Genomic DNA, 57,671 nt, shown 5'->3' with positions numbered 1-57,671 from the left:
CTACGACGACTGGGCATGGACCGTCGCCTACGTCAAGAGTATTGGCAAGTCCAAAATTCAGTTTAGCGTCTACAGCGAAAAAGAAATGTCCGATGTGGGTCTCGCCTTCCGCCTGACCAGCACCATCAAGTAATTCTTGTTCGTAATGCCAAATTGGATTAAAGAATTTTCCTGGGAGCGAATGTTCGACTACATTGCCGAACGTTCCGTGACCCCTGTCAAGGTTGCGATTATTGCAGGCAAATCCTTTCTGTACTTTCACGGACTTACCCGCGCTGCAGCCCTGACCTACACCACCTTCTTAGCGGTCGTTCCGCTGTTGATTCTCTTGACCTCGATTACGATCGCGGTCGGTTTCGGCAACTTTTTCTCGGACTACCTGCCGCACTTGCTCTCGTTCCTGGATCTCGACTGGCCAGTCGACCCGATTATCACTATCGTGAAGAATGCGGAACACGTGCCCATCGGCAAACTCGGATTTATCGGCGCCATGGGTCTTTTCATCACGTTCATTCTCGCTTTTGGCAGTCTGGAATCGAACTTCAACGTGGTGTGGGAAAACAAGGTGTCTCGCCCGCTGCACAAGCAGATTCGCATTTACACCCCGCTTCTGCTTATCTTTGCAGGCATTATCGGTCTGTATGCCGGTTTCGTGAACTACCTCCAAAATGCGCTTTCGGTCATTGTGGTTGACGGTTTGCACTTTGATCCGTCGGTTCTCAAGAGGCTCATTAACGCCTTCTGGTACTTGACTTTTCACGGCGCATTCCTCTTGGTTATCTTCTTGACCCTGTACGCGCTCCCCGCCAGACCGGACCCCAAGAACTACACCAAGAAAAAGTTGCTTGTCTCTTCAATCGGCATTACCGTTCTCGCATGGATTTGCATTATCATCTACGTGAAGATCCTGATGCTTATCCAGACCATACTCGTGACCCGTATGTCTATTTTCTACGGTTCGCTCGCCTTTATTCCTCTCATCCTTTTCTTGGTATTCGGCATTTGGACCATAGTCCTCTGCGGAAATTCCGTGGTGTGGACGATTTGCACCTGGCCCGAATCCAAAGACCGTATATGGAACTGGGAAGGAAGCCCTGCCGAAGGTCTGAACATGACCAAAGACAGGTTGTAATTCGGCTTCCGGATTTCAGAATTAAGATAGCGGCAATCTGGCCTAGAGCCATTTGCCGTTTTTTTTTATACATTGTAAGAAAAAGGACTTTGATTATGAAAAAGATTCTATTGCTCATTGTGGCCCTGGTGGCTTTTGCAAACGCAGAACTGCAGAGCGTAAAGTATTCTCCCGAAGAAAAGTCGAACGACGGACTGAAGGCATTCATCGGCGTGAGTGGCGGAAACGTACTCGTGGCCGACGACGGCGCCATTTTCGCGAACCTCCGCATCGGTCTCGACATCAACCCTCTGCTCTCCACGGGTGTGTGGGTGTCTAGACTTTTGAGCGACGTGCGCAACTACAACGTCGCTGAAAAGCAGATGATCAAGTATATGTCTGTGGGCGGATTCGTGGAACTGTTCCCGGTGCGCATCAACGACTTTTCCATTTCGGTGCCGATCGAAATCGGTGGCGGCGCACTCTATGTAATGGAACCGGACGACGAAGCCTTTGAATCCGAAGACTACTTCTTTACCGCCGACATGGCCGTGCATTTTAACTACCGCGTCACGAAGATGCTTGAGATTTCGATTGGCGGCGGTTACCGCATGTTCTCTGGCATCGAAACCAACGGCCTCGAGAACTTGGATTTCTGCACCCCGTTCGGCGAACTGAGATTTACCATCAGAGAATAAACGATGTGAAATGTGAAGTGCGAGATGTGAAGTCATCCATTCCACATTGCACATTACCAACTGGGTAACTAGTGGCTGGTTTAAGTTTCATATCCATACGCGGCTGTAGGCTGCACAACTTGAAGAATATCGATGCCCAGTTCCCGCTGGGCAAGATTACGGTGGTGTGCGGACCTTCGGGCTGCGGAAAGTCGACGCTTGTACTTGATACCCTGCACGGGGAATCCAAGCGTCGCTATCTGGAAACACTCTCGCCATTTGCAGCGGAACTGCTAGGCGGTCGGCGCATTATTCCATTAGATAGCGCCGAAGGTTTGCCCGCAAGCCTAGCCGTAGGCCCGAGCCACGGAGAAACGCCTGCGAAGGCTTATGCGCTCAGCATCTCGGAATGCGACAGCACGTTGCGCGCCCTGTTTGCAGCGTATGCAAAGCCTGCCTGCCCCGTTTGCGGAAAGCCCATGGAAAGCATGAGTCGCGAAGATATGATTCGCGAGATTGCGAGTTTGCCACAAGGGAGTAAGTTACAGTTTTTTGCGAGGATAGAAAAGGAGATCCCGGATCAAGTCCGGGAAGACAAGAAGGATACAAGAGCGCCAAAAGGCAAAACAAGTCTTGATAAACTGGCGGCAGTGTTCCTGGCGCAAGGTTTTACGCGAGCCATGGCAGATGATGTCAGCTATTCACTTGCCGACTTGACTGAAAACGAAAAGAAGATTGTCCCGAAGGAATTCTTTATTGTCGTGGACCGCGTGATTGTCCGCGAGAACACGCGCACCCGCATTGCCGAAGCAGTCGATGGAGTCTTGAAGCTCACGCACGGCGAATTGATTCTAGACATCAACGGAAACCGCAAACTTTTCAGCACGGTGCCGCGCTGCCCGGAACATGGGGCACAACTTTCTAGACCGCTTGCCTCCGAAGATTTGTCGCCGTATTCCCGCACGAGCGTTTGCGAAAAATGTGGCGGCACCGGAATCATCGAAGACGGCGACAACAGCGAAGAATGCCCTGATTGCAAGGGGCTTCGACTCAAGCAGAATCTTCTGAACGCGGCGATTGAAAGCATTTCAAGTGAAGATGAGCCGTGCAAAATCCGTACCACGTGGCAAGACATCTTGAACACGCCCTTCGCGGAACTCGAAAGCCGGCTGCACGCCCTGTTCGACAACCGACTGACGGCAAAGCAGCAGCCCGCATTCCGCACTTTAATTGACCGCATCCAGGCGATTGTCGATTTGGATATCGGTTACCTCACGGCAGGGCGTGCAGGCGCCACCCTATCGGGTGGCGAAGTCCAGAGACTTCGGCTTTCGAGCCTCAGCACCGGACACCTGAACAACCTCCTGATTGTCCTCGACGAACCCGCCAGCGGACTCCACCAGAGCGATGTGGAAGCCCTTTGGAAAGTTTTAAAGAAGGTGCAGTCCCGCGGAAACACGCTCGTCCTTATTGACCATAACCCAGCCCTCATCAAGAAAGCCGACTGGATTATTGAAATGGGACCTGGCGCCGGCGAAAAGGGCGGCGAAATTCTGCTGCAAGGAACCGCAAAAGAAGTTCTTGGCAATCCGGCATCACCCACGGGGAATTGGATCAAGTTCCTAGACGAGAGACGAAAAGCCCGCCCTGAGCCTGTCGAAGGGACGAGAGACGAGAGAAAGCCGAAGGTTCCAAAGAAAAACGCCGCGGCCATCGATATCAAGAACTTCGCGATGTTCGATATGAAGCCGGTCACCGCGCATTTTCCGATTCAAAAGTTCAGCGTCATCACAGGCCAGAGCGGTAGCGGCAAGTCTACGATTTTCTTCAAGAACCTCGCCCCACGAGCCTCCAAGGGCGAATTCGAAAGTCTCGGCATCCAGGCGCTATCGATCCTTTCGACAGGTGACTTCCACGGGAACCGACGCAGTACCGTCGCCTCGGCCATCAACTTGAACACGATTCTCCGCGACCTATTCGCAAAACTCCCCGAAAGCAAGGTCCGCGGCTACACCGCCAGCAAGTTCGCGACGCACGCCCCCGGGGGCCGCTGCGAAAACTGCAAGGGCGAAGGCGTCATCCTCGACCCCGCGGGCTACGAAGAATCCGAATGCCCCGTGTGCCTTGGCAGGCGATTCAAGGACGAAATTCTCGAAGTCCGCTTCAAGTCGCTTTCCATCGCCGACATCTATGACCTAGAAGTCGGCGACGCCTACAAATTGTTCATTAACATGAAGCCTTTCGCCGACAAGCTCAAGCCCCTTGTAGATACGGGCCTCGACTACCTGAAACTCGGGCAAACCACGTCGCACCTTTCCGGCGGTGAACGCGCCAGGCTCCGCCTTTCCATTGCGCTCGCCCGAGCAAAAGCACCGAATACGCTATTCCTTTTCGACGAACCCGCCCGCGGGCTCCATCAAAAGGACATCCAGCATCTGCTTGACTTAATCCGCGGCCTCACCGAAGCGGGCCACACCGTCATCGCCATCGAACATGCGCAAGACTTCGTAAACGCCGCCGATTATGTGGTGGAACTGAGCCGATAAAGTAGCCGAGAAGACAGTAGATTACCGCCCAGGCACAGTGCCGCTATCAACAAAAGCATATAACGGCTTGTAACCGCGGCTTTCACGCAAACTGTAGGGATCCTTTTCACGCGGTTCCGGGAAAGCGAGAGTATCCCCAGCAGCATTGCGAAAATGACACACCGGCTCAGATTTCGTATCCGCCGTATTCAAATCATACTCGCGAAGCGCCACCCCGTTTTCGGTATATTCCTTGAATTCCTTCAACACAAAAAGGCCCTTTCCCCACGCCGATTCTCCGATTACAAAAACCTTATTCATCCAGATTTTTCCGTCGGGGTAATAATCGGTTTCCACCTTCAAACTTTCGATTTCCGATTTTGAATAATAAAGAACTCCCGTCGAATCGTACCGTTTGCGCCACCATCCTTTAGAAGAACGGAACTCTTCGGAAAGCAAAACTTCATTGGGTGAATATCTTGCCCAATAAGAAGAATCCCCGTCCAGCGACCTCTTGTCCACCGAGAAGGAGCCATCTTGCATGACGCGGCGGTTATACCGCCAATTTTCCGCCACCGTATCGGCTTCAAGCAGGCGACCGTTTTCGTCATAGGTTCTTGAGCCAACCGAATCTTCAAAATACTTCAAGCTACCATTTTCAAAGAACTCTTTTCGGTAAGCAGGCTGCGCAGACATCGATTCATAAAATGACTCCGACTTGATTTGCCCATTCGGATAATACAAGATGTCTCGCCCCCAGGGGACTGCATAATAGGAATCACGCATCTGCACAAGAGTCCCGCTGGAATCGCGGCACGTCATGACGCCGCCATGATCTTTCAGGATATGGACTGTTCTGCATACAACTCCATCTGCGCCTTTACGCAAGACAATGCGCACATCGTTGGGATCTACAGTCCGCTTATCCTTCACTTTTCCAGAACAGCCGCCAAACAAACAGGCCGAGGAAAACAACACCAGAGCAAGCAAGAGGTTTCCATACTTCATTCTTCCCTCCTCCTATGCTCTTCTCTGCAATCGACTAATTCGCCATTGACAATTTTGCAATACTTATCGTCATTCTGTTCTACATTTCCATTTTTCCGATAGCGGTTTTCCGCATACCGATTAAATTTTCCCTCTTTATCACATCCATAAGTCTGGAAAAAAATGGAATCCGGCTTCTGGATTCTAATAGAAGAATCCCTTAATATCCCATCTTTATAGTAGGACCTGCAACGGCGGGATTCATATTCCTTGCCTCGCCACACGATGGCGCATTCCGACATTAGCAGGGCCCTGTTGAACCTCTTTTCAAAGATGGTATCTCCAACCACCATCTGTACCGTACGAGGTGTTCCGTCAGTTTCATAGTAACTGCATACATCAAATCGGTCTTTTTCATGGTAAAGCGAAAAGCAAGTATCTCTCAGCGTTCCCTTTATATCGTAATGGGCTCGGGCGAGTTCACCATCTGCACTATAATATTTCGACGATTCCACACTTCCATTGGCATAAAATTCCTGAACACGCTGCACACCGTCTCTTTCCGTATAAAGAATAGACGGCGAGCCATCGTTACGGTAGCAATTACAGACCATACGGCCAAGACTTATAAAACAAGAATCCGTCACCATTCCATCTTTTCGATACCGTATTTCTACAGTGTTTTTTCCCTCGGGGCCTATACCATCGTAAGCCACATATTTTTCCAACTCACCCGATGAATAATATTCCTTCGATTCCAACAAATTACCATTTTCGTAAACGGGAGACTTTTTAACATTGCCATTTTCATAGAATTTCTTACAAGCACGAAACAGTCCCTTATCCGTTTTTCCGTCCCAACTGAGAGGCTTTTCGACGTAACAGGAATCCATCATATTGCCGTTGCCATAATAGGACACTTCCGTTTCTAAAGCACAGTAACGGCAACCCTTCGGAACCAGGTTGTTGTATTTTGCAATTCGTTTGGGGTTGCCCGACGGATAGTTTTCGCGTTCCTCGACCAACGTATCGCCGCGATAAACGGATTCTTTTTCAAGAGCCCCACTTTCATAATAGTAGGTACGATGACCATCATCTGTTGTAACCGTTCGCCTGTTTCCGGACTTGTAGAAGGTCTGGCAAATTTCATGCCGCTTAGGCTCCCGCAAAATTTTACAGGAACTACTCATCGTCCCGTTTTCGTAAAAATCTTCACGAAGAAAACAGATACCGTCCTTATACTTGAGAATCGAGCGGAGCGATCCCGTAGAGTAGTATATTTTTTCGTCACCGATTTTTTTGCCGTCTTTTTCGGCAAACTCCATTGCCAATTTTCCATCCGCAAAATACTGCCTATAATTCCCGAATGAATCAATTTCGGTATGAATGTTTCCCGACGGATAAAAATATTTCAGGCTTACGCGGGCTTCGTTCCTATAAAGAACTTCAAGTTCCGTCGAGCCATCGGAATAATCACTCTTAAATAAAACATTTCGGGGCTTGGGTGTAGACGAACTCTCCCCTGCACAACTAGCAAGGAGCAAAATTCCCAAGACAAATATGATGTTTCTTAAAAAATAAAACAAGTCGTTTTCAAAATAGAAAAAGAATTGTTGATGTAATCAAAAAAAATCACCTCAAAGCAGCTTTCGCAGCTTCCAGCGTTGCAATCACTTTATCGCACCAAGCATCAAATTCGGGATCTTCTTTCTGGAATTCCGGATGCGCTAGCACGTTTGCGATAGTGCGGCGGATTCCCTCATCAAAGCGGACTTCGGTGCGGAACGTGGGCACGGCGCGCTTGAGTTTTGAATTGTCGAACACCACGGAGTTCGCCTTGTCGCCGATGAGGCTCCCGAGCAGGTCATAATCGCTTACATCTGCAAGGAACTGCGAAGACACGTAGTAAGGCTTGAGTTCGACACCGAGCGCATCGGCAACCGCCTTGTAAATCTGGTTCCAGGTAAGCGTCTCGTCGCTTGTAATCTGGAACGTTTCGCCGATGGCGTGAACATTCCCCATCAGGCCCACAAAGCCCCGGGCAAAGTCGGTATTGAAAGTCATGGTCCAGAGGCTCGTGCCATCACCGTGAATAATCACGGGCTTGCCTTCGAGCATGCGCTTTGCAACCTGCCAGCTGCCGTTCTTGCCGTGAACGCCCAGCGGAATATGGCGTTCATCGTAGGTATGGCTCGGGCGCACAATCGTAATCGGGAAACCTTCCTCGCGGTACTTGCGCATTAGAAATTCCTCCCCCGCAATCTTGTTGCGGGAATATTCCCAGTACGGATTCGCGAGAGGCGTGCCCTCGGTAATGCGGTAATCCGAAAGCGGCTTCTGATAGGCGCTCGCAGAACTGATGTACATGAACTGCTTGGTATTTCCCTTGAACAGGCGGTAATCACGTTCAAGCGCACTCGGGTGGAACACGATAAAGTCGCAGACCACGTCGAACTGCATCCCCTTGATTTTTTCGGCAACAGCAGCTTCGTCGTAGATGTCAGCGTTGATGATTTCAACCCCTGCGGGGATATCTTCTGCGGGGCGGTTCCCGCGATTGAGCAGGTAGAGTTTCCAGCCCTGGGATGCTGCAAGGCGCGTGATGGCCATGCTGATAGTTCCCGTACCGCCGATAAAAAGTGCGTTCATAGTTTAGTAGGAAGTTAGAAGTCGGAAGTAGGAAGTTTCTGTCTACCGACTACTTCCTACTGTCTACTTTTATAGCGTCGCGTGGGCGGCGATTTTGTAAATCTCAGTCACGTCCTTTGCCTTGAGCGGGACAAATCCCCAGCCGTCGCCCGGACCCAGCTTTTCCACCATCTTCGGGATGTCTTCTTCTTTGGCGCCGAGTTCTGCAAAGTTAATCGGCATGCCGATGGAATGCAAGAAACGGCGGAAAGCCTTGATGCCTTCGAGGGCTGTGGCCTTCGGGTTCTCGAAATTCATCTCGCAGCCGAACACGCGCGTCGCCATCTGCGCAAAACGCATTACGTTGTGGTCGACGACGTATTCCATCCAGGCAGGCATGATGACTGCTAGGCCCGCGCCATGGGCGCAGTCATAAAGCGCCGAAAGTTCATGTTCGATGGCGTGGCTGTTCCAGTCCTGACTGCGCCCGCAGCCCACAACACCGTTGTGGGCTACCGTCCCCGCCCACATGATGTTCGCACGCACCTGGTAGTTGGCGGGGTCGGCAATGGCGCGCGGCCCCTCCTTCACCATCGTTAAAAGCACCGCTTCGCACAGGCGGTCGGTGATTTCCACTTCGAGCGTATTCGTGAAGTAGCGTTCAAAAACGTGGGCCATGATGTCGGTAATGCCGCAAGCCGTCTGGTAGGCAGGCAACGTGCAAAGGAGCGCCGGATTCTGCACCGCGAATTTCGGACGAATGTGTTCGCTGCTGGCCCCCCGCTTGAGCATACCGTCTTCCTTGGTAATCACGGAATCGCCGCTGCCCTCGGAACCGGCCGCCGCAATCGTCTGCACCACGCCAATCGGGAGTGCCGCTGTCGCCGAGGCCTTGCCCTCGTAAAAATTCCAGAAATCGCCCTTGTAGGGAACACCCATCGCAATGGCCTTGGAGCTATCAATCGTAGAGCCGCCGCCCACCGCCAAAATAAAATCAATCCCATTTTCGCGGACAATTTCAATACCCTTGTACACGAGCGAATCGTGCGGATTCGGCTTCACGCCACCGAGTTCCACATGCGGGATTCCAGCAGCATCGAGGCTTGCCTTCACGCGGTCAATAAGTCCCGAACGCACGGCAGAGCCACCACCGTAATGAATCAGCACCTTGGTGCCGCCATACTTTTTAACGAGTTCACCGCATTCATTTTCGCGGTTCATACCGAATACGAATTCTGTAGGGCTGTAGAAGTTGAAATTATCCATGTTTTTCCTCTTGTTTTCCGTAAAAATACAAGAAAATCCCGCCCGAAAGCAGGATTTTCACAGGAATTTCGTTCACAAAAGGAACCAAACACGCCGAGCGGTCTTATTACGTTGTGTATTCTGCGTTGATCTTCACGTAGTCGTAGCTCAAGTCGCAAGTGAACGCACTTGCGCTTGCGTGCCCAATGTTAAGGACGAGCGTTACTTTGTATTCACGCTGGCAGACTACCGCACGCAGAGCCTTGGTCTGTTCTTCGTCGAGCTGCACCGGACGGCCGTTAGAAAGCACCTGCACGTCGCCAAAGAAAAGGTCCGTCTGTTCGGCGATCATGTTGCAGCCGCTACTACCCGCGCTGCTCAAAATGCGGCCCCAGTTCGGGTCTTCGCCGAACATAGCGCACTTAGCCAAGTTAGACGTACCAATAAAGCGGGCCATGCGCAAAGCCTCTTCGTGGCTTTCGGCCTTTTCGATGCAAAGTTCAATCAGCTTGGTTGCACCTTCACCGTCGCGAACGATATCCTTGGCCAGTTCCTTCATCACAAGCATGAGTGCAGCGCGGAATTCACCCTGTTCGCTGAGCGTCAAGTCTTCGTACTTGAGGCCGCTCATGCCGTTTGCCAAAAGAATGCAAGTGTCGTTCGTGCTTGTGTCGCCATCAACCGTTATCGCATTGAAGGAGTCGGCGATGTCGGCGCGGAATTCAGCAAAGAAATCGATCGGCAAAGCAAGGTCGGTAGTAATAAAGGCAAGCATCGTGGCCATGTTCGGGTGAATCATGCCCGAGCCCTTGCAGGCGCCACCTATCGTCACCACACCCTTTTCGGTCTGGATTTCAACGGCATGACTCTTGAGAGCAAGGTCAGTCGTGAGGATCGCGCGGCCAAATTCTTCGGAAGCGTCGGCATGGAGCTTTTCCACAAGCTTCGGAATACCGGCTTCAATCTTGTCCATCGGCATCAGGTGGCCAATCACACCGGTGCTGCAAACGAGCACGCTCTTCGGAGTAAGCTTCAAGGCTTCTTCGGTAAGGACAGCCATGCGTTCTGCATCGCGCAGGCCCTGTTCGCCGGTACAGGCGTTTGCGTTACCGCTGTTCACCACAACGGCAGAGGCAAAGTGGGCATGTTCAAGGGCGGCTTTGTCGTAAAGCACCGGAGCAGCCTTCACCTTGTTCGTTGTAAACACGGCAAAGCAACGTGCAGCCTTTTCACTCTTCAAAAGAGCCATGTCAGCGTTACCGCTGGCCTTGATGCCTGCACAAATTCCAGACGCGGTAAAGCCCTTCGGGGAGCAAACGCCGCCTTTTTCCAATACAGTGTACATAGTATCTCCTATTGTTTTTTTCACCCTAAATTATAGAAAAATGCGACAATGTTGAACACCCCCTGCTTCTGCCCCACAAAAAAATTCTAATTTAAGGTCATGGCTAAAACACCCTGTACTAAAGAAACATACGACAAGCTGGTTGAACGTTACACCTTCCTCAAAAAGGTCGAACGTCCCCGCGTTGTAGATGAAATGGAAGAAGCCCGCAAGCAAGGCGACCTGAGCGAAAACGCCGAATACCACGCCGCCAAGGAAATGCTGGCTCATATCGACCTGGAAATTCCCAAGCTGGAAGACCAGATTTCCAATGCAATTATCGTTGAATTCGACGCAAACTCCGACACCGTGCGCTTTGGCGCTACCGTCACCGCTAAAAACCTCGCTACCAAGAGGGAAGTGGTCTACCAGTTGGTGAGCCCCGAAGGCGTTGATCCGATGAACGGCAAAATCAGCTTCAAGAGCCCCATGGGTTCCGCATTCATGGGCAAAAAGAAGGGCGAAATTGTCGAAGTCGTGACCCCCAAGGGCAAGAACCGTTTCGAAATCGTCGACTTCAAGTAAGCTATGATTCTAGCCCTCATCGGCAAAGACCAGTTTTCCAAGGACAAGCAGACAGACAAGTTCCTGACTGATGCCCTTGGAGACCGCAAGAACGATCCGCTTTCAAAGCAGATTGTGTATGCTTCCGATACGAACATTCCGTCGGTAGCCGGGCTCATTATGGAAAGTTGCGGCGCCGTTTCGATGTTTGCGCCGGAACAGGCGGTGGTCGTCCGCAATGCAGACGCCATGAAGGCCGATGAATCCAAGGCACTCGCCCGCTGGCTCAAAGACGCCCCCGATTGCAAGCTGCTGCTCGATTTTGACGAACTCCGCGCGACTTCGGAACTCTACAAGATTCTGCAAAAAGTCGGCAAGATTGAAAAGTACGAAGAACCCAAGCAGTACAAGATGCAGGAATGGATTGCATCGAATGTGCCCGCCCACTTCGGAAAGCCGATCGAGCCCGCCGCCAGCCAGTACCTGGCCGACGCCTTGGGCACCAACACCAAGCTCGTTTGCGAAGAACTGGAAAAGGCTTTAATCTACGACCCTGACTGCACCAAGATTACCTTCGACCTCGTGAAGACCATGATTACGCCCCGCCGTGAAATTCCGCCTTACGAGATTCTGAACTACTTTGGAATGCGAGATGCCGTAGGTTACACCCGCAAGCTCCATGAAATCCTTTACGGCAACAAAGACAATGACGCCATTCGCATCGTAAACGCCCTTTACAGCCACGCAGTAGACTTGCTCAACTTTATGTCGCTCACAGCAAAAAAAATGAGTGCCGAAGATGCCGCACAGGCCTTGGGCAAGAACTACTTCATGTTCTGCAAGCAAGGCAACGCAGCTGAATGCTGCCGCCGTTGGGGAAAACCGCTCCTTTGCCGAGTCATTCGCCGCCTCGCCGACCTCAATTACGAATTCAAGAGTTCCAGTTGGACCGTCACCAGCCAGGAACTCGCCCTCGCCGCACTTGTAGTGAGATAGTACAGTAGGCTGTTAGCAAAACTTAGTTGGCAGTAAGCAGAACAAAGAATCCTTTAACAAGAAAAAACCTCGGAGTTATCCGAGGCATTTCTTTTAAGTTCTAAGTTCAGCCAACTATTAGTTCCAGCCTTCGTCTTCGTCGTCGCTAGGTGCAGGAGCGTCAGGAGCCGGAGTTGCAGACTTTTCAGAAGAGGAAGCCTTTTCCTGAGCAGGTTCCTGCTTCGGCTTGGGTTCCACAATAGGAGTTTCACCATCGGCGGCTTCAGCAGACGGAGTGCGATTCACCTTCTTGGCCTGCGGAGCGTCTTCCAACGCGTCAGAAACTTCATTAAGTTCCACAGAACCCACATAGTTGCGGATAATGCGCGGAGTCACGAAAATAATCAGGTCGCGCTTGGTAACAGCCTTACGGGTGTACTTGAAGAGGTTACCCAGAAGCGGGATATCCTTCAGGAACGGAATACCGGATTCACTTTCGGTATTTTCGTTACGGGTAAGGCCACCGATCACGACGGTTTCACCATCAGCCACAACGACCTTGGTCTTGGCTTCCTGAGTACTGATCACCACCTGGCCCTTTTCGTCGTAGCCGTAGGAGTTGTTTTCCGGGTGCAAGTCAAGCAAAATGCGGTTGTCGCCAGAAACGTGCGGGGTCACGGTCAACTTGATACCGGTTTCCACGAGCTGCGTCGAAGATTCACCGCTATCGTCTATCACGCGGATAGAAACCTTGTCGCCCATGAACACCTGAGCTTCGGTATTGTCGAGAGTCGAAACCTGCGGGCTGGCGAGCACTTCAGTAGAAGCGTCACCCATGATGTTGGAAATGGCAATCTGCAAGTTATTGTCAAGCAAGCTTGCGGTAATAGCAGTCGTTGCAGAACCCACAGCCGGAGAGGAACCGCCGTTCGGTAAAGAATGAATGGCAGCACTGGTACGGGTGTCGCCGGCACCGCTACCCTGCGGAGTAGAAACCGTTCCCGGAGTCAAAGCCGTGGTACCCATTCTGGCGGTCCAGTCCACACCGAGTTCGCGAGCGCGTTCGCTGTTCACAACCACAAGCTTTGCGGTAATCATGATCTGCAGCGTTTCCACATCAAGTTCGGTCAAAGCCTTTTCCATCTGCTCGATCTTGCCATCGGTATCGTACACGATAATGGAGTTGGTTCGTTCCACCGTCGTAATACGGCCACGGTTAGACTTCATGCTTTCCAGCACCTTCACCAGTTCTTCGGCCTTGGCGTGGTGTACCTGGAAGTTTTTACGAACCAGCGGAGCGTTCTGCTCGGCCTGAGCTTCTTCGTCAGCAATCTTTTTCTGTTTCGCCTGGTATGTAGCAGAGCGCTGAATCAAGATATACTTGTCTTCGATGATCCATGTCAAGTCGTTCATGCTACAGATAATGTCGAGCGTTTCTTGCCAAGTCTTCTTGGTTACCTTGAGGCTTGTCTTACCCTTGACTTCGGGAGCAAGAATAATGTCCACACCGGCAATCACGGAAACAGAGCTGAATACGGCTTCGAAGTTCATGTCAACGAAACTGAAATCGTACAACTTCTTATTCGGGGTTTGCACCGAACCTTCAGCAGGAGCACTCCATGCAGTAGTGAGACCCACCACCAAGAGAAGAATAGTAAGGATTTTTGTCATATTTTTCACTTTTGACCCCCAAGTTTATCGGGAAGACCCATGGAGTAGCGACGGCTCACCCCGAATTCCTGAATCAGGAAGAGTACGTCAGTTTGTGTGATTTTTAAAACTTTACCGTTGAGAATCTTGTCGCCTTCCTTAACGGTGTACGAGATAGACGGATTCTTGGATTCAACAAGAATTGCGACCGGCACATCCGATTCCCAAATAATACCCACCAGTTCAACCTGGTCAATATTGATACCTTCTTCCACAAGGCCATCCACTTCTACGAAGGGATCACGACGGCCAAAGGAACTGTAAGTCACGCGGTCTTCGTAGAGACCATCGAGCTGGCTGCCAACCGGCATCGCGTTTCCAGCAAGGTTGGTACCGCGTTCCTTGTCAATTTGTTTCAAGCGTTCTTCTTGAACAGAAGACAGTTCATCAAAGAAGCCCACGGCACGGCGGTCAACATAACCGACCCTGTTGCCAGACTGAACCTTACGATACTGCCCTTTCATGTCAAGACTTACCAAACGGTCGCCAAAAACAAGGCGCTGCATCACCTGGGAATTTTCATTGGGAGCGGCATAGAATTCCGTTTCGTCTGCAACCACAATCAATTCGCGAACGATCGGACGCAGGTGGAATGTCTGGGAGCCCGAAATAATCTTCTTGCTGCCCTTATCTAAATTCTTCACGAAGGAATCGAAGTTGGGTCTATCGTCTGCAGGCTTCAGCCAGTCACGCACATAGATGCCCTTGGGCTGAGCGGACCAGAACATAAAGCCATCCTTGTTAATACCCTTTTCGGCAATCTGCAACACAAACACGCCATCCTGCACCAAGATAGCAGGCTGTGCAGAGCCCTTCAACTGAACCTTGAGACCGTTGGCGCCCCACGTTACAGACTTCACCAAAGAACCTGCACCGATTCTAAAAATGGGGGACTTCTGAGGGCCGGCAAGGCCAATCGTCAAGGTATTGTTCTTGTCAACGCTAGAGACATTCTGGATGTCAATCGCTTCGTCTGCTACGATACGGAACTGTTCCAAGCCAGAACCGATGAGCACGGTCATTTCCTTGAGTCCCGGAAGCAGAGCGGAAATGGCGCCGCCTTCGAGAACGGCCTTGTCAATTTGCTTCTGTTGTTCGGCAAAAAGCTTTTCTGCTTCACGGGCAGCCTTTTCAGCAGCCTTCTTTTCTTCGGCCAAGCGCTTCTTCTCTTCGAGAGCGGCCTTCTCGGCGGCCTTCTTCTCTTCAAGGGCACGGCGTTCAGTTTCTTTCTTTTCGGCAGCCAGACGCTTCTTTTCTTCAGCGGCAGCCTTCGCAGCGGCCTTCTTTTCTTCGGCTAAGCGCTTCTTCTCTTCGGCAGCGGCCTTGGCGGCAGCCTTCTTATCGAGAGCAGCCTGCTTTTCAGCGGCTTTCTTTTCTTCAAGAGCACGCTTCTCGGCAGCCTTTTTCTCTTCAAGGGCAGCCTTTTCAGCAGCCTTCTTTTCTTCGGCTAAGCGCTTCTTTTCTTCGAGAGCGGCCTTGGCGGCAGCCTTCTTGTCGAGAGCCGCTTGCTTTTCGGCAGCCTTTTTGCGGTCTGCAAAGAGTTTCGAAAGCGTCCAGGACTTACCGCCCTTGCTCTTGAGCTTGATCAAGAAGTTGGACTTGTCGAGAGCAATTTCGTTCTTGTCAGACGTAATGGCAGCGCCAACATCCATTTCAATCTTCAAGAAGGGCAGACCCTTGTAGGCATCCTTAAAGACCTTCATGGACTTAACGAACTTGGAATTGGCATCTACATCGTAATCGCCTTCGCCAAGAGCAAACGTCGTTTCAGAGAAACCCACCGTCAATTTCTTGGAAGCAGCATCGTACTTCTGGAAGAATGTCGGCAAGTTCTTATCGGAAGCAAAGGCAAACACCACCTGGCAACCCTTTGCATTGCAATCGAAACGCACATCCTTGATTTGGGCGGCGCTAGCAAAAGCCGTAAAGGCAAGCAAAAAAAGAAGAATCTTAATTTTCATCATTTGCCCACCTTCTTCGATGTGTACGTCGTCAGGTTGAACGTGACCGACATGGTAATCGGAGTCCAGCCGTGAGTTTCAGACTTTTCGACTTCGGCCTTGATACCCGAATAACGGTTCAGGCGAAGGTTTGTAATGGCAGTCGGGTAATTGAAGTTTGCGATTTCTGCAAACAGGTAACCCAGCATGTGGTAACCCGAATTGACCGCTATGGAATAACGGTTTTCGATGTAGTGTTCCTTTTCGGCGCGCCCTTCAGGATTGAACTTCTGGATTTGCACCATGGAACTACGAATCACCGCATAAAGGTCCTGCAAGCGCAGCGGCACCTTTTCTTCTTCGGGGAACATTTCCTTCAGCTTTTCGAAATCTTTTTCAGCCTGAGCAAGCTGCATTTCGAGTTCAGCCACGCGATGTTTCTTGGCGTTGATCTTGTCCAGTTCTGCCTGAGCCGACTGGAGATCACGTTCCAAGGATTCACGCTGATACGTAAACGGATCCCAAACATAGTTATACACTAAATGGGCGGCTGCCATAATCAGAAGGCACACGATTATGGCATAGACGTTTCGTTTGTCTTTTAGATCTATCTTACCCATTATCACCCTCCCCAAGATCTCGCTTGAGAACTATCTTGATGGTGAAATTATAGGCTTCTTTTCCATCCACTTTCGCAGTAGAGATGGTCACCAGCGAAACCGACTGGATGCTCACCTGCTTCTCGAGCTTCACCATGTATTCGGCGACTTCCGAGAAATCGTAGGTTACACCACGCATTTCAAGATCGAATTCACCCATCTGGTTGATGCTCGTAATCCACATATTAGGCGGAAGCACCGACGAGATGTTTTCGAACAAAATAACCCAACGTTTTTTGCTCACCTGAATGGACTTGAGAGCATTGATCTTGGTATTGACAATGCCCTGTTTCTGTTCCAAGTCGCTAATCTTGGAAAGCAGCGGACGTTCACGTTCCACTTCTTCCTGAACACGCGTCAGTTCAGTGCTCAGACCGCTAATGGTTTCATTGACATAGCCTTGCAACATGACCACAGCAACGATTGCAACAAGCAGTGCAACTGTCGGCCAAATGATGCGACGGTCCGTAATCCAAGAAAAGTCCTTTTGCTTCTTGCGGAATTCCGGCGGAAGCAAGTTAATGGAAATGGCCAAGGCATTTCTTGTGGTTTCTTTTTTCGTAGACGCCATTAGAACTTCCTCATTGCCAAGCCCAACGCAGGGGCGTAAATATTGGAGAGAGCAACCGAGAGACCACCCTCGCCAAACACCTTAGAATCGCAAGGAACAAGCCTGAACGGGTTCACCGTATCGGTTTCGATACCGGAATGTTCCGCAATGAATTCCTTCAGACCAGGGGCGGAGGCTCCACCTCCACCCAACAAGATTTTGTCGAGCGGTTTGGAATCTTCCGAAGACGAGAAGTAGCGGATACCGATATCGATCTGCGCCATCAGGTCCTCGTATGCCAGTCGGAGCGCAGCTTCGACTTCAGCTTCGGAGAATCCGTCCACCACGGACAGATCACCCTTGCTTAAAATTTCGTGACATTTTTCAGAATCAATGCCCAAATTCATGCAAGTCTTGCTGACCACCATATCCAAAGAGCCGCCGGCCATGGCACGCATGGAATGGAACTGGCCGTCTTGCACAAAGGCAACACTCATCTTCTTTTCGCCAATATTGAAGATAGCAACCGTCTTGTCTTTTTCGACGTCTTCAACCGTTGCCACATAAGCATTCAGTAAGCCGAAAATATCGACATCCAACGCCGACAGTTTGAGCCCGCGACGGTTAAAGAACTGCGCCCAAGAGTCCAACAAGGCACTCTTTGCGGCCACCACGTTCACCTTGACATCGTCACCTTCGCGAGAATAGATTTCGTAGTCGATCACGTTGTCCTGGTCATCGAAGGGCGGACGGGACTGGGCGGTCTGAAGAATAATGGCGGCCTCATTTCCGTTTTTAGGCACCTTGACCGAGACGCGATCCACCAGCACACCACCGGCACCGGCTCCGCAATTGACGGAGGCCACGACATCACAGGAGTCATCGATGGGGTGACGAATTAAAAGCTTCGCCATAGCCTCGGCGAGCAGTTCAGCGCCATCCTTTTCTCGTTTACCGTCCTTATCGGTAGGGGCATCCCCTTCGCGTACCTGGATTTCACCATTTACGATACATCCATCGGGCACACGCTCCAAGTCGGCGTCTAAAACAATCTTGTTCCCGCTCGCGCCGTGCAAGACTTTGACATACTTGATGCTGTAATGACCAACATCAATACCAACAGTCTCGCGCAAGCCACGGATTTTAGAAATCAATCCTAAAGCCAAAGTTAACTCCGATTGTAAAACATTTCCTTACTAATTCTACCTTTATAAAAGCAGAATGTCAAGCGAAAAATTAATCTAAGTCATTGAAAATGAACTACTTAGGCTCGTTTTGCCTAGTTTTTCGCCTGTTTTTTTGACTTACTTAGTTCAAACAGGTACTGAAGCACCCTTTCCTGGGTCCAACCGAAGGTTCCACGGAAAGAGGCTGTAAGGCAATAGTAATTGGGAAAATCTTGGTTTCTTTGGCCTAAATTGCGCAAAATCTCAATTTCCACGTCTTCGTCACCAAAGCTCGGAAGCTCAAATTGGATGCGCAAACGCTGCCCCGGATAGCACTCTTGGGGCAGTCCAATCATAATACCGCCAGCAGAAAGGTCGAGCAAAGTCCCGTACAATGTTTCACCATTTTCGAACACGGCCGTTACAGGGAAAGCGACCTGTTCACGAACCCAGCGGCGCAACTGGCGTTTATCCAAAGAGAACGAATGAGGCAAAACAAGATTGTTGGTTTCATCAGCATTTTTAACGGAAATGGCGGTAGAATACATGGCGTCGTCGGGGCGAGTCCAGCGAATTCGAATAGTACGGTTCACAAACGAACTTGCAGGGCCGTCGCTACCATCGTAAGAAATCGCCCACTCTTTTTCGTTGCGCCAAACAATATCGGAACGCTTGATCAAAGTTCCATTTTCAAGGATCAAGTCTATGCGGTCGCCCACGTTGAACTGCCTGGTCGAATAAATTTCAGCCAAAGGATTCGACGCCGTAAAATTCATCTTGAGACGAAGTGATTCCACAACAGCAAGGTCGGTTTCATGTAGCTCATTAATGCCTTCGACATCGTAGTACGTAGATACCGCTTGTTCAAAAAGCCCCGACGAATTCAGAATGGCGTCTTTATTTTCAAAAGGCGACTTTCTTATTATTTTATCCAAAATTTCTTTTTCGTTGTAAGAAAAGCCACGTTCGGCAACCTTGTCATCAAACGTCTTAGTTCCGAACATTACCTCTTTTTGACGACGATTTTCGATACGACGTGCTTGAAGCAGCGCAATCAATACAAAGACCAAGGAAATGATTAACGCCGCCCACACCAAATAAAGCGGATCGGGCGGTATCTTAGGCGGCCATTCAGGCAGCCATCCTTCTAGCCATTGTAAGAGGCGCTGCAGCATCTACGAATCCTAGAACTTGCTCAAAGCACCACTGACGAAGGTTGCGACAATCGAAGACGGAAGAGTCTTGCCAAGCAACGGAGAATTGCTCACGTGGCCTGCAAAATCCTTCTTGGTTACTAAATGCGTCTTGTTCGGATCGAGAACGACTACGTCGGACATCTTCTTAGTGTCTCTATCAAATGCAGGCTTTGCACCGACGAGTTTTGCCGGAGTTTCCGACAACAGTTCAATGGCACGAGCATCACCCACTCTGGAACTCAGTTCCTTCCAGATAGCGGGGAGAGCAATTTCAAGAGAGAGAGCTCCCGGCACGGAATCTTCGAAGTTCACTTCGGTATCCTGGCCAAGCACCGGCGTATGGTTCACGCTGATTGCATTCACCGTACCGTCTTCAACACCCTTCCACAAGGCTTCGCAGTCTGCTGCCGAACGAATCGGGGGCAGAATGTGGTATGCAGAATCCAGAGTTTCGAGGCAAGAATCATCCAAAAGCAAATGGTACAAGCCGACATCGCAAGTGACATCGATTCCCTTTTTACGGGCATCGCGCACGAGGTCAAGCGTTTCGCCGCAAGTCACCTGCTTAAAGTGCACCGGCACCTGCAAGAAGCGAGCCATTTCAAGCACCGTATGGGCGGCAATGGTTTCTGCGATACGCGGAATGCCCTTCATGCCGAGCATATCGGAATAGGCGCCTTCATGAACGCAACCATGTTTACGGAGCGACTTGTCCAGCGGCTGGAAGAAGAAACGCTTGCCTGTCATCTTGCCATATTCCATGGCAAGGCGAATAAAGCGTGTCGAAGGAATCGCTTCGTTGCCGTCACCAAAGCCGGCAACGCTGTCGTCTTCGGCAAGTTCCATCATTTCGGCGAGGCTATCAGAACCGAAGCCCTTACTGTAAGCGCCCAGGAACTTGATATCGAAACGGTTGGCAAAATTGTATTCCAAATCAGGAGAGTTCACGCGGAACTTCATTGCCGAAAGCTTGTCCGCATCATCAATCGGATTGGCAGCACTTTCGTACAGGGCGCCGCTAAAACCGCCGCGGTGTAACGCTTCTAGACCATCTGCAAACGTGTAGACGTCGTCACGGAGCGGTTCCATAAAATCGACTCCCAAGCCAAACAGAGCAGGCATTACCAAGGCGCCGCCACAATCGAATTCTTCAGAAGCTAAATCTTTCCCTTGAATCAAAGCGAATTCATCACGGGCTTCAAAGCAGTTGCCATTCCAGACTTTTGCATTCTTGAAAATGACATTCTTGATATTCATTTCATTACGCATTTTCATTGTTGCGACCTCCAGCCAAAAGGAAGAGAACGGCCATACGCACGGCAACGCCGTTAGTCACCTGGTCAAGAATTACAGAATGTTCGCCATCGGCGATATCGCTATCGAGTTCCACGCCGCGGTTAATCGGACCCGGGTGCATCAAGATGACTTTATCCTTGGCTTCAGAAAGAACCTTCTCGGTGATACCGAAGAAGTTGCGGTATTCGCGCATGCTCGGGAGGAGAGCGTCGTCCATGCGTTCCTTTTGCAGGCGGAGTGCGATTACGGCGTCGGCGTCTTCGACTGCCTTGTAGACATCGGTTTCCCAGGAGACGCTACCCGCAAGTTCCTTGTACTGCAGAAGTTCGGTATTGCGCGGCACCAAGGTGGAAGGTCCGCAAAGTGTTACGTGAGCGCCCATAGTAGTCATGCCCCAGATATTACTGCGGGCCACGCGGCTGTGGCGGATATCGCCTACAATTGCCACCTTCTTGCCTTCAAGCGTTCCAAGTTTTTCTTCGACCGTGAGCATGTCCAAGAGAGACTGCGTCGGATGTTCGTGAGCACCGTCGCCGGCATTCACGATAATGGCGTTGCTGTGTTCAGCGAGGAACTTCGGGACACCCGTCCCCTTGTGGCGGACCACCACGATATCGATCTTCATCGACTCGATGTTGCGGAGCGTATCAACCAGCGTTTCGCCCTTCTTGACGCTTGAATTGGAACTTGCGAAGTTCACCGTATCGGCAGAGAGGCGCTTTTCGGCGAGTTCGAAACTCGTGCGCGTGCGCGTGCTGTTTTCGAAGAACAGGTTCACCACCGTAAGGCCACGGAGCGAGGGCACCTTTTTGACCGGACGTTCCAGAATTTCTCGGAACTGCTTTGCGTTATCCAAAATAGTACGAATATCGGACTTGGATACCCCCTGAAGTCCGAACAAATGCTTGATCTGCAATGCGCCCATCTTAGGCCTCCACCTCTACGAGATAAACGGAATTTTCTTTATCGATCGGTTCAATCTGCACGCGGACTTCCTGGTCTTGTGCGGTTTCAACCGTAAGTCCTACGCAATCGGGTGCAATCGGAAGTTCGCGGTGACCACGGTCCACCAGCACACAAAGGCGAATGGCCGCCGGGCGTCCGAGGTCTAGAATCGCCTGCATGGCAGCTCGCACCGAACGGCCCGTATAAAGTACGTCATCCACGAGAATCACCGTCTTGCCTTCGACAGAGGCAGGCATTTCGGTAATGCGCATTTCGCTTGAACCCATGTGAGTGCGATAATGGAAATCGTCGCGGTAGAAGGTCGCATCGAGGCTACCCATCGGCACAGTCTTGTTAAACTTTTGACTTAAGCGCTCGCAAATTTTTTTAGCGAGAGGGATTCCGCGGCTTGCCATGCCGAGCACCACCATGTCATCGGCAGTCGGGTGCATTTTGGCCAGTTTCGCCGCCATTTCGTCGAGAGCGAATTCCATTGCCTGGGCAGATAGAAGCTCTCTGATTTTTTTACAGTTGTCTTTCATAAATAGTAGACAGTAGGAAGTTCGAAGTAGGATGTTTTTCTGTTAATCTAGCATTTTTTATGGTTTTTCGCCTTTAAGTACAGAAATAGACCCCATTTTTTTGTATATATAAGAAAAGAAACATCAAACCCCGGTAAAGCCTTGCCGGGACATTAACAGGAGATTTTATGTTCAATCAGCTTGGCAAACCCGAAGCAGGCGAAACAATCGCCATCATGAAGACCAACCACGGCACCATGAAGCTGCGCATTTTTGAAGATATCGTCGGCGAATGTGCCACGAACTTCGTTGAACTCGCCAAGCAGGGCAAGTACGACGGCGCCCCGTTCCACCGCATTATCAAGGATTTTATGATCCAGGGTGGCGACTTTACCCGCAGAAACGGTACGGGTGGTCACTCCGCCAAGGGCCCCGGCACCACGATTGGCGACAAGTACGACCCGCGCCTCACCCACATGCGCGGAGCACTCAGCTGGGCAAAGACCGCCATGCCGAACTCCATCGGTAGCCAGTTCTTCATTGTCCACGGCGACAACGTGCACTTTTTGGACCACGAACAGGTTGGCCCCGGCCCTGCTGACGGCTACTCCGTATTCGGCCAGCTTTACGAAGGCTTCGAAGTCCTCGACGAAATCGCAGGCGTCAAGACCGACCGCCGCGACGCCCCGTACGAAGACGTGATTATCGAATCCGTGACCATCGAAAAGGCCTAAAAATATCGGGTCGTGGAAAAAATTTTCATTTTTTTCATGGCCCACCCTTGACAAGTCAGATTAGTTCTTCTATATTTGGCTCGTCCTTCGGGGTTATAGCTCAGTTGGTAGAGCGCCTGCATGGCATGCAGGAGGTCAGGAGTTCGACTCTCCTTAGCTCCACTGAAAAGAACCGTTTGCAAGAGCAAGCGGTTCTTTTTTTCATATCACATAAAACCTGCAAAACAAACAACCTCGCCCGCTAGTTTGTAATAATTTTGTATTTTTGTGGTATGGATACTACAATCTTGAACAAACTCGCTAAAATCACCCGCAAGGGAATGTTCCTGGGTACAATGGCCAGTTTCGCCATGATGCCCTCCGCATTTGCCGCCGAATGCAACGAAAAGACCATGGACGCCTTCGCTTACGAAGACTGCATCAAGGCCCAATCAGGCGTAACAGTATCTAACGACAACTTCGGTGCAAGCGCCGAAGCAAGCAAAGTCAACAACGCCGACGGCATGGCCGAAAAGAGAGTTCTTAAAGCCGACGAACCGACTTACCGCCCGTTCGACCGTGACGCTTACTTGACTTCGAGTTTTGGCGAGAACCGTGGCACGCGTTACCACGCAGGCTTTGACTATTCCACCCAGATGGAAGAAGGTTGGCCCATTTACGCCCCCGAAGACGGCAAGGTTGTAGAACTTAGAGTTTCTCCATTCCATTACGGAAAGTTGATGCTCTTCAAAGGTAAAAGCGGAAAGACCTGGGCGTTCGCTCACCAAAGCAGCTTCGGCAAGCTCGACGACCAGATTATCAAGAAGCAGTACGCCTCCAAGAAGAACGACGTCACAATCAAGACAAATGCAAGCTACAAGAAGGGCGACACGCTGACCTTCTCGGGCAGCACCGGCATTGGCAACCCGCACTTGCATTTGGAAGTTCGTTTGGACAACGATCGTATCGTGAATCCCGTGCAAGCAGGCGTCGTGATTACCGACACCTTGGCACCGCAGATTTTTGGCATTGCCGTATGGCAGGGCAACCACCTCGCCGTCACGAATCCGGAAGCCATCAGTAAGGGCTGCGTCGAAACACCGGTGAAAAACGAATTCAACTTGAGCATGGCCGTAAAGATTGCTGACTACAGCCGTGAGCCCAAGGACAATCCGATGTCTATACGCCGTCTTACCGTGTGGCGCTACGACGAAAAGATTTTTGAAGAAATTCTCGACACGCTGCGTTACAGCAAGATGGCTCTGATCCGCGACCAACTCTTGTGGGCCGAAGAAGCCGACACCGCAGGCGACTGGCACTATGTGAACGCCAAGCTTGCTCCGCTTTCGACTTACACCATCGAAGCCGAAGACTACAGCGGCAACAAGGTGAGCAAGAAGTTCACGTTCCACCCGCGTTGCAAGAGCGATAAGCCCATGCAGCTGTACAAGGACCAGGCCTCTCCGCTGTTCACGTTCCTTAGCCGCCCGATGCTAGACTTGTTCCGTTGCAAGAACGGCATGAAGTTTACCGCCATGGCCGGCGACCAGATTATTGAAGAAGACATGTGTAAGGCATTCAAGCCCGCACCGATTACGATTGGCCGCCTGCTTGAAATCTACCCCGAAATGACAAGCATCCACTACACCGCTGACGCCCGTTCTACGGGTGACGGCGTCGCCGCCGATGCAAGCATCGAACTTCACTCATTCAACCAGTACCAGAGAAGCGTGAACTGGTCTACCAAACTTGGCAACGTGGGCGTCACACAGAAGCTCACCGGCATTCCGACGGGCCGCGACACCACCAAGAAGATTTTGGCTGTCACCCGCACGCATACCGACAGCCTGGATTATTTTGAATTCCACCCGAAGGGCATGCAGCTCGGCAACTGGACCGTTTGCATCGACAATCCGGAAAACAACCAACCGCTTTACTGGCTCGGCGAAACGACCCGCAACTGGTTCTACTTTAGCAAGCAGACCAAGGGCAAGAACCGCTGCGCTACCATGAACGAAATCCGCGACATTGCCAACATCGAAAGCACCGAAGCGCCGACACTCGGATTCCCCTACTGGTCAGACATGATGATCAGCGGCGTGCGTCAGCCGGCCCTGAAGGTTCCGGTGCTGTTCAAGTATGCAGGCATTCCTGACGGCAACGCCATTACGGTGCAGGTCGGCAAGAAATGGGTTGCCGCCGAATACGATTCCGAGCCTCGCGAAATCGTGATTGAAGGTGCCCAGCTCCCCGAAGAAGGAACCTTCACCATCAAGCTCGTTGACGAAGCCGGACACAAGGCAAGCTATAACGTAGACATCCCCGAGATGTAACATGGCACGCCTGACTGAAGCCGAAGCTCTAGATTTATTTTTAAACGCCCCGCTCGACGAACTCTGTGCCCGCGCGAATGCCGAAAAGGAGCGCAGGCATGGGGATTCCGTATATTGGGTGAACAACCGCCAGATCAACTACACCAATGTGTGCGTGTTGCACTGCAAGTTCTGCGCGTTCTCTAAAATCAAGAAGGATAGCCCCACCGCTTACGACTGGGACTACGACACCATTCGCAACAAGGCTGCCGAAGCCATTGCAGGCGGTGCCCGCGAACTGCACATTGTGGGCGGTCTACATCCGGACCATCCGTTCGATTACTACATCGAAATGTTGCGAAAATTGCGCGTGGAATTTCCGAAGGTGAACCTGAAGGCGTTTACCGCTGTGGAGATTTGCCACTTCGCGAAAATTTCGGGACAGACTCCGCTACAGATTATGACCACGCTGAAGGAAGCAGGCCTTGATGCACTGCCCGGTGGCGGTGCCGAAATCCTGGTGCAGGATGTCCGCGACCAGATATGCCCGGGCAAAGAAACTGGCGAAGAATGGCTCGACGTTCATCGCGCGGCCCATAAGATCGGAATCCCGACGAATGCGACAATGCTCTTTGGCCACATTGAAAAGCCCGAAGACCGTATCGCCCACATGAAGATGCTGCGCGACTTGCAGGACGAAGCTCCGGGCTTTTTCGCCTTCATTCCGCTGGTGTACCATCCGGAACATAATGCGCTGCATAAGATTGTCCCGAACATTACTAGCGAAGAAGACATTCTGCGCACGGTCGCCGTCGCAAGACTTTTCCTCGACAACTTCCCGCACATTAAGGCGTACTGGATTCAGATGGGAATCGAGACCGCAATGAAGGCGCTCCACGCCGGCGCGTCTGATTTGGATGGTACGATTATCGAAGAAAAGATTACGCACGCCGCCGGCGCCACGGTTCCCGTGGGCATGAGCCCCGACCGCATGAAGTCCCTGATTACAAACGAAGGGCTCGTGCCAGTGGAGCGCGATGCGCTGTACGAACGATTCTCTTAACGATTAAAAATTAGTCGCAATCGCCGTGGTACGACGCTCTAGCGTTGCATTGGCTTTTGACAAATTCTTGAGACAAGCCTTTCCACTGGTCTTCTTTAAGACAAGCGTTATACTTTTTGTGGTCAATGCAATTATCCATTTCTCGGGCTTCGTCTCCCCACCATTCTTCGGCACAAGAATCGTCACTTGCACAGCTACATGACTGCAGCATAAAAGCGGCAGCCATAAGCGCAAATGCAAGCAACATCTTGTTCATACGCAATTACTGTCTCGTGAGCGTCTTGTACTTGATGGGCTTCGGGTTGTCGGCGTCTTCGCCCAAGCGCTTGCGGCGATCGGCTTCGTATTCGCTCCAGTTGCCTTCGAACCACACGACCTTGGAGTCGCCTTCGTAAGCGAGGATGTGGGTGGCGATACGGTCGAGGAACCAGCGGTCATGGGAAATAATCACGGCACAGCCTGCGAACTTGAGGATTGCCTGTTCCAGGGCCTGCAACGTTTCGATATCCAAGTCGTTGGTCGGTTCGTCGAGGAAGAGCACATTGCCCGGTTTCTGCAGGTTCTTCGCCATGAGCACTCGGTTGCGTTCACCACCGGAGAGCTGCGAGAGCTTCTTCTGCTGAGCTGCACCCGTGAAGTTGAAGAGACCGCAGTAAGCACGGCCATTCATCTTGCGGTCGCCCACCAAGATTTCGTCGTTGCCCCCCGTAATGGATTCCCAAACCGTTTTGGAATCGTCCAAGCTTTCGCGGCCCTGTTCCATACTGATGATTTCGACAGTTTCACCAATCTTGAGCGTACCGCCATCCGGCTTTTCCTGGCCCATAATCATCTTGAACAAAGTTGTCTTACCAGCACCGTTCGGACCAATGATACCCACGATGCCCGAGCGCGGCAAGCTGAAGTTCAAATCATCGAACAGCACCTTTTCGCCAAAGGCCTTCTGCAAATGTTCCGCCTGGATAACGACATCGCCCAAGCGCTTGCCATTTGCAATGTGAATCTGAGCCACCTTGATCTGTTCCTTGGAATCTTCGGCCAAGAGTTCTTCGTAAGCCTTGAGACGAGCCTTGCTCTTTGCCTGGCGAGCCTTCGGACTCTGCTTGACCCATTCCTGTTCACGAGCGAGGCGCTTCTGACGGTCAGATTCACCCTTTTCTTCGTTCTTCATGCGTTCAAGTTTCTGGTCAAGCCACTGGGCGTAATTGCCTTCCCAAGGAATGCCGCGACCGCGGTCAATTTCCAAAATCCAGTTCGTTACGTTGTCAAGGAAGTAACGGTCATGCGTCACTAAAATCACGGAGCCCTTGTATTCACGGAGGTGGCGTTCGAGCCATGCAACCGTTTCGGCATCCAAGTGGTTCGTCGGTTCGTCAAGGAGCAACAAATCCGGTTCTTCGAGAAGCAAGCGGCAGAGAGCCACACGGCGCTTTTCACCGCCGGAGAGGTTCGTCACCGGCCAGTCGCCCGGCGGGCAGCGGAGTGCATCCATTGCAATTTCGATATTGCGGTCGAGGCTCCACAGGTCCTGCGCGTCGATGATGTCCTGTAGCTTCGCCTGTTCGTCGAGGAGCTTGTTCATCTCGTCGTCTTCCATCGGTTCAGCAAACTTCATAGAGATTTCGTTGAAGCGGTCAAGAATCGCCTGCTTCTTGGCAACAGCCTGCATCACGTTTTCCTTGACGGTCAAGTTCGGGTCCAGCTGCGGTTCCTGCGGCAGGTAGCCCGCGGTGCGGCCCGGTTCAATCCACGCTTCGCCCTGGAATTCCTTGTCGATGCCCGCCATAATGCGCAACAGCGTCGACTTACCGGCACCGTTCTGGCCGATGATACCAATCTTTGCGCCATAGTAGAAACTCAAAGAAATGTCCTTCAGCACCTCCTTGTTAGGCGGATAGGACTTGGTCATCTTGTACATGTAGAAAACGAATTTTTCTGCTTTATTCTGTTCGGCCATAATTAGCTCGCTTCGCTTCGAAATGTGAGGTGTGAAGTGTGAAATGTGAAGTTTGATCAAATATAACAAATAAACCTTTACTATACTTGTGTCATGAAGTTCGTTTACGCCATAATCGCAAGTCTGGTCTTTGCCATCTGCGCTCATGCACAAGACAACTTCCAGCGATTCTCATTGCTGCCCTTTGGCGCTTACACCGAAGAAACCAAGATTCAGTACGGTGCTGTATTCGTCCTGTTCTTCAGGCCATTCCAAGAAGGCGAAAACATTTCTTCGATGGATTTTATTGCACGCGGAACCACGCGCGGGCAGTTCCAATTCCAGTATGCCCCGAACTTGTGGCTTTTTCAAGACCATTTGCACATTCCGGCAAAACTCAACTTGAACAAGTGGCAATACTCACTGTTTGAACGAGGTGCCCGCGGAGATTTTGACCGCATAGACGAATACAAGAGCACCTTTATCTACGGCAAGATTCCCTTCGAAATGAACTTCGGCATTTCGAACAACATTCCTCTGCGTTACGGAATTGTATTAGAAGGTGAAGCCCGCGACAACGAACTCGGAAGCGACATCCCCAAAAATTACCAAGACAGATTTTATTTGGGCGGCGGCTACCTTTTGGTTCTTGATAAAAAAGACAACGACAACTGGCCCACCAAAGGCTACTACGCAAGCTTTGAAGAAATCTTTTTCGGCGGCGACTTTAGCTACCACACTGAAACGTTTGACGCAAGATTCTACGCTCCCCTATTCTGGGAAACTTCCATCGCTCTCGGGCTTTACGCAAAGCAGAGCCGCGGCAGCAACGTTCCGCTCGGATGCCTCGCCGGCCCCGACGGCACCAAGCGATTCCGCGGCGTAGAATCAGGAATCTGGAGCGACACGCAGGCCTTAATCTGGCAAATGGAATTCCGCCGCCCGCTCTTCTGGCGATTCGCAGGCGTTATCTTTGGTGAAGCCTTGCAATCGGCACCCTACTTTAGCGAACTCTTTAGGCGCCAAGTGCATTACGCCGTAGGCTTCGGCGGACGCCTCGCCTTGAACAAAAGCGAAAAGCTGCACGCCCGCGGCGACCTTTCGCTTGTCGACGGTAAGCACATCGGCATTACGATTGATTTGAGAGAATCGTTCTAATTTTTATCAAAATGCATACAAAAAAGGCCGCGAGTGAATCGCGGTCTTTTTCGCAAGTGTATAGATTCTTCGACTCCGGCGTTACACGCCTCCGCTCAGAATGACACAGAAACGGCTATTTGACGGAAGCAGTCAGCAGCTTGGTAATCGCGCTGACGTATTCCGCCGGATTCGGGAGCGGAGAACCTTCGGCAAGCAGAGCCTGGCCGTAGAGGGCCTTCGGCCAATCGCCCAGGTCTTCCTTGGCTTCGACTTTCTTCTTGAGCATCTCGCAAATCGGGTGCGTCGGATTGATTTCCAGGATACGCTTACTCTTCGGCAAGTTCTTCTGGCCCATCGCCTTCATCATGCGTTCCATCTGGGCGCTCATGGCGTCTTCGCTGGTCACAAGGCAGCAGGGGCTGTCTTTGAGGCGGCTAGACACGCGGACTTCCTTGATATCTTCGTCCAAGACCTTCTGCAGGTTTTCGCAGAGGCCCTTGAAGATTCCCTTGTTGGCCTCTTCGGCCTTCTTTTCGTCTTCGGTCTTTTCGAAGTCCACGTCGCCGCGGGCGATGTCGTGGAACTTCTTGTCGCCGAATTCGGTGAGGCTCGACATCATGAATTCATCGATGCCGTCGCTCATGAGCAGCACTTCGTAGCCCTTCGCCTTGAAGGCTTCGAGCATCGGGTTAGACTTCACGGCGTTCTTGTCGCCGATGAGGTAGTAGATTTCCTTCTGGCCTTCCGGCATGCGCTTCACGTATTCATCGAGGCCCACGAGAGCATCGCCTTCAGTCTTGGTGCTTTCGAAACGGAGCAACTTCTTGAGCTCGTCAAGATGTTCCCAGTTCATGTAGAAGCCTTCCTTCAAGACCATGCCGAGTTCGCGCCACCAGGCGTTGTACTTTGCGGCATCCTTGTCGGCCATGTTCTGCAAGGCGTCGAGCACCTTCTTGATCACGTGCTTACGGATGTTGGTGATAATCTTGTTGTTCTGCAAGATTTCACGGGATACGTTCAGCGGCAAGTCTTCGCTATCGACCACGCCGCGCACAAAGCGGAGCCAAGGCGGCAGCAAGTCCTTGCAGTCGTCCATGATAAAGACTTTCTTCACGTACAGCTTGAGGCCGTGCAATGCGTCGTTATGCCAGATGTTGAACGGAGCCTTGCTCGGGATGTACACGAGGCTCCAGAATTCCTGGGAACCTTCGGCGTGGCTGTGGCTCCAGGCGGCCGGTTCGTCGGCTTCGTGGCTGATGACGTTGTAGAAATCCTTGTACTGTTCTTCGGTGACTTCCTTTTCGCTCTGGCGCCAAAGGGCCTGCTTTTCGTTCAAGCGTTCTTCGGGCTTTTCTTCGAGTTCGCCCTTGTCGTTCTTCGTTGCTTCGGGGTGGAAGTAGATGCCGTAGCTCACGAAGCCGCTGTACTTCTGGACGATGTCCTTGATCTTCCATTCGCTGGCGAAGTCGACCGCGTCTTCGTCGTCCTTGAGGTAAAGCGTAATCTTGGTACCCACCTTGTCGCGCGGGGCTTCGGAAATCTCGAATTCACCCGTGCCTTCGGAAGACCACAGGTAACCCTGAGTTTCGCCGGCCTTCAAGGTCAACACTTCGACCTTCTTTGCGACCATGAACACGGAGTAGAAACCTACACCGAACTGGCCAATCAAATCGACGCTGCCCTTGTCGCCTTCCTTCAAATTCTTGATGAAGTTCTTGGTGCCGCTACGAGCGATGGTGCCCAGGCAGTTGATCAAGTCTTCCTTGTTCATGCCGATACCGTTGTCTTCCACAACGATGCGCTTGCCTTCCTTGTTCACCGAGATATCGATGCGGAGCTGCGTGCCCTGCGGCAAGAGTTCTGCATTCGAAAGCGAGAGGAAACGGCGCTTGTCCAGTGCGTCCGCCGCGTTCGAGACGAGTTCGCGGAGGAAAATTTCCTTGTTGCTGTAAAGGGAGTTGATCATCAAGTTCAGCATGTCGCGAACTTCGGTCTGGAATTCCATCTTCTCTGTTGCCATTTTTCTGTCCTTTGTCATCCCCGCGAAGGCGGGGATCTCCTTGATGTTTAATTTTCAAGCGGTCTAGGCTGTCAAAATGTTTCAAAATGAAACAAGATAACGGCCCTGCCTTGTTTTCGCTATAGAAGATGCAAGAACCGTGCCAATAAAAGACCGTTCGGCTCTACCGAATAAACAAGAATACGAGGCGCTTGTCGCTCACAAAAGACCGTTCGGCATAAAAGAAAAAGGGGCTCTCGATTGAGCCCCGACATTCAAATCGCTTTCGTAATCTTACTTGATAAAGATCAGTCCGAGGATACCCACGGCCCACACGTACCAGGCGAAGTGCTGGAACTTGCCCTTCTGCAAGAATGTCATGAGCCACTTGAGGGCGATAATACCGAAAATAAACGAGACGACCATGCCCACCAGGAGTTCCGGGGTGAAGCTGCCTGCATCGGCACACTTCAGAGCCTTTTCCGGGTCGAGGAGTGCTTTTTCCGGAGTCATGGACTGGCACTTGAACCACTTGATGCAGTCGAGGAGTGCGGCACCACCCACGGCCGGAATACTCATGAGGAAACTGAATTCACCCGCGTACTTGCGGTTCACGCCCATGAACATCATGGCGCTGATGGTAGAACCGCTGCGGCTGATGCCCGGAATGCAGGCAATGCCCTGTACCGTACCGGTCACGAGTGCACGCCACCAGTTCATCTTGACGCCTTCGTTATCCGGATGCTTGGCTCCAGTAGCGCCCCACTGCGAGGTAAACAGCAACAAGCCCGTAAAGAGTTCGGCGACGCACACGGCACGCGGATTCTCGAACAGGCCTTCGAGAGCGTCCTTGAAGCCGAGGCCGATCAAAGCCGTCGGGATGCTTGCCAGAACGATGTAGCCCGCTTCGCGCAGTTGGTCCGGATTTTTGCGGATGCAGCCCACGATGATGTCGGTAATCTTCTTGTGGAACACCACGAAGATAGAAAGCAACGTTCCGGCATGGAGCATGATGTCGAAGAACATGCCCGCCTCGTTCATGCCAAGGAGTTCGTGGCCCAGCACGAGGTGGCCGGAACTGGAAATGGGGAGGAATTCGGCGAGGCCCTGCAAAAGGCCGAGAATGATAGATTCAAACATAGTAGGGTAAATGTAGCTTTTAGTAAGAAGTAGGAAGTAGGCAGTAGGAAGTATTTTGCAATTTTGAGACACATTTTAGCTGTTTTCTGTCTACTGTCTACCGTCTACTGTCTACTTCTTTTTTCTATAATTTTTTTCATGCGCAAATTCCTCCTCTGCTTTCACGATTTCAGCGTCTGGAACTACCAGAAAGTCACCCCGATTCTTGAAGAACTCAAGGACCTGGCAGGTAGACCTTTCAGCGTGCTCGTTATTCCGGATACCGAAAAGGCCCCCTCCGACATGGTCAAGGGCTTTCGCGAAACACTCCAGAAGCTTAAAGCAGACGGTTTCGAACTTGCACTCCACGGCTACAAGCACCAGGCCGAATTCAGCCAGGGCCGCAGCTACGCCGGCCTTATCGGAATGAACCTGACCGGTGGCGAAGCCGAATTTGCAGGCCTCAGCGAATTTGAATCGAGCAGACTTTTGCACCTGGGCCTAGACGCCTGGAAAGATTTGACTGGTGACTCCGAAAAGCCCGCCGCATTTGTCCCGCCGACTTGGTACAGCAACAAGTTCCTGCCGAGCCAGGTGCATGCCGAAAAAATGCTTTACGAAGAACGATTCGCCCTGGTGACCGCCAAAGGCAAGCGCTACGCCTCCCCTGTCGCCAGTTTCGCAGGCATTCCCGACTTTTTGATCAAGGCCGCCTTCAAGTTCGGTGCCATCGCCCTGAAGGTTCCTGTCGGACTCCCCCGCATCGCTCTCCACCCGGTGGATTTCCCTGCGCGGACCGACAAAATCCACGATTTGATCCGCATCGCCTTGAACAGCGGGCGCAAGCTTTCGCAGTACAAAGACCTGTAAGCCTAATATTTTTCCTGCCGACTGCATAGTGCCAACAGCCCACTATTTTCCTATATTTGGGTTACTATGAGCTTAAAATTCGAAACCCCCATTACCGAAGTTCCGCTGTTCCACCAGGGCAAAGTACGCGACATGTACGACCTGGGCGACAGCTTCCTGATGGTCGCCAGCGACCGTCTTTCCGCTTTTGACGTGGTGCTCCCCACCCCGATCCCTGGTAAGGGCAAAATCCTGAACCAGCTTTCGCTGTTCTGGTTCCAGCACCTCGGCATGAAGAACCACCTCATCACCGCCGACGTGAACGAATACCCGGCAGTCTTGAAGAAGCACGCCGACTACCTCCGTGGCCGTTCCATGATCGTCAAAAAGGCTCACCGCCATTCCGTGGAATGCATCGTCCGCGGCTACATCGTGGGTTCCGGCTGGAAGGACTACCAGAAGACCGGCAAGATTTGCGGTCACGTTCTCCCGGAAGGCCTGCAGCTCTGCCAGAAGCTCGAAAAGCCGCTCTACACGCCGAGCACCAAGCCCGACGTTGGCCACGACGAAAACATCAGCTTCGAACAGACTTTTGACATCGTTGGCGAAAAGGTTGCAACGACTCTCCGCGACATGTCTTTGGACATCTACACGAAGGCCCGCGACTACGCTGCAAGCAAGGGCATCATCCTCGCCGACACCAAGTTCGAATTCGGTGAAATCGACGGCGAAACCATCCTCATCGACGAAGTGCTGACTCCGGACTCCAGCCGTTACTGGCCGGCAGACAAGTACCAGGTGGGTAAGAACCAGGAAAGCTTCGACAAGCAGTACGTGCGCGACTGGCTCGAAACTCTCGACTGGGGCAAGACCTATCCGGGTCCGGAAATCCCTGCCGACGTGGTGAAGAACACGCTCGCGAAGTACGAAGAAATCTTCGTGCGCCTCACCGGCAAGCAGCCTGAATTGTAATTTCTATAGCGCGATGGTTTTAAGCCATTCACGCATTTCATAGACATCAACTTTCGCCCGCAACGACTTGTGGGCGATTCTTGCACCCGGCAACGTCGCCATCTTTTTCGGATTGAGCGACATGCCTACACGGCCGAGGTCTAGGCGGTCGGCATCGTAGCAGGTGTTGATGGTCGGATCATCGGTCTGATGTTCCTTGGTGTGATAAAAGCAGGCGTGATAAAGTTGGTCGAACTGTTCCTGCGTAATTTCGAGAAGGCCTTTTTCGAAGCATTCCTTGGCAAAGGCGGCTCCGCGTTCACCATGTTCGCCATCGTAGCCGTCATCTTCGCGCTTGCAGTCGTGAAAGAGAGCGAACAGTCGCACGACTGTCACGTCGGCACCTGTAATGGGCGCAAGGAGCAAACCGTTGAATTCCACCTGCCGCCAATGAGCAAGCCCATGAATCGTCGAATCCACAATTCGGTTACTATAGACAAACTCTTGTAAGGCAGCAAAATCTAGCATAGATCCTTCGACTTCACTTCGTTACGCTCAGGATGACACGTTGTGCATTGTGATGACACAACGTGTCATTTTCCATAATGCTCCTTCAGGTCCATCAGGCATTGGAGCGCCTGCATCGGTGTCATTTCTTCGGGTTTCAAGCGGCGGATTTCTTCTTTAAGGAGCTGCGTGGATTCGTCAGGGGGAGCGAACAGGTCGACCTGCGGCTTTTCCATGAGCTTCTTGTGGGTCGCGCCATCGCTCGGGTCAATCTTCTGCTTTTCGAGGCGCAAAAGAATCTTGCGGGCGCGGCGAAGCACGTTATTCGGGAGGCCCGCCATTTCGGCCACGTGAATGCCGTAGCTGGAGTCGCAAGCGCCTTCCAAAATCTTGTGCAAGAAAATCAGCTTGTCGCCCTTTTCCTGGACGCCCACCTGGAAATTGCCAGCGTGTTCAAGGCTTTCGACAAGGCCCGTGAGTTCGTGGTAGTGCGTTGCAAACAGCGTGATGGCGGCGCGGGCCGGTTCGTCGTGCAGCGTTTCTACAATCGCCCATGCAATCGAGAGGCCATCAAAGGTACTGGTTCCGCGACCGATTTCGTCGAGAAGCACCAGGCTGTGCGAAGTCGCATTGCGCAAGATGTTTGCGGTTTCGATCATTTCCACCATGAAGGTCGAAAGGCCGCGGCTCAGGCGGTCGCTGGCACCCACGCGGGTAAAGATGCGGTCCACCACGCCGATGCGGGCACTTTCGGCAGGCACAAAGCAGCCGATTTGCGCCATAAGTACAATGAGCCCTGTCTGGCGCAGGTAAGTCGATTTACCGGCCATGTTCGGGCCTGTAATGAGCATGAGGCGCGTGGCTTCAGGCGATAGATTCACATCGTTCGGGATAAAGTCGAGGTCGGAATTCACCGCGACAATCACCGGATGGAAACCGCCCTTGATTTCGATGCCCGAGCCTTCGAAGACTTCGGGGCAAACGTAATTGTACTTGCGTGCGGCGCGGGCAAAGCTGTAAAGCGTATCGACATGGGCAATCGCATTTGCGATTTCTTGCAGTTCGGCACGCCAGCTGTTCACGCGTTCGCGCAGTTCGCAGAAAATCTTGTATTCGAGCGCATGAATGTTGACTTCGGCATTACTGATGATGGATTCGCATTCCTTCATCTCGGGCGTAATGTAGCGTTCTCCATTCACCGTCGTCTGCTTGCGGATGTATTCGTCAGGAATCGGACTCGTGGCCTTCGCCATCTGCGCCTTGGTAATTTCGATGTAGTAACCGAAAACGCGGTTGTAACCGACCTTCAGGCTCGGGATGCCGAGGCGTTCACGCTCGCGGACTTCCAAGGAGGCAATCCATTCGCGGCGTTCCTTGATGTCTTCGTTCATCGCGTCGAGTTCTGCGTTTGCACCCGCGCGAATCATGCCGCCCTCGCGCACGGTCAGCGGCAAGTCATCATTAAATTGCGAGAGGAGTTCTTCGCCACGGCCTCGGGCGGCAATGAGGGCCGCTCGCATCGGTTCAAAAATCGGCGAATTCAAGCCTTCCAGAACATCAGCCACCTTGGATGCCTGCGAAAGCGAACGGCCCATGCCCGCCAAGTCGCGGGCATTCGCGCGGCCAGAACCCACACGGCCCATCAGGCGTTCCATATCGAGAATCGAAGTCAGCGATTCCTTCAGTTCGTCAAGAGCGACCGGATTATTGACAAGTTCTTCGACGGCTTCTTCGCGTTCCCTGATGCGGTCCACCGAAATCAACGGGTGACTCACCCATTCCTTCAAGTTGCGCCCGCCCATCGCGGTCACCGTAAAGTCGAGCACGTAGCAGAGCGTGCTGCTGATGTCGTCGGCATTCAGCGGACGCACCAGTTCCAAGTTACGCAACGTACTCGGATCAAGCGTCATGTAGTCGTCGAGATTCAGAATCTCGAGCGTCGTAAAATGCGAAAGTTCGGACTTCTTCTGATCCATCAGGTACTGAAGAAGCGCTCCCGTCACCTGCGTTTCGACCACTCGCCCATCCAAGCCAAGACCGTCCAAAGCCTCGACCTTAAAATGCGTAAACAGCACATCCTTCGCGGAATCTTCGCCGAACAGGAATGCCGGAAGCTCCGTCACCAAAATGTTTTCGGAGCGGATCAAGTCCATCACTCCGCTAGGAATCACAGTTCCTTCGGGCACTACGACTTCTTTCGGCATACGGCGGCAGAATTCACATTCGAACGCCTGCACCGAACTCTTGCAAGCGGCCAAGTAGCCGGTCGTCACGTCGGCAATCGCAAACGAGACCGAGTCCTTTTCGGGAATGAAGGCGCAAAGGTAATTCGCCTCTTTCGCATTCAGGTTCGATTCGTCCATCGCGGTGCCGGCACTGATGATTTCTACAATGTCGCGCTTGACGATTCCCTTGGCGAGTTTCGGGTCTTCCACCTGTTCGCAAATGGCGATGCGGTAACCCGCCGCCACCATCTTGGGCACGTAGCGGTCCGCGGCATGGTGCGGGAACCCGCACAGGGGCGTTGCTCCCGAGGCACCGTTATTGCGGCTCGTGAGCGTAAGTCCTAAAATTTTGGAGGCAACTACAGCATCGTCTTCGAAAAGTTCGAAGAAGTCGCCCATTCTAAAAAACAAGATGCAGCCGGGATTCTGTTTCTTGATCTCGTAATACTGCTGCATTAACGGGGTCACAGCCATTAGGCATCTCCCATCGACAATTCAACCTGGTCCGGATTTTCTTCGGGTTGCTTGGGTTCTTCGGGGCTCACCGATTCGGGTTTCGCGTACTGCGGCACCAAAGCACCCGCTTCCAGAAGTTCACTGAATTCGCGGAGTCGCGGCAGGTCTTCAGGAATGCGGTTGATGCCAAAATACTTCATGAATTCCTGCGTCGTCACGTAGGTATAGGGGTTACCCACCGTATCGGCACGGCTACCCAGCGCAATAAAGCCCTTGTCAAGCAAGTTACGAATCGGGCCATCGACCGACGACACGCCACGCACCTGTTCAATGGCAGCCTTGGTAATCGGCTGCTGGTAAGCGATGACCGCCAAAGTTTCAAGCGCCGCCTGGCTAAGCCTACGGGCGTTTGCTTCGGGGAACAGTTTGCGCACCCACGGGTAATACTTCGCACGCGTGCGGAAACGGTAACCGCCCGCCTGTTCCACGATTTCGAACGGGGAATTAATCTTGTTCAGCGAATCGTTCGCCGCAATCAAAGCATCGGACACCAAGCGCGCATCCAGAAAATCACCCAGAATTTCACGCAGCTTCTTGAGCGTCACAATGTCAGGAGACGCAAACACCAGCGCCTGGATAATGCGGGCCAAATCCTCTTGGCTCTCGACTTTCGGGAGTTCCGCCGATTCTTCGGCCAAATCGTCCAAATTCTGATTTTCTTCCATACGCTTACCAAGATACAAATTTTCAGTTCAAGATCTACCAATAGATCCCGGCTCGGGGGCCGGGATGACATTCTAAGCTAGAACACAACCAAGTCATTCTTGTGAATCAGTTCGTCGGCGACATCCTTGCCCAAGAGTTCGTGAACCTGGGCCGTCTTCTTGTGAAGCACAAGTTTCAAGGTTTCGCTGTCGAACTTCGCGACACCGCGTGCCACCGGCTCGCCGGTCTCGCTCAAGACTTCAATCAGGTCGCCCTTGTCAAAGTGCTTCTTGACGGCGCATACGCCCACGGGGAGCAGGCTAGAATGCTTTTCGCGCAAAGCCTTCACGCCGCCTTCGTCCACCACCACGGCCCCGCGCGGAGTCGTTACGAAGCTGAGCCAACGCTGACGGCTATTGAGCTTTTTCTTGGAGCCCACAAAGAGCGTGCCTTCGGCATTTTCAAAAATCACCTGGTGCGGCAATACCTTCATGCCGCTCGCGAGGAACGCGTTGCAACCACTCTTGGTCACGTTACGGATCGCTTCGAGCTTGCTGCGCATACCGCCGGTACTCACGGCAGAACCCGTTTCACCGGGCTTACCCGCAAGGGCCAAAACGGCAGGCGTAATTTCCGGCACAAAGCGGAGCAAACGGGCATTCGGATTTTTCTTCGGATTATCATCGAAGAGTCCGTCTTCGTCCGTGAAAATCAAAAGCAAGTCGGCATCAAGGAACAGCGCCACATCGCTCGAAAGCTTATCGTTATCGCCCACCTTGATTTCGGCAACAGCCAGCGAGTCGTTTTCATTGATAATCGGAACAATCTTACGAGCAAGCATCGCCTTGATGGTGTTCTGCAAATTCTTGTAGCGGTTGCGGTCGCGGAAGTCTTCGGCAGACAAAAGAATCTGGCCCACCGAAAGCTGCATCCAACGGAACATTTCGCGGTAGGCGTACATGAGGTCAATCTGGCCCACAGCAGCGCAGGCCTGCTTTTCGGCAAGCACCGTCGGCTTTTCCTTGTAGCCCAGCTGGCTCATGCCTGTTCCCACGGCACCGCTTGTGACAATCACAACTTCCTTGCCCGCTTCCATGAGGCGAGCAACGGAATCTGCAAGTTTCTGGATATAACGGGTGCGAACGCCGCCCTTTTCGGAGTCGACCAAAATACGGGACCCGATCTTTACGACAATACGGCGGGATTCATCGAGAATATTCTTTCTTAATTCACTCATATGTAGTAGACAGTGGTTAACGGCAAACAAGCAATCTAATCGCGTCTAGGCGAATCTGCGGGTTTGAAATAATCTTTTTCCATTCCTGCGCGTTCTTGCGGAGCTGTTGCAGCTGGGCGTTGTTGCCCGCCTTGCCACGCATGCTCAGCAAATGGTTCATGCGCTGGTATTCCTGTTCGGCGCGGGCTTCGACAGCTTCTGCTGCCACCTCGGCAATTTCCTTTGCCTTGGCAGACACAATGCGGCGAGCAATGGCGAGGCCTTCTTTGCCAAAGTACTTGAGCGTCATGTTCACGGCAGCGTTCCCCTGCGGAACAGGCACATCCTTGAAGTTTGCGTTCTTTAGTTCCGGCACCTTTTCGGTCAAGTCTTCACCCGTCGGGTTCACGAGCACGCTAATGTAGCGCGGGCCCGCAAGGTCAGATACGCCCCATTCTTCGGAGACCGAGAAGTCCACCGCAAAGTTGTACTGCATCACAAGGCCGCGCATTCCGGAATTCTGCCAGATGTTGCATGCCACGGCACCATTGTCGAGCGAGGTTTCAAAGTCAATCACGCCCTGCGAAAGCGGGTGTTCCAAGCTCACGAAGTCCACTTCGTCGTGCACCATGGCCACGTTGCGGTCAAAGGTCACAGTCAAGCTAGACGTATCGCAGAAGCGAGCATCTTCATCGCCACCGCCCGAACTTTCTTCGAAGTTTCCGACAGCCTGCGTCACGCGGCCACCGCCACCGGCGCCCGCCATGCCAACGCTTTCCGGCATACCAGGAATCGAGCCCGATTCCACCTGCGTACCCATGCTAATGATGTAGCAGCCCTTGATCTTACTCTTTTCGATTTCAAGACCGCGGTCCATCAGCGACGAGAACACCAGCGTTTCCAAATCCTTGTCGGCGTCAATCTTCAAGATGGCATCGGTGATTTCTTTAGCCTTCGCCGGGTTGCGGGAGTTGAATTCCAGCAAGCGGTCGCGGCCCTTTTCAATATTCTTGCGCATGGTGTCGCAGTCCTTTTTGACCTGCGGAATCACCGTGTCCACAAAGTTCTGGAGCAATGCCTGCGGTTCGGCCAAAGCGGCAATCAGTTCGTCGGTGTACTTGAGGAAGAGTTCGCCACCGCTCATCATCGGAGTGCCGAAGGCGTTCAAGCCGTTGTGGTACCAGCGGAACATGACTTCCTGACCGGAGCCCTTCACATACGGCACGTGAATAATGATGTTTTCGGTCTGACCGATACGATCCAAGCGGCCAATACGCTGTTCCACCAAGGCCGCATCGAGCGGCAAGTCGAATAGAATCAGGTGATGGGCAAACTGGAAGTTGCGGCCTTCGGAACCGATTTCAGATGCAATCAACAAGTTCGCGCCGTTTTCTTTACTGAAGTTTGCAGCGGCCTTGTCGCGGGCCATAATCGTCATGTTCTCATGGAACATCGAGAAGGCACCCTCGCCCATGTATTCGTTCAAGAGCGTTTCAAGAGCCTGCACCACCTGAATCGATTCGCAAATCAGGAGCACCTTATCATTAGCGTGTTCCTTCAAGAATCCCTTGAGCCACACGTAGCGTTCGTCGAGCGCCCAGGCGTCGGAATAGCTCGTGCACAAGAGGCCATTTTCCTGAATGTCGGTGGACATGTCCAAATCGTTTTCGGCAGCCACGTTCACCATGTCGCGGTAATTCTTGTTCGGCTCCAGCGGAATTTCGTCGAGCACGCGCTTCGGGAATCCGCCCACGCCCTTACGGGTATTGCGGAACACCACCGAACCTGTACCCACGGCATCTACAATGCGGCGGATCCATTCGTCGGCCGGCATGCTCTTTGCGCTTTCCTGTTCAAGCCACGGGCGGATAATCGACTTCTTCGGCACGCATTCGTTCAAGTCGTCCCAGCTCATGGTCTGGCCGGGGTCCGTCGGCAACTTCGAAAGTTCGTTCACCAGCTTGCGGTAAGCGTCCTGGTCCTTGATAAAGCTGTTGTAGTCCGCAAAGCGCACGGGGTCGAGCATCTTCAAGCGGTTGAACTGCGATTCCGGATGGAACTGCAGCGGCGTACCCGTCAAAAGCAGCACACCCTTCGAGCGCTGAATCACGGCGTTAGCAAGCAAGTATTCGTGGCTCGTGAATCCGTCTTCGCAAACCAGGTGGTGCGCTTCGTCAATAATCACCATGTCCCAAGTTGTCTTGAGCAAGTCTTCGATCAACGCGGGCTGCTTGATCAAGAAGTCGATGGAGCAAATAATATCGTTTGCAATCGTGAACGGATTCGGGCGGTCATCGTCGTCGTTCACGAACAGGCCCTTGATGTAGCCTTCATCCACCAGCGTGAACAAGTGGTTAAAGCGGCGCTTCATTTCCACAAGCCACTGGTGCTTGAGCGTTTCGGGCACAATAATCAACGTACGGGTCAGGCGACCGCGGGCCTTGAGTGCATGCCAAATCATGCCGGCTTCAATCGTCTTGCCGAGGCCAACTTCGTCGGACAGCATCAAGCGCGGGAGCGTAGAACTGTCGCAGGCGCGGCTGCACAAGTAATACTGGTGCGGAATCATCGAAGTTCGCGGTCCAATCATGCCACGCACCGGCGACGAAATCCACTTGCAAGAAAGTTCCATGGCCGATTCGCGGCGACCGAACTGCACGCTGTTCGACACGCGGTTTTCCATGAGGGCCTTGAACAAGTCCGCAGGACGCGCAATCGAAATCTTGCCGCTCAGTTCAGATTCCTTCATCTGTCTGCCGGCACGACCCGTATACACTAACAAGCCGTCCACCTCTTTCACCGATTCCACGGTAAAAGACATACCCTTTTCGCTCTTGGCGGTATCGCCCACCGAAAGTTCAAAGCGGTCCACAGGGGCACCCATGGAACGGTAGCAACGGACATCACTTACAGCGGGGAAAGAAATCTTAACAATACGGTCTTGCACCTCGGTGACTATACCAAGCCCGAGAGTAGGTTCCGATTGACTTACATAGCGTTGGCCAATCTTGAAATTCATCATACCTCCAAAATGTAGCTTTTTTTCTAAATTATGGCTCATCATGATTTGGTACTACATAGATGAAACCGTAACAGACGGTGAACGACGCAAGGGTCCCTTTAATATCGACGAAATCAGGGACTTTGTAAAAGACGGCACAATAAAAGACGAAACTTTAGTGTGGCATTCGGGCATGGAAGCCTGGGTCGCCTGGAAAGACACCGAAGAATCCAAGGAAGTTCCGCTCTCCGAAGAAGAACAGATCAAGGCCGCCCTCGAAGCAATCATCGCTGAACACAACAAGGGTAAGCATTACGCCGGATTCTTTGTCCGTGCCATCGCCTACTTCATCGATAACGTTATTTTGTCCGCAACAGGCGTCTTGATCCTGATGATCATGAGCGCCGTTCAGGCGATTGACCTGAACGCCCTCGCCGACGCCATGAACGCCTACATCAGCAACCCCACCTCCGAAGAGGCTTTGAACAAGGTGATTGACGTTCCCGGCACGCACCTGTTCCTGATTATGTGGGGTGTGGCACAGGCCATTTACTTTATCGCGTTTACAGCCATCAAGTCGGCCACCCCTGGCAAAATGCTCGTGAAAATTCATGTCGAAGTCGCCCACGGTGAACCCATGAGCTGGGTAAGTGCCGCACTCCGCTTTATCGCAAGCCTGATTACGCAATGCACGCTCATGTTCTACGGCATCGGCTACCTGATTGTCTTTATTGACCCCAAGCGCCGTGCCCTCCACGATCACATCGCCCGCACCAGGGTTGTACATGACAAGCTCAAGAAGTAATGTGAGATGTGAAATGTGGGATTAGACATTTCACATTACACATCACACATTATATATCGTTCCTTGAGATTGCAAATTTCAGAATTACTATATTTTTCTCGGAAAACAATTACGAGATCCGAATTCATAATTCTGAATTTATTATGTACCAGTTTATTGTACCTCAGGTTAAAAAGCCGCTCGACGGCGAAGTTGAAATTTCCGGCGCCAAGAACGCAGTCCTTGCCGTAATGGCAGCAGCCCTCTTGGCCGACGGCGTCTCCGAAATCACGAACGTCCCGCACCTCAAAGACATGAAGACCATGTCCGATGTGTTGCGCGTGATTGGTTGCCACATCGGTGGCGAAGCCCACACCTTAAGAATCGACACCCGTGGTGCCGACCATCTGGAAGCCCCTTACGAACTCGTGAAGACCATGCGCGCAAGCTTCTATGTGCTCGGTCCTCTGGTAGCACGCTTTGGCCGCTGCCGCGTGTCTCTCCCGGGCGGTTGCGCATGGGGTCCGCGCCCTGTGGACTTGCACCTGAAAGGCCTCGAAGCCTTGGGCGCCAAGATTACCGTGACTCACGGCTATGTGGAAGCCACCTGCGATGGGCGCCTACCGGGCGGTACATTCCATTTCCCGATTTCGAGCGTGGGCGCCACGGTGAACGTACTCATGGCCGCCACACTTGCCAAGGGCACGAGCGTGTTGCAGAACGCCGCCCTGGAACCTGAAATCGATAACCTCGTCGATTACCTCATCGGCATGGGCGCCAAGATTCAAGGTCGCGGCACGCGCACCCTTACGGTGCAGGGCGTAGAAGCTCTACGCCCGGGTAATGGCGTCACCATTCCCGACCGTATCGAAGCAGGCACCTACCTTTGTGGTGCCGCCATTACGCGTGGCCGCGTGAAAGTCACCAAGATTATTCCCGAACACATCGCCTCGACGCTCGATGCCTTCCGCGACATGAACTGCAAGGTAAGTGTCGGCCCCGACTGGGCCGAAGTTGACGCCCGTGGCGTAGAACTCAAGCCGATTACAATTCAGACGCTCCCCTTCCCGGGCTACCCCACCGACATGCAGGCGCCCCTCATGGCAACGCTCCTCTCGGTTCCGGGCAACAGCGTGATTCAAGACACCGTCTATAACGACCGCTTCAAGCATGTGGCCGAAATGGAACGCCTGGGTGCAAACATTACACTCAGCGGCAACACCGCCACCATCAAGGGCGGGCTCCCGCTCGAAGGCGCCGACGTCATGGGCTCCGACCTGCGCGCATCTGCCGCACTCGTCCTCGCCGCGTTAATCGCAGAAGGCGAAACCAAGATCAGCCGCATCTACCACCTGGACCGCGGTTACGAAGACTTCGAAGCTAAAATGGCTAAGCTCGGTGCCGAAGTCAAGCGCGTCATCATTGACGCCGACGAACCGTAGACAGTAGGAAGTAGACAGTAGACTGTAGGCTGTTAAAAGAAAAACTCCGGCGAGGCAATCGTCGGAGTTTTCGTTTTGAAAGTTTTTGAACTATTACAGAGCGGCTTCCGTAGATTCGGTCGTTGCGCTTGCAGTCGGTTCAGAAGCATTATCGGTCGTCGACTTGCGGGAGGTCGGCTTGACCGGTTCGCGAACCACAGGCACGCATCTTTCCACAGGTTCACCGGCAGATTTCTTGTCTTCTTTTTCCAAGATTTCCTGCAACATTTCGGCAGCCTGTTCGAATTCGGCAGACTTTTCGCAAGACTTGGTAGAAAGAATCTTCTGCAAGTACTGCTTCTGCATGTTGATGTCGCATTCTTCGCCATAAAGGCCCGAAAGCTTGAACAATGCGGGGCAGGTCTTCTGGCCGTCGGGGAAGGCTTCCGACATGCGAGCAAAGACCTTTTTCGCCTTGTCAACCTGGGCAACATCAATCAGGCAGAGAGCCATCCAGTAAAGCGAATTCTCGGCGAGTTCGCCTTCTTTCATTTGCTCATAAACCTGCTTGAAACCGCTGTAGGCCAGCTTGAATTCACCGCGATGGTAATCGGAGCGGGCCGTATTGAACATCGCTTCGGCTTCCACGAGCTTTTCGGCTTCGCGTTCCAGGCTATCCATGGACACGGGCGCTGCAGGCGCACCGCTCACGACCACCTTCTTCGCCAAGATCTTGTCGGACTTGCCGAGCAACATATCCAAGCGGTAGATAATTTCTTCTTGCCTGGAATCGTTACGTTCGGACTCGTCTGCAACGCGGCGAGAAAGCATAGTGATTTCGGCCTGCATGCGTTTTTGAGCAAGCTCAGCCGCATCAAGTTCTGCACGCAGAGAATCGTTTTGAGCCTGAAGCCGTACAGCGACAGAATCAAGGTTGGCCTGAACTTCAGCGCCGACAGCCTTCATTTCCTGCGTACGGAGAACCGTCATCTGGCTACAACCCGTCAGGGCTGCGACCATAAGCAAGGGAAATACGATGTTCAATTTTTTGTTTTTCATATAACAAGTTCTTTTTAATTACCCGCAAAATTCCTCGCCTGCAGTAACAGGCAAGACGAGGACGAAATTTAAAGAATCTTATTCCTTGATGTTCACGCGGAAGTTGGCGCGACGGTTCTGGGAGTAGGCTTCTTCGGTTGCACCTTCAACCTTCGGAGCTTCCTTACCGTAGCTGACCGATTCCATGCGCTTGGCGTCAATGCCGTAAGCAACGAGGAATTCCTTCACCTTCATGGCACGCTTTGCACCGAGAGTGAAGTTGTAGTCTTCGGTACCGCGAGCATCGGTGTGGCCTTCAATCGTAATCGTGAAGCGTTCTTCCTTAATCAGGAGTTCGCCCACCTGAGCCAGGAGTTCCTTAGCCTTTTCGGTGAGTTCAGAACGGTCAAAGTCAAAGTAAACGTCTTCGCTCATGATCTGGTTGATGAGTGCTTCCAAGCGGGCACGTTCAGCTTCCAAGCGGGCGCGTTCAGCAGCCAGGCGTTCGGCTTCGAGGCGAGCCTGTTCAGCTGCCAGGGAATCTGCATTAGGTTCTGCAGCCGGAGCAACCGCGGCCGGAGCCGGTTCTGCATCCGGTTCAGTCTGGGGCTGCTGCTTCTTGGCGCAAGCAACGAGGCAGAGGGCTGCGGCAGATGCCACTACAGCGAGTTTAACGAAGTTCTTCATTTTTTACCTTCCTTTTTTGGTTGTTTAAAATCGTCATAGAAGAACGACCAAGTGGGCGAAGTATTTTCACCGGAATTGGTGATTCGCGTAACGTTGGAACCGTCCTTTCTCATAATGTAAATCTGGTACGAACCACTACGGTTGCTCGCAAAGGCAATCAGTTTGCCATCGGGCGACCAAGTGGGGTGTTCGTTGTTACCGGCGTTACTCGTAAGCTGCACAATGTCAGAACCGTCGAGAGCGCAGGTGTAAATGTTCATGTGGCCGGCATCCATCGAGGTGTAGGCAATGCGGTCTCCTTCGGGCGACCAGGCGGCGCGTTCGTTATAGCGCCCCATAAAGGTCACACGGCGCAAATCGGAACCATCCTTGCTCATCGCAAAAATCTGCGGGCCACCGCCACGGTCACTCGTAAAGAGCACTTCCGAGGCATACGGGCTCCAGGCCGGACTCGTCTGGTTCGACTTGAGGTAAGCGAATTTCTTGGCCTTGCCCGTTTCGGGGTTACCGATGTACAAATCCGTCTTGCCGTCCACCGTGCTCGAGAACAAGAGCTCGCCAGTCTTCGGGTTCACAGCCGGGCTATAAGTCTGTTCCAACTGCGGGAACACCGACTTTTCCACGCCACCAAAAGTCTTGGAATAAAGCTTCGGACGGTGCGTCTTGAAATTCACATAATAAAGACCGGCATTGCCCTTCATCCAAACAGGCATCATGCTAATGGTCGTATCGCGGGTAATCTGGCTGCGATGGAATCCGTCATAGTCGGACACCACCACCTGCTTGACGCCGTCCATCTTGGACACATAGGCAAGCTTGGTCGAGGCCACGCCGCGTTCGCCCCACAGGCGGTAAATCACCTGGTCAAAGAACTGGTGCAAGGCACGGCGCATATCCTTCTGTTCTACCGTATAAGATTCACCAAGCAGAACATCCTTGGTCTGAGATGCGTACAAGAAACATTCCACCTTCAGCATCTTGCCGACAGGCGTTACCTTGCCCGTAATGTAATGCTTGGCATGGGCCTTACTGAATTTCGGCAAGTCAAACTTGTCCGAAGAAATCACGTCGAAGCGGCCAGAAAGGTTTGCATCGCGAGTCACAATCAAATGCGGCTTTTCTTCGATCCAGTCAATGGACTTCTTTTCTGCAAAGGGAACAACGCCAATGGGCATCGTCTTGAAGACTGAAATACCCACGTCTACGGCAATCGTATCGATGGTCGCGTGCGATGTCACCGGCAGCAAGGCCAATGCAAAGGCAGCGACGCTTACAAGAAATCTCATTTTTTCCATTCTAATCCACTTGTTTGTTCAATATAATACAATTTTTCGCTACCCCAGACCACAATCACCTTAATTCGGTGTGAAATTAAAGTGAAGCACCAACGAGGGGGCTCTAAAATTGGGCGGAAGTTCCGGAACCTTCGAAATCTGCACCGCACGCACAGACAAATGGTCCCAGGTTTTGTTACCAGAACTGCGCTTGAGGGTAATCGCCGTAATGCCACCAAAGCGGTCCACCGTAAACTGCACCGTCGTCTTTACATCGCGACGCACGTTCAAGTTCGAGGGCGGATTGAAATTGCTCATAATAATTTGTTTTAAACGTTCCAGATAAACTTGCATCAGCGGGTCCATGTCTACAGACCCGACCGGGTTCAGGCTCGGGGCCTCCACCGATGTCGGCAGATCCAGGTCGTCTACATCAAAATCATCCTGCGGTTCCGGTTCAGGTTCCGGCTGCGGTTCTTCCACCGGTTCAGGTTCGGGCGGTTTTTCCTCTACCTTGGGTTCGGGCGGCAGCTGCGGGTCAACCTTCGGTTTAGGTTCCGGCTTGGGTTTCGGTTCCAACGGCTTGGGTTCAGGCGGTTTGGGCTCCACCGGCTTAGGGCGCGGCGGCTGCGGACGCGGCTGTACAGCCTGCTGTACCTGCACCATTTCGAACACGGGAATCGGTTCAGGTTCGTGCTTGAAATTCACAAAATGGAACGCAATACAAATGCCCGCAATGAGCAAATGGAAAACCACCGCACATACGATGATTTTCACCATCATTCCGTCATCGTCAGACGAAAAATACTGGATGTTTCTCTCTGCGCTCACCTATTTCTTCCCTGGTCTTTCCTTGGGATTCATCGTCAAGAAACCGAGTTTGGTTACTCCGAGCTTTTGTACCTGAGTCACCACCTTCATCACCAGGCCGTAGTTCACAGACTCGTCGGCATTGATGACCACCGCCATCTCGCCATTCCAGAGCGACTTGAACACATTGTTGAAACTCGCGAAATCCACCATCATATCGGCGATATAGAGTTCCTCGTTCTTAGTGATCGAGACCTTCAAAAGCTTTTCTTGTTCCATGGTCGGTGCTTCTGCCTTAGGCAAGTCCACCTTGACACCCTGGCTCATGAGTGGTGCAGAAATGATGAACACAATCAGAATCGCGAACACGATATCGATCATGTTCGTGAGGTTCATCTCCTGCTTAAGTTCTTTTCCGCGACTGCGCTTCACTATGCCTCCTAGCCGGCCACTTCTTCAAGGGCGAGCAAGTCACCGCGCTTAAAGAGACTAAGCACCTGGGAGCCAAAGTTGAAGTACGAAATTTCGTTCTGACCGTTGCGGGCAGTAAAGTAGTTATAACCGGCAGAGGCAGGAATTGCAACAACAAGGCCTGCAACCGTGGTAATCAAGGCCATGGCGATACCTGGGGCGACCACGGTAAGGTCTGCCGAACCATGCTGACCAATCTGGAAGAAGGCCACCATAATTCCCCAAACCGTACCCAAAAGTCCGAAGAACGGGGCGAGGTTGGAGCACGTGGCCAAGAAGCCTAAGTAGCGGTCTTCGGTCAGGCGCAGGCCTTCGATCGAACGCTGGATAGTATCTTCCAGGAGCGAGGCGCGATGCTGGATCGAGTCATAGCTCACAAAGTTACTGAACTTGGAAGCTTCCTTCAGCACTTCAGACGTGAGGCTCTTCAGCGCACTGTCATCTTCGTTTTCGCAAAGGCTCTGCAGTTCCACGAACTGGCGCACATTCACGAACTTACGGAAAAACACCACGTTGGCGCGCTGGTTTTTCATATTCACGATGTACTTTACGATGATAATGCCCCACGAACCGAGCGACATGACCGCCAAGATGCTCAAAATCACGATGGTCGCGATATCGGACTGCGTAAGCATTTGGAGTAAAGGGACCGAATTGTTCAAAATCACCTCCCGTTAGCCGGAAAAAGACTCGTATCTTGTTGTTTGACAACAATATAGCAAAAGACCACGGAAAAAATTCCGGGGTCCTAGGTAAAATTTGCAACAATATCGTAAGAAACAAAAGTTTACAAAATTGGGGCTTTTGCAGAAAAGCCCCAAAACAAACGTTAAGGGGCTATTTGGCTTACTTGAGCGTCACGCTCTGGCTCATTCCGTTCACGCGAACAATGTAGTTGCCCGGAGTTTGCAGGGTGATGCTTGTCGTTGTTCCGGCAAGTGGCTTGGCTGCAACCAAGTGACCAAGCGCATCAAAGATGCGAACAACGCCACCCTGCGTGTTTGTCAGCGTGAGAGTCATACCGTTTACCGCGAGGTTGAACGCAGGCCGTACAGCATTCCAGACAACATCCGTTCCCTTCGAAGACGAAGACGCATCCTGTTTTGCAGAGGAACTACTAGACGAAGCAACGGAGCTACTCGATTTTGCCTCAGAGCTGCTGGACGGAGCCACAGACGAGCTGGACTTCACTGAAGAGCTAGAAGGAGCGACAGAGCTGCTCGATTTCGCCTGAGAACTGCTGGACGGAGCCACAGACGAGCTAGACTTCACTGAAGAACTAGAAGGAGCGACAGAACTGCTCGATTTCGCCTGAGAGCTGCTGGACGTAGCCACTGACGAGCTGGACGTCACTGAAGAACTAGAAGGTGCGACAGAACTGCTCGATTTCACCTGAGAACTGCTGGACTGAACCACGGACGAGCTAGAGGTTACAGAAGAAGAACTTCCCGTGTAGACAGGGATTTCGGCAAATGTCGGAGCTTCGCCTGTTGCAAGCGCTTCCAAAGCACCCGCAAGGTAAGCAAGAGGAGCATTCCAGTTGATAGCCACTTCATTGGTTGCATAACTACAGCTATTGTCATAATAAGCTGTTGCCGGATAAGTCCTAGAGTAGCTACAATTAGTGCTAACATCACTATTATCCTTTTTCTGCGGTCCCCCCACCAACATTCCAGGCACAGGAGTCTTGACTCCATCAGCTTGAGAAATTCTGTGATGCGGATTTTGCGGAGAATTTGTTCCTATTCCAGTCACATAGCTCATGCCAAGAGGATTCTTTCCAACAAGGTAATCAAGAGCCCTCACCGCAGTATTGTAATACTCCTTCTTGCCGGTCAAGTAATAAGCCTGCAATAGCCATACACCCTGATTCGCGGCAACACTATTGGAGCCCCAAACGAAATCGCTAGACTGCATCGGAACACCAAATCCCTTCGACGCATATTGAACCATTCTATCCGCTGTCGCAATCAAGTCCGTATAAGCGCCCGTACCAAAATCAACCTTGTAAATTGACTTTGCATAAGTCGCAAGGCCATAAACATTCTGCCAAGATGGGACGTTTCCCGACGAGCCTTCCTTCTTGTACGCAGGATTTCCCGTAGAAACGTAGAGTTCTGTCGCTGCAAACTGAGCTTCATCAGATGCATCTGAATCTTCATAAGCACCCGTTTTCACGCTCTTCGGATTTGCCAGATAAAGGCTTCCCGGATGATTTTCCGCCCAACGGAATGCCGATTCAGCGGCGGCAAGGCATTTTGAAGCGTACGAAGCATTGTAATCCTTATATACACGGGCTGCGGCTGCCATCACGCCGGCAAAATCATATGTCGCAGTCACACTTTTGCCAATGATATAGCGCGCTCCAGAATCATCCTTAGCCGGCATGACCGTACTCGGAAAATCAAGTCCCGAGAGTTTATGGTAAACACCACCATCTTTTGCTTGCATCGTAAGCATCCAATCCAAGTTGTACTTGATTTCGGCAAGCAAATCAGGCAAATTGCCATCAGCAGGAATATTCCACTTAAGAGCCTTAAAATACTTGGGGAAATGTTCATACAACGAAAGAAGCGTATAAGTCGTAATGCCTGCATTGACAGTATACTTTCCGTAATCACCCGCGTCATACCAACCCTTCGGCGACGCAATCACGCCTTCGTCTCCTGAAGAAGAATGAATATGCACGGCAGTATCGGGGTGCCCCGCCGCACGAGCGTAAGAGCCAGCATATTCTTCGGTCAATTCCATCGATGCACGCTGGTAGTAGAAGAACTTTAGCGAAGCCTTTAGCAGTTCTTCGTAGGTTTTCTCTCCAACCACCAAGTTTCTGTAAATCGTATCAGATCCCTGCAAAACAGTATAGGAACCTTCGGTTGTAAGTTCCGAGAAATCGGCAAGATTAAGCCATTGTCCGCTCGGAACATAATCTGATAGTTCACTTAATGGAACAGTCAAAGCAACCTTACCCGATTCATCAACAAACTTAATCGGATCTCCGGAACCATACTCCACAACAAGTTCCTTGAAGCCGTCCTTCTGGAAACCGATTTGCGAGGCATACACTGTACCGGGACACTGAATTTCACGTTCCTCGACGTAAACATTCTCGATAGCAAAGCCGCCGAGGCGTTTACCACCATTGATATAGAACGCACCCGACTGACTATTATCGCAATGATTATATACATCTGACTCAAATTTCCCATTCAAACTGAATACATGTTCGTAAAAAACATTGTACGGTTCAGCATTTTGCATCAGTCCCACATATACAGTATCCCAGGTAACGTCATCGTATAGGTAGCCACTCCCCTTAATCTTGTAAGAATGCCCCTTCTGCAAATACACGGGATATTTCGCCTGAATAGCATAAAGTTTCGTATTTCCAGAATTAGACCAGAACTGAAGAACGACATTACCATCGTCATTTTCGACCAGTTTTGTATTTCCGGTACTGGCACTCGTCGGGAGAAGCGTCCATCCTTTAGTACTCCATGTGCTATCGAAATTTCCCATTCCACCAAGAGCATCAACAACCCAATCTTCACCGTGAGCCGCAGAACTCAGCGGCTTTTCAGAAGAACTAGACTTTATAGAAGAACTAGACACGGCACTTGAAGAACTGAGCATGGAACTACTGGATTCTTCACTAGAAGAAATAGCATTCGGGTCAAAATAAGTTGCAAAATACGAAGCGTCTCCTGTCACGGTAGACACTTCTGGAGTCCAGCCGACAAACGTGTAATCATCATGCGAGGGTTCATTTCCTTTGAATACCGGCAGTTCACCATATTCAAGAGTGTCTCGTTGCAGGACCGTTCCCTGATCCAGGAATTGAATCGTATAGTAAAGGCTTTCATATTTTGCAGTTAAGGTCATCGCTGTAGTAAACTTCTTGCTCGCCCCTGCAGCTCCCACCAGAGTTTCGTCATTATACCAGCCCAATAAAGTACGTCCCGCCTTAGGTGCATCAGGTAAGGTAAGCGTAAGGCTCGCCCCAGTCAGCACGTAATCAGCAATACGGTTTCCATCCACCACAAACGAAATCAATGCCGGTTCCGTACCCTTTTCAACAAAGAACGCATACAGGCTATCGTCCGCATTCACAATCGACTTGGCAGACACGACCTTACCCTTCGCACTCCAATAGCCAAATTCCAAATCATCTTCGCCAGCATCTTCGGGATTCGGAGGTTCAGGCATATCGACAATACGGCCAGAATCGTCGGTGTAGCTGGAGCCAACCGTATAGGTCTTCACACTCAGAACCTTCGCAGAATCCAAGAACGTGAGTTTATAAATCGGATGGTGAACATCATCTGCCCAAACAGGGTACCCCTTCCCATACTGAGTCCAGCCACCACCATTTGCAACAGTTCCGTTGCAGGCATTCATGCGCCAGGCAAATTCGGTATTTTGCATTTCTACAGTCGTAAGAGCATTACTGTTAGAAGCATCGTCAATCCCCAACTTACTCCTGTCCGCAAAGCTACAGCCCTTGACTGCTGCAACCATTTTTCCGTTAATCATTACTGTATCGGCAATACTGTAGTTACCACTCCCCTTCGAGTTTCCCGCCTGGATTGCCGCTATAGAAGAATCCTTCAACGCCCAGCGATGAATCAAGTTTCCTTTATTGATGCAGTTGGACACAAAGCCCGAATAGGCAATCCCCGCAACCGAGGCACTAGAAAGTTCTTCGTTGCCGACCAACTCTACACGGCCTTCATTCACGGATTTCTTAACCGAACTAGCATAGGACGCGATTCCTGCAATCAATGTCAGCGAAGAAGGCGTTTCCGGCTTAGCATAAACCTCTCCCAAATTCAGGGATTCCGTAATGGTAGCCGTAGAAGAAAATCCAGAAATGCCCCCCATGTAGGCGTTTACTTTGCCCTTGCTGTTATTGACAAGTCTGATTTTTCCACTATTGGTCCCGCGCGAGACGTTTAATTCTTTGGAACCATACCCCACAATACCCCCTGCATATACAGAAGCAGAATTTCCAACGCTGTCCAGCACGATATCAATATTGCCATAGTTCGAAGCATTATCGATAGTCAACAGAGAATCAGCGTCATCTCCAATAATCCCCCCCACATATACGGTAGACCTTAGTCCACGAGGCAAAAGATTTCCCCTATTGACGACATTCTTAACATAGTGTCTTGTTTTTGATTTTGCGTAGGCATAACCCACCAAGCCACCCATATAGACAGTATTGCCGTTGAGATTTACATTTGGTTCGATATTACCTTCGTTTACTGTATTCGAAATAATCACTGGACCTGTCGCATATGAAATTATACCGCCTGCATACAACCCAGCAACATTGCCCTTGTTCAAAAGCCCATCCAATGTCCAGGAATAATCTTTCGCCAATGCAATAAAACCACCATTGTAAGTAATAGTATTCGGTTCACCACCAAGATTTCCCTCGTTAATGCTATTCAGGATTTTGCCGCCACCAGCACCAAATCCCACAAAGCCTCCGCTATATCTTTTCCCATCAACAAAGCCCCTATTCACGCTACCTGAAATCAATACCGAGCCCTTAGCGGAATGGCCGATAAAGCCACCCGCATACCCAACCTGAGTATGTTTGCTTGAACGCGTAACAGTCGCGTTGTTTACGCTATTTTCAATCACCAACTTTCCATCAGTCGCACCAACAAAGCCTCCCGCCACAAAACCATTGATAGAATCGCGTCCCGAATAAACATCACCATCATTGACTGTATTACGAATATTTAACGGAGTTCCCGAATAGACTTCCGAGACGATGCCACCCGAAGTTCCATAAGTAGTGGTCGTCGATACGGTCGCATGGTTAATGCAACTGTCGATTGTTGTGCTGTACGAATTCTGCGAAAAGCCGAGAATACCCCCACAATAAGAACCTGTCACCTTACCAAAATTCTCGGAAGACAAAATATCGATTCCTTCCGAGGCCCCGATAAGACCGCCACAATAATCCAACGATGTCACCGTGCCATAATTACGGCTATTCACGATAATTCCCGTATGTCCATGTTCGGCATCGCGCCTATTGGTCGTATATTCATATCTTTCGGCCCAGCCTACAAGACCTCCCACAATAGAATCCTTAACCATTCCATGAAATTCACAATTGATAATAGAATCTCCATTAAAGACTCCGACGAGACCACCTGTCTGACTATAACTCTTCAAAAGGCCTTGAATCGAAGAATTCTCTATCGTCAAATTCTTTACAACAGAAAAGGCACTCATCACACCGAAAAAACCGCTGCGTCCATACTTTTTAGCGGGGATATAGATACCCGACACCTTGTGTCCGTTACCGTCAAATATTCCCTTGAAACCCAAAGTGTCCGTATTTTCATCAACGCCGATGGGCGTCCATTCACATGATTCGGTTGATTCCAAATCGTCGCAAACAACGATATCTTCCGTAAGAATTGCATTGTAACCAAGGTTTCCCTTATTTACATTCGTAGCAAACCACGCCAAATTTTCCGGTGTTGCAATTTCGTAGAATTCCTTACCATCAATTTCGGTAACAGACGGTTTTTTCAACACGCCTTCCCAGTTGGCAAAAACCAGGGGGCATACGAATAAAAAGGCTGCAATCAGTTTTTTGAGCATAGAGTCCTCGTTGTGCTATCGAGATAAATATAGCTTAAAACGGCTAGAAAGTAAAGAAAAAAAAACAATTGCGTAAGGAATGTGAGCTAGAGCAAATTTTTTGGGGGGGCAAAAGGAGTATATTTCGAGTTGGAAAATATCACTTTTTGCAAGATTTTAGACTTGCATTTTAGCACATTACAGCCTTATTTTGGCCAGGATTTCAACAAAAAACGGGCTACAGATCCAGCTCGGTTTGTAAACTCTTGGGGTGAAAGCTTTTACGATGTTCCGCAGTCATGCCGAGACGGCGGATTGCGTCAAGGTGAGCCTTGGTTCCGTAACCGGCATGCTTGTCGAAACCGTAACCGGGGAACTTCTTTTCGAGGTCGTCCATGTAACGGTCACGGAATACTTTCGCCAAAATCGAGGCCGCCGAGATGCTCGCGATACGGCCGTCACCCTTGACCACGGGAATCTGCATTTCTTCGGGAATTCCGTGAATCTTGAGGTTGCCGTCGACAGCGATTAAAGTGGTTAGTGGTTGGTGGCTAGTGGCTAGGGACGCAAAGGAGCCTTTCTGGAAAATCGGAATTTGGGGGACAGATTCGTGCAAACCGGGCATACCGAGAGCCTGCAAGGCTCGACGCATGGCTAAAAAGTCGGCTTCCAGGATATTCATGCGGTCGATTTCCTCGACCGAGGCGCTCGCTACGGCAAAGCAGGCGCAAGCATCTTGCACGTCCTGGTACATGGCTTCGCGCTTTACGCGCGTGAGTTTCTTGGAATCGTTGAGCGTCAGGAGAGCATCGGGAGCCTTAAGGACAGCGGCGCAGGCCACCACAGGGCCCGCCAAAGGGCCGCGACCGACTTCGTCGATACCGACCACGACCGCATTCTCGCCCGCTTGCGCAGCGAACTTGCGCATGGCAACTTCGCCATCGACAGGAGCTTCAATCCCTTCCAAAAATGCCGGAACCTTGAATTTCATGAGTTACACGCCTATTTGAGCCGCGTATTCCTTAATCGTCTTCCAGTAAAGCTCATGTTCCTGCACCAGCACGCGGGCAGCGAGCGTTTCTGGCGTATCGCCATCTTCAACTGGCACGCGGGTCTGCGCCAAGATTCGCCCTTGGTCGATTTCTTCACTCACCAAGTGAACCGTCGGGCCCGACTCCTTTTCGTTGGCGGCGATTACGGCCTCATGCACGTGAATTCCCCAGAAGCCCTTGCCGCCATACTTAGGCAAAAGCGACGGGTGAATGTTCAAAATACGGTCCGGGAGTCTCTTAATAAGGCTTACCGGCAAGGCCTTCATATAGCCCGCCAGAATCAGCAAATCAATGTCGTAACGATCGATCACTTCTAAAAGTGCGGCCTCATATGCAGCGGTATCGGGGTGCGTTTTGCCCGAAATGTGGTGTACGGGAATTCCATAAGATTCCGCATGAGAAACTGCCCCACAACCACCGTTGTTGGTTATCAGGAACTTGCATTGGGCTTCGAGGTCGCCCTCGCCAATGCGGTCAATGATTGCTTTAAAGTTGCTTCCGCCGCCGGAAGCCATGACGCCGATTTTAAACATGGCGCCAAAGATAGAAAAATAATCTAGGATTGTTTGATGCTAGCAGATATTCATCAGAATCAATCCAACCGCCCAGAAGGCAAGCAGATAGTTCACGATGAAGTGCCTAAAGATGTGCGTCCTTTCAGAACTCGTCAAAGCATGTCTCTTAACCATGCCCCTAATTTAGATATAACATAACTAAAATTAAAGAGACGGAAATCACACTGCGATTCCCGTCACACTCAGACCGTTCGGCTCTATATCATATACAAGAATGTGATATCACCTCACTCTCGCAAAAACGCCTCGTTAATACGAGGCGCTTGTTGCTCACAAACTTAAGAAAACCTTACAAAGATTACTTTGTTTTTTCTTCGATTTTTACGACCGGTTCGTCCATCATCTTTTCGGCGATAACTTCCGGCGTTTCTTCGGCCACGGCAGCGTTGGATTCTTCCGGCATCCACGGCTTGTCGAGGCTCTTTTCCCAGGAAACGGTAGGCGCCTGCGGCATTTCATGCGAGGTATCCACAATCGGGAGGCCCAAAAGTTCGCGAGCGCGGTTGAGAGCGGCATCGATGTTACCGAGGGCATTTTCTTCGCCGAGTTGCTTAAGCACTCCGGCGCGAGTAAGCGCTACCACCGGCTGAGCATGCACGCCACTGAGCAACAGCTGCGTGCCTTCGCGATTGCAACGGTTCAGCAAGTCTTCAATCATCTGGATACCGGCAGCATCGATGCTAGACACGCTACGCATGCGCAAAATAAGGATCTTCGGCTTGTCCGAAATGCGGGCCAT

General features: G+C 51.6%; 47 protein-coding genes and 1 tRNA gene (2 of these 48 cut by a window edge). 15 read left to right on the top strand and 33 right to left on the bottom strand.

The window, feature by feature from the left end; genetic code table 11:
- The 4 genes from B9Y58_RS09080 to B9Y58_RS09065 form a co-directional block, all read left to right on the top strand.
- On the top strand, window positions 1–133 hold the 3' portion of the coding sequence (locus B9Y58_RS09080; protein WP_073055646.1) for a hypothetical protein. The gene continues 926 nt to the left of window position 1, outside the view; 133 of the gene's 1,059 nt are visible here — the last part of the coding sequence; the start codon falls outside the window, past its left edge; it ends in the stop codon at window positions 131–133.
- A gap of 12 nt (window positions 134–145) precedes the next feature.
- Window positions 146–1,132 (top strand): YihY/virulence factor BrkB family protein, encoded by a 987-nt coding sequence (locus B9Y58_RS09075; protein WP_073055648.1) that lies wholly within the window; start codon window positions 146–148, stop codon window positions 1,130–1,132.
- A 95-nt stretch (window positions 1,133–1,227) separates the two neighbouring features.
- On the top strand, window positions 1,228–1,809 hold the full coding sequence (locus B9Y58_RS09070) for a hypothetical protein (protein ID WP_073055649.1): 582 nt from the start codon (window positions 1,228–1,230) through the stop codon (window positions 1,807–1,809).
- 119 nt (window positions 1,810–1,928) lie between these two features.
- Window positions 1,929–4,334 (top strand): excinuclease ABC subunit UvrA, encoded by a 2,406-nt coding sequence (locus tag B9Y58_RS09065; RefSeq protein WP_233247894.1) that lies wholly within the window; start codon window positions 1,929–1,931, stop codon window positions 4,332–4,334.
- 21 nt (window positions 4,335–4,355) lie between these two features.
- Here the strand turns inward: B9Y58_RS09065 and B9Y58_RS09060 are convergent, their stop codons facing one another.
- The 5 genes from B9Y58_RS09060 to argJ form a co-directional block, all read right to left on the bottom strand.
- The gene (locus B9Y58_RS09060; RefSeq protein ID WP_073055653.1) at window positions 4,356–5,321 is read right to left on the bottom strand and encodes a toxin-antitoxin system YwqK family antitoxin; all 966 of its coding nucleotides are present in this window, start codon (window positions 5,319–5,321) and stop codon (window positions 4,356–4,358) included.
- Window positions 5,318–6,886, bottom strand: a complete 1,569-nt coding sequence (locus tag B9Y58_RS09055; protein ID WP_143154668.1) for a toxin-antitoxin system YwqK family antitoxin — start codon at window positions 6,884–6,886, stop codon at window positions 5,318–5,320. The genes B9Y58_RS09060 and B9Y58_RS09055 overlap by 4 nt, the downstream gene beginning before the upstream one ends.
- Before the next feature lie 46 nt (window positions 6,887–6,932).
- Window positions 6,933–7,949: an SDR family oxidoreductase gene (locus B9Y58_RS09050; RefSeq protein WP_073055657.1), complete on the bottom strand. Its 1,017-nt coding sequence runs from the start codon at window positions 7,947–7,949 to the stop codon at window positions 6,933–6,935.
- 69 nt (window positions 7,950–8,018) lie between these two features.
- Window positions 8,019–9,194 carry an iron-containing alcohol dehydrogenase gene (locus B9Y58_RS09045; protein WP_073055659.1) on the bottom strand — a complete coding sequence of 392 codons (1,176 nt, stop codon included), beginning with the start codon at window positions 9,192–9,194 and terminating at the stop codon, window positions 8,019–8,021.
- Window positions 9,195–9,300: 106 nt separating this feature from the next.
- Window positions 9,301–10,518, bottom strand: coding sequence for a bifunctional glutamate N-acetyltransferase/amino-acid acetyltransferase ArgJ (argJ, locus tag B9Y58_RS09040; protein WP_073055661.1), 1,218 nt, complete (start codon window positions 10,516–10,518; stop codon window positions 9,301–9,303).
- Window positions 10,519–10,617: 99 nt separating this feature from the next.
- Between argJ and greA the strand changes: the two genes are divergently transcribed.
- Both greA and holA read left to right on the top strand, forming a co-directional pair.
- Window positions 10,618–11,082 (top strand): transcription elongation factor GreA, encoded by a 465-nt coding sequence (gene greA, locus B9Y58_RS09035; RefSeq protein WP_072797134.1) that lies wholly within the window; start codon window positions 10,618–10,620, stop codon window positions 11,080–11,082.
- Window positions 11,083–11,085: 3 nt separating this feature from the next.
- On the top strand, window positions 11,086–12,057 hold the full coding sequence (gene holA, locus B9Y58_RS09030; RefSeq protein WP_073055663.1) for a DNA polymerase III subunit delta: 972 nt from the start codon (window positions 11,086–11,088) through the stop codon (window positions 12,055–12,057).
- Window positions 12,058–12,174: 117 nt separating this feature from the next.
- On the opposite strand, the gene B9Y58_RS09025 is transcribed toward holA, so the two are convergent.
- The 9 genes from B9Y58_RS09025 to pyrR all read right to left on the bottom strand — a co-directional run bounded on the left by B9Y58_RS09025 (window position 12,175) and on the right by pyrR (window position 22,040).
- Window positions 12,175–13,707, bottom strand: a complete 1,533-nt coding sequence (locus tag B9Y58_RS09025; RefSeq protein WP_233247893.1) for a secretin N-terminal domain-containing protein — start codon at window positions 13,705–13,707, stop codon at window positions 12,175–12,177.
- Between the two features lie 5 nt (window positions 13,708–13,712).
- Window positions 13,713–15,710 (bottom strand): hypothetical protein, encoded by a 1,998-nt coding sequence (locus B9Y58_RS09020; RefSeq protein ID WP_073055665.1) that lies wholly within the window; start codon window positions 15,708–15,710, stop codon window positions 13,713–13,715.
- Window positions 15,707–16,306, bottom strand: a complete 600-nt coding sequence (locus B9Y58_RS09015) for a type IV pilus inner membrane component PilO (protein WP_072797131.1) — start codon at window positions 16,304–16,306, stop codon at window positions 15,707–15,709. Before B9Y58_RS09015 ends, B9Y58_RS09020 begins: the two co-directional genes overlap by 4 nt.
- On the bottom strand, window positions 16,299–16,916 hold the full coding sequence (locus B9Y58_RS09010; RefSeq protein WP_073055667.1) for a PilN domain-containing protein: 618 nt from the start codon (window positions 16,914–16,916) through the stop codon (window positions 16,299–16,301). The genes B9Y58_RS09015 and B9Y58_RS09010 overlap by 8 nt, the downstream gene beginning before the upstream one ends.
- Window positions 16,916–18,061, bottom strand: a complete 1,146-nt coding sequence (gene pilM / locus B9Y58_RS09005) for a pilus assembly protein PilM (RefSeq protein ID WP_073055669.1) — start codon at window positions 18,059–18,061, stop codon at window positions 16,916–16,918. The genes B9Y58_RS09010 and pilM overlap by 1 nt, the downstream gene beginning before the upstream one ends.
- Before the next feature lie 113 nt (window positions 18,062–18,174).
- Window positions 18,175–19,236, bottom strand: a complete 1,062-nt coding sequence (locus B9Y58_RS09000; RefSeq protein WP_073055671.1) for a PilZ domain-containing protein — start codon at window positions 19,234–19,236, stop codon at window positions 18,175–18,177.
- Between the two features lie 9 nt (window positions 19,237–19,245).
- The gene (locus tag B9Y58_RS08995) at window positions 19,246–20,532 is read right to left on the bottom strand and encodes an amidohydrolase family protein (protein ID WP_073055673.1); all 1,287 of its coding nucleotides are present in this window, start codon (window positions 20,530–20,532) and stop codon (window positions 19,246–19,248) included.
- On the bottom strand, window positions 20,519–21,478 hold the full coding sequence (locus B9Y58_RS08990; RefSeq protein ID WP_073055675.1) for an aspartate carbamoyltransferase catalytic subunit: 960 nt from the start codon (window positions 21,476–21,478) through the stop codon (window positions 20,519–20,521). The genes B9Y58_RS08995 and B9Y58_RS08990 overlap by 14 nt, the downstream gene beginning before the upstream one ends.
- 1 nt (window position 21,479) lies before the next feature.
- Window positions 21,480–22,040 (bottom strand): bifunctional pyr operon transcriptional regulator/uracil phosphoribosyltransferase PyrR, encoded by a 561-nt coding sequence (pyrR, locus tag B9Y58_RS08985; protein ID WP_073055677.1) that lies wholly within the window; start codon window positions 22,038–22,040, stop codon window positions 21,480–21,482.
- A gap of 167 nt (window positions 22,041–22,207) precedes the next feature.
- On the opposite strand from pyrR, the gene B9Y58_RS08980 reads away from it, so the two are divergent.
- The 4 genes from B9Y58_RS08980 to mqnE all read left to right on the top strand — a co-directional run bounded on the left by B9Y58_RS08980 (window position 22,208) and on the right by mqnE (window position 26,107).
- Window positions 22,208–22,753: a peptidylprolyl isomerase gene (locus B9Y58_RS08980; RefSeq protein WP_073055679.1), complete on the top strand. Its 546-nt coding sequence runs from the start codon at window positions 22,208–22,210 to the stop codon at window positions 22,751–22,753.
- 89 nt (window positions 22,754–22,842) lie between these two features.
- Window positions 22,843–22,915: transfer RNA gene (locus B9Y58_RS08975), tRNA-Ala, on the top strand.
- 110 nt (window positions 22,916–23,025) lie between these two features.
- A complete protein-coding gene (locus tag B9Y58_RS08970; RefSeq protein WP_233247891.1) occupies window positions 23,026–25,065 on the top strand; it encodes a M23 family metallopeptidase in 2,040 nt (679 codons plus the stop codon).
- Between the two features lies 1 nt (window position 25,066).
- A complete protein-coding gene (mqnE, locus tag B9Y58_RS08965) occupies window positions 25,067–26,107 on the top strand; it encodes an aminofutalosine synthase MqnE (RefSeq protein ID WP_073055681.1) in 1,041 nt (346 codons plus the stop codon).
- A 10-nt stretch (window positions 26,108–26,117) separates the two neighbouring features.
- Here the strand turns inward: mqnE and B9Y58_RS08960 are convergent, their stop codons facing one another.
- On the bottom strand, window positions 26,118–26,363 hold the full coding sequence (locus tag B9Y58_RS08960; protein WP_073055683.1) for a hypothetical protein: 246 nt from the start codon (window positions 26,361–26,363) through the stop codon (window positions 26,118–26,120).
- A gap of 6 nt (window positions 26,364–26,369) precedes the next feature.
- Window positions 26,370–28,064, bottom strand: a complete 1,695-nt coding sequence (ettA, locus tag B9Y58_RS08955; protein WP_073055685.1) for an energy-dependent translational throttle protein EttA — start codon at window positions 28,062–28,064, stop codon at window positions 26,370–26,372.
- A gap of 93 nt (window positions 28,065–28,157) precedes the next feature.
- Between ettA and B9Y58_RS08950 the strand changes: the two genes are divergently transcribed.
- The gene (locus B9Y58_RS08950; RefSeq protein ID WP_073055686.1) at window positions 28,158–29,201 is read left to right on the top strand and encodes a BamA/TamA family outer membrane protein; all 1,044 of its coding nucleotides are present in this window, start codon (window positions 28,158–28,160) and stop codon (window positions 29,199–29,201) included.
- Window positions 29,202–29,316: 115 nt separating this feature from the next.
- Here the strand turns inward: B9Y58_RS08950 and htpG are convergent, their stop codons facing one another.
- Window positions 29,317–31,203, bottom strand: a complete 1,887-nt coding sequence (htpG, locus tag B9Y58_RS08945) for a molecular chaperone HtpG (protein WP_083532275.1) — start codon at window positions 31,201–31,203, stop codon at window positions 29,317–29,319.
- A 273-nt stretch (window positions 31,204–31,476) separates the two neighbouring features.
- Complete coding sequence (locus B9Y58_RS08940; protein ID WP_073055690.1) at window positions 31,477–32,322, bottom strand: undecaprenyl-diphosphate phosphatase; 846 nt, start codon at window positions 32,320–32,322, stop codon at window positions 31,477–31,479.
- A gap of 138 nt (window positions 32,323–32,460) precedes the next feature.
- Here B9Y58_RS08940 and B9Y58_RS08935 point away from each other — a divergent pair, with 138 nt between their 5' ends.
- Together B9Y58_RS08935 and B9Y58_RS08930 are read left to right on the top strand one after the other, a co-directional pair.
- A complete protein-coding gene (locus tag B9Y58_RS08935) occupies window positions 32,461–33,171 on the top strand; it encodes a polysaccharide deacetylase family protein (protein ID WP_073055692.1) in 711 nt (236 codons plus the stop codon).
- A 66-nt stretch (window positions 33,172–33,237) separates the two neighbouring features.
- A complete protein-coding gene (locus B9Y58_RS08930) occupies window positions 33,238–34,122 on the top strand; it encodes a phosphoribosylaminoimidazolesuccinocarboxamide synthase (RefSeq protein WP_073055694.1) in 885 nt (294 codons plus the stop codon).
- Between the two features lie 3 nt (window positions 34,123–34,125).
- Here B9Y58_RS08930 and B9Y58_RS08925 read toward each other — a convergent pair whose 3' ends face one another.
- From B9Y58_RS08925 to rapA, 5 genes are all read right to left on the bottom strand, one after another.
- On the bottom strand, window positions 34,126–34,629 hold the full coding sequence (locus B9Y58_RS08925; RefSeq protein ID WP_073055695.1) for an HD domain-containing protein: 504 nt from the start codon (window positions 34,627–34,629) through the stop codon (window positions 34,126–34,128).
- Between the two features lie 65 nt (window positions 34,630–34,694).
- A complete protein-coding gene (gene mutS, locus B9Y58_RS08920; RefSeq protein ID WP_073055696.1) occupies window positions 34,695–37,307 on the bottom strand; it encodes a DNA mismatch repair protein MutS in 2,613 nt (870 codons plus the stop codon).
- Complete coding sequence (gene scpB, locus B9Y58_RS08915) at window positions 37,307–38,014, bottom strand: SMC-Scp complex subunit ScpB (protein WP_073055697.1); 708 nt, start codon at window positions 38,012–38,014, stop codon at window positions 37,307–37,309. The genes mutS and scpB overlap by 1 nt, the downstream gene beginning before the upstream one ends.
- A 77-nt stretch (window positions 38,015–38,091) precedes the next feature.
- A complete protein-coding gene (gene proB, locus B9Y58_RS08910) occupies window positions 38,092–39,231 on the bottom strand; it encodes a glutamate 5-kinase (RefSeq protein ID WP_073055698.1) in 1,140 nt (379 codons plus the stop codon).
- 16 nt (window positions 39,232–39,247) lie between these two features.
- Window positions 39,248–42,232 (bottom strand): RNA polymerase-associated protein RapA, encoded by a 2,985-nt coding sequence (gene rapA / locus B9Y58_RS08905; protein WP_073055699.1) that lies wholly within the window; start codon window positions 42,230–42,232, stop codon window positions 39,248–39,250.
- A 40-nt stretch (window positions 42,233–42,272) separates the two neighbouring features.
- Between rapA and B9Y58_RS08900 the strand changes: the two genes are divergently transcribed.
- Together B9Y58_RS08900 and murA are read left to right on the top strand one after the other, a co-directional pair.
- Window positions 42,273–43,016 (top strand): RDD family protein, encoded by a 744-nt coding sequence (locus B9Y58_RS08900; RefSeq protein WP_073055701.1) that lies wholly within the window; start codon window positions 42,273–42,275, stop codon window positions 43,014–43,016.
- A gap of 143 nt (window positions 43,017–43,159) precedes the next feature.
- Complete coding sequence (gene murA, locus B9Y58_RS08895) at window positions 43,160–44,437, top strand: UDP-N-acetylglucosamine 1-carboxyvinyltransferase (RefSeq protein ID WP_073055703.1); 1,278 nt, start codon at window positions 43,160–43,162, stop codon at window positions 44,435–44,437.
- Window positions 44,438–44,530: 93 nt separating this feature from the next.
- Here the strand turns inward: murA and B9Y58_RS08890 are convergent, their stop codons facing one another.
- The 10 genes from B9Y58_RS08890 to B9Y58_RS08845 form a co-directional block, all read right to left on the bottom strand.
- Window positions 44,531–45,475, bottom strand: coding sequence for a tetratricopeptide repeat protein (locus B9Y58_RS08890; protein ID WP_073055705.1), 945 nt, complete (start codon window positions 45,473–45,475; stop codon window positions 44,531–44,533).
- Between the two features lie 78 nt (window positions 45,476–45,553).
- Window positions 45,554–46,141 carry an OmpA family protein gene (locus tag B9Y58_RS08885; protein WP_073055707.1) on the bottom strand — a complete coding sequence of 196 codons (588 nt, stop codon included), beginning with the start codon at window positions 46,139–46,141 and terminating at the stop codon, window positions 45,554–45,556.
- Entirely contained in the window at window positions 46,138–47,427 is a 1,290-nt protein-coding gene (locus tag B9Y58_RS08880) for a translocation protein TolB (protein WP_233247890.1), read from the bottom strand. The genes B9Y58_RS08885 and B9Y58_RS08880 overlap by 4 nt, the downstream gene beginning before the upstream one ends.
- Before the next feature lie 69 nt (window positions 47,428–47,496).
- A complete protein-coding gene (locus tag B9Y58_RS08875; RefSeq protein ID WP_233247889.1) occupies window positions 47,497–48,246 on the bottom strand; it encodes an energy transducer TonB in 750 nt (249 codons plus the stop codon).
- Complete coding sequence (locus B9Y58_RS08870) at window positions 48,247–48,657, bottom strand: ExbD/TolR family protein (RefSeq protein ID WP_072797081.1); 411 nt, start codon at window positions 48,655–48,657, stop codon at window positions 48,247–48,249.
- Window positions 48,658–48,665: 8 nt separating this feature from the next.
- Window positions 48,666–49,358 (bottom strand): MotA/TolQ/ExbB proton channel family protein, encoded by a 693-nt coding sequence (locus B9Y58_RS08865; protein WP_143154669.1) that lies wholly within the window; start codon window positions 49,356–49,358, stop codon window positions 48,666–48,668.
- 184 nt (window positions 49,359–49,542) lie between these two features.
- Window positions 49,543–55,326, bottom strand: a complete 5,784-nt coding sequence (locus B9Y58_RS08860) for a glycoside hydrolase family 9 protein (protein WP_073055712.1) — start codon at window positions 55,324–55,326, stop codon at window positions 49,543–49,545.
- Between the two features lie 217 nt (window positions 55,327–55,543).
- Window positions 55,544–56,296, bottom strand: a complete 753-nt coding sequence (locus tag B9Y58_RS08855; protein WP_073055714.1) for a ribonuclease HII — start codon at window positions 56,294–56,296, stop codon at window positions 55,544–55,546.
- Window positions 56,297–56,299: 3 nt separating this feature from the next.
- Complete coding sequence (purN, locus tag B9Y58_RS08850) at window positions 56,300–56,890, bottom strand: phosphoribosylglycinamide formyltransferase (RefSeq protein WP_073055716.1); 591 nt, start codon at window positions 56,888–56,890, stop codon at window positions 56,300–56,302.
- Between the two features lie 340 nt (window positions 56,891–57,230).
- Window positions 57,231–57,671, bottom strand: the 3' end of a protein-coding gene (locus tag B9Y58_RS08845) for a SulP family inorganic anion transporter (RefSeq protein ID WP_073055718.1). The gene runs 1,467 nt beyond the window's last position; 441 of the gene's 1,908 nt are visible here — the last part of the coding sequence; the start codon falls outside the window, past its right edge; its stop codon occupies window positions 57,231–57,233.

Origin of the sequence: Fibrobacter sp. UWB15 (genome assembly GCF_900177705.1) — a bacterium.
Lineage (GTDB): Bacteria > Fibrobacterota > Fibrobacteria > Fibrobacterales > Fibrobacteraceae > Fibrobacter.
This window is presented reverse-complemented; position numbering and strand designations above follow the sequence as displayed.

Excerpts from the sequence above, each read along its gene's own strand:
- holA (WP_073055663.1), top strand. The coding sequence starts at position 11,086 with ATGATTCTAGCCCTCATCGGCAAAGACCAGTTTTCCAAGGACAAGCAG.
- B9Y58_RS08995 (WP_073055673.1), bottom strand. The coding sequence starts at position 20,532 with ATGAAAATGCGTAATGAAATGAATATCAAGAATGTCATTTTCAAGAAT.
- B9Y58_RS08885 (WP_073055707.1), bottom strand. The coding sequence starts at position 46,141 with ATGAAGAACTTCGTTAAACTCGCTGTAGTGGCATCTGCCGCAGCCCTC.
- B9Y58_RS09010 (WP_073055667.1), bottom strand. The coding sequence starts at position 16,916 with ATGGCGTCTACGAAAAAAGAAACCACAAGAAATGCCTTGGCCATTTCC.
- htpG (WP_083532275.1), bottom strand. The coding sequence starts at position 31,203 with ATGGCAACAGAGAAGATGGAATTCCAGACCGAAGTTCGCGACATGCTG.
- murA (WP_073055703.1), top strand. The coding sequence starts at position 43,160 with ATGTACCAGTTTATTGTACCTCAGGTTAAAAAGCCGCTCGACGGCGAA.
- B9Y58_RS09025 (WP_233247893.1), bottom strand. The coding sequence starts at position 13,707 with ATGACAAAAATCCTTACTATTCTTCTCTTGGTGGTGGGTCTCACTACT.
- B9Y58_RS08990 (WP_073055675.1), bottom strand. The coding sequence starts at position 21,478 with ATGGGCGCATTGCAGATCAAGCATTTGTTCGGACTTCAGGGGGTATCC.
- mutS (WP_073055696.1), bottom strand. The coding sequence starts at position 37,307 with ATGGCTGTGACCCCGTTAATGCAGCAGTATTACGAGATCAAGAAACAG.
- B9Y58_RS08855 (WP_073055714.1), bottom strand. The coding sequence starts at position 56,296 with ATGAAATTCAAGGTTCCGGCATTTTTGGAAGGGATTGAAGCTCCTGTC.
- ettA (WP_073055685.1), bottom strand. The coding sequence starts at position 28,064 with ATGGCCGAACAGAATAAAGCAGAAAAATTCGTTTTCTACATGTACAAG.
- B9Y58_RS09075 (WP_073055648.1), top strand. The coding sequence starts at position 146 with ATGCCAAATTGGATTAAAGAATTTTCCTGGGAGCGAATGTTCGACTAC.
- B9Y58_RS09000 (WP_073055671.1), bottom strand. The coding sequence starts at position 19,236 with ATGCTGCAGCGCCTCTTACAATGGCTAGAAGGATGGCTGCCTGAATGG.
- rapA (WP_073055699.1), bottom strand. The coding sequence starts at position 42,232 with ATGATGAATTTCAAGATTGGCCAACGCTATGTAAGTCAATCGGAACCT.
- B9Y58_RS08935 (WP_073055692.1), top strand. The coding sequence starts at position 32,461 with ATGCGCAAATTCCTCCTCTGCTTTCACGATTTCAGCGTCTGGAACTAC.
- scpB (WP_073055697.1), bottom strand. The coding sequence starts at position 38,014 with ATGGAAGAAAATCAGAATTTGGACGATTTGGCCGAAGAATCGGCGGAA.
- B9Y58_RS08950 (WP_073055686.1), top strand. The coding sequence starts at position 28,158 with ATGAAGTTCGTTTACGCCATAATCGCAAGTCTGGTCTTTGCCATCTGC.
- B9Y58_RS08890 (WP_073055705.1), bottom strand. The coding sequence starts at position 45,475 with ATGAAAAACAAAAAATTGAACATCGTATTTCCCTTGCTTATGGTCGCA.
- B9Y58_RS08960 (WP_073055683.1), bottom strand. The coding sequence starts at position 26,363 with ATGAACAAGATGTTGCTTGCATTTGCGCTTATGGCTGCCGCTTTTATG.
- B9Y58_RS08925 (WP_073055695.1), bottom strand. The coding sequence starts at position 34,629 with ATGCTAGATTTTGCTGCCTTACAAGAGTTTGTCTATAGTAACCGAATT.
- B9Y58_RS08980 (WP_073055679.1), top strand. The coding sequence starts at position 22,208 with ATGTTCAATCAGCTTGGCAAACCCGAAGCAGGCGAAACAATCGCCATC.
- B9Y58_RS08930 (WP_073055694.1), top strand. The coding sequence starts at position 33,238 with ATGAGCTTAAAATTCGAAACCCCCATTACCGAAGTTCCGCTGTTCCAC.
- B9Y58_RS08880 (WP_233247890.1), bottom strand. The coding sequence starts at position 47,427 with ATGAGATTTCTTGTAAGCGTCGCTGCCTTTGCATTGGCCTTGCTGCCG.
- B9Y58_RS08860 (WP_073055712.1), bottom strand. The coding sequence starts at position 55,326 with ATGCTCAAAAAACTGATTGCAGCCTTTTTATTCGTATGCCCCCTGGTT.
- B9Y58_RS09060 (WP_073055653.1), bottom strand. The coding sequence starts at position 5,321 with ATGAAGTATGGAAACCTCTTGCTTGCTCTGGTGTTGTTTTCCTCGGCC.
- pyrR (WP_073055677.1), bottom strand. The coding sequence starts at position 22,040 with ATGAAAGACAACTGTAAAAAAATCAGAGAGCTTCTATCTGCCCAGGCA.
- mqnE (WP_073055681.1), top strand. The coding sequence starts at position 25,067 with ATGGCACGCCTGACTGAAGCCGAAGCTCTAGATTTATTTTTAAACGCC.
- B9Y58_RS09015 (WP_072797131.1), bottom strand. The coding sequence starts at position 16,306 with ATGGGTAAGATAGATCTAAAAGACAAACGAAACGTCTATGCCATAATC.
- B9Y58_RS09070 (WP_073055649.1), top strand. The coding sequence starts at position 1,228 with ATGAAAAAGATTCTATTGCTCATTGTGGCCCTGGTGGCTTTTGCAAAC.
- argJ (WP_073055661.1), bottom strand. The coding sequence starts at position 10,518 with ATGTACACTGTATTGGAAAAAGGCGGCGTTTGCTCCCCGAAGGGCTTT.
- proB (WP_073055698.1), bottom strand. The coding sequence starts at position 39,231 with ATGAGTGAATTAAGAAAGAATATTCTCGATGAATCCCGCCGTATTGTC.
- greA (WP_072797134.1), top strand. The coding sequence starts at position 10,618 with ATGGCTAAAACACCCTGTACTAAAGAAACATACGACAAGCTGGTTGAA.
- B9Y58_RS09050 (WP_073055657.1), bottom strand. The coding sequence starts at position 7,949 with ATGAACGCACTTTTTATCGGCGGTACGGGAACTATCAGCATGGCCATC.
- B9Y58_RS08940 (WP_073055690.1), bottom strand. The coding sequence starts at position 32,322 with ATGTTTGAATCTATCATTCTCGGCCTTTTGCAGGGCCTCGCCGAATTC.
- B9Y58_RS08900 (WP_073055701.1), top strand. The coding sequence starts at position 42,273 with ATGATTTGGTACTACATAGATGAAACCGTAACAGACGGTGAACGACGC.
- B9Y58_RS08970 (WP_233247891.1), top strand. The coding sequence starts at position 23,026 with ATGGATACTACAATCTTGAACAAACTCGCTAAAATCACCCGCAAGGGA.
- B9Y58_RS09020 (WP_073055665.1), bottom strand. The coding sequence starts at position 15,710 with ATGATGAAAATTAAGATTCTTCTTTTTTTGCTTGCCTTTACGGCTTTT.
- B9Y58_RS09045 (WP_073055659.1), bottom strand. The coding sequence starts at position 9,194 with ATGGATAATTTCAACTTCTACAGCCCTACAGAATTCGTATTCGGTATG.
- purN (WP_073055716.1), bottom strand. The coding sequence starts at position 56,890 with ATGTTTAAAATCGGCGTCATGGCTTCCGGCGGCGGAAGCAACTTTAAA.